General features: G+C 64.9%; 50 protein-coding genes, 1 tRNA gene and 3 pseudogenes. 37 read left to right on the top strand and 17 right to left on the bottom strand.

Going from position 1 to position 57281, the window contains the following annotated elements:
* Positions 1–641: 641 nt before the first annotated feature.
* Positions 642–1613, bottom strand: coding sequence for a DUF6602 domain-containing protein (locus HV773_RS21080; protein WP_129562349.1), 972 nt, complete (start codon positions 1611–1613; stop codon positions 642–644).
* A gap of 41 nt (positions 1614–1654) precedes the next feature.
* On the bottom strand, positions 1655–1840 hold the full coding sequence (locus HV773_RS21075; RefSeq protein WP_227875303.1) for a site-specific integrase: 186 nt from the start codon (positions 1838–1840) through the stop codon (positions 1655–1657).
* Positions 1841–1873: 33 nt separating this feature from the next.
* Between HV773_RS21075 and HV773_RS21070 the strand changes: the two genes are divergently transcribed.
* The 8 genes from HV773_RS21070 to HV773_RS21035 all read left to right on the top strand — a co-directional run bounded on the left by HV773_RS21070 (position 1874) and on the right by HV773_RS21035 (position 5366).
* Positions 1874–2536, top strand: coding sequence for an SOS response-associated peptidase (locus tag HV773_RS21070; protein WP_129562348.1), 663 nt, complete (start codon positions 1874–1876; stop codon positions 2534–2536).
* Positions 2537–2641: 105 nt separating this feature from the next.
* Entirely contained in the window at positions 2642–2824 is a 183-nt protein-coding gene (locus HV773_RS21065) for a type II toxin-antitoxin system HicA family toxin (RefSeq protein WP_129562347.1), read from the top strand.
* A gap of 60 nt (positions 2825–2884) precedes the next feature.
* Positions 2885–3286, top strand: a complete 402-nt coding sequence (locus tag HV773_RS21060) for a type II toxin-antitoxin system HicB family antitoxin (RefSeq protein ID WP_129562346.1) — start codon at positions 2885–2887, stop codon at positions 3284–3286.
* Positions 3287–3376: 90 nt separating this feature from the next.
* On the top strand, positions 3377–3802 hold the full coding sequence (locus HV773_RS21055; protein WP_175196552.1) for a hypothetical protein: 426 nt from the start codon (positions 3377–3379) through the stop codon (positions 3800–3802).
* 5 nt (positions 3803–3807) lie between these two features.
* On the top strand, positions 3808–3990 hold the full coding sequence (locus tag HV773_RS21050) for a hypothetical protein (RefSeq protein ID WP_129562345.1): 183 nt from the start codon (positions 3808–3810) through the stop codon (positions 3988–3990).
* 20 nt (positions 3991–4010) lie between these two features.
* Positions 4011–4232 carry a hypothetical protein gene (locus tag HV773_RS21045; protein ID WP_129562344.1) on the top strand — a complete coding sequence of 74 codons (222 nt, stop codon included), beginning with the start codon at positions 4011–4013 and terminating at the stop codon, positions 4230–4232.
* Positions 4233–4597: 365 nt separating this feature from the next.
* A complete protein-coding gene (locus HV773_RS21040; protein ID WP_129562343.1) occupies positions 4598–5080 on the top strand; it encodes an MCP four helix bundle domain-containing protein in 483 nt (160 codons plus the stop codon).
* Positions 5081–5084: 4 nt separating this feature from the next.
* Positions 5085–5366 carry a type II toxin-antitoxin system RelE family toxin gene (locus HV773_RS21035; RefSeq protein ID WP_129562342.1) on the top strand — a complete coding sequence of 94 codons (282 nt, stop codon included), beginning with the start codon at positions 5085–5087 and terminating at the stop codon, positions 5364–5366.
* Positions 5367–5620: 254 nt separating this feature from the next.
* Here the strand turns inward: HV773_RS21035 and HV773_RS21030 are convergent.
* Positions 5621–5711 (bottom strand) — tRNA-Ser (locus HV773_RS21030).
* Between the two features lie 84 nt (positions 5712–5795).
* Entirely contained in the window at positions 5796–6212 is a 417-nt protein-coding gene (locus HV773_RS21025; RefSeq protein ID WP_129562341.1) for an HIT family protein, read from the bottom strand.
* Positions 6213–6480: 268 nt separating this feature from the next.
* On the opposite strand from HV773_RS21025, the gene cfa reads away from it, so the two are divergent.
* Positions 6481–7701 carry a cyclopropane fatty acyl phospholipid synthase gene (cfa, locus tag HV773_RS21020; protein ID WP_129562340.1) on the top strand — a complete coding sequence of 407 codons (1221 nt, stop codon included), beginning with the start codon at positions 6481–6483 and terminating at the stop codon, positions 7699–7701.
* A 20-nt stretch (positions 7702–7721) separates the two neighbouring features.
* Here the strand turns inward: cfa and crcB are convergent, their stop codons facing one another.
* From crcB to HV773_RS21000, 4 genes are all read right to left on the bottom strand, one after another.
* Positions 7722–8102, bottom strand: coding sequence for a fluoride efflux transporter CrcB (gene crcB, locus HV773_RS21015; RefSeq protein WP_129562339.1), 381 nt, complete (start codon positions 8100–8102; stop codon positions 7722–7724).
* 174 nt (positions 8103–8276) lie between these two features.
* Entirely contained in the window at positions 8277–9755 is a 1479-nt protein-coding gene (gene styD, locus HV773_RS21010) for a phenylacetaldehyde dehydrogenase StyD (RefSeq protein WP_129562338.1), read from the bottom strand.
* Between the two features lie 33 nt (positions 9756–9788).
* Positions 9789–10865 (bottom strand): hypothetical protein, encoded by a 1077-nt coding sequence (locus tag HV773_RS21005; RefSeq protein ID WP_129562337.1) that lies wholly within the window; start codon positions 10863–10865, stop codon positions 9789–9791.
* A gap of 19 nt (positions 10866–10884) precedes the next feature.
* Positions 10885–12870, bottom strand: coding sequence for a primary-amine oxidase (locus HV773_RS21000; RefSeq protein ID WP_129562336.1), 1986 nt, complete (start codon positions 12868–12870; stop codon positions 10885–10887).
* 238 nt (positions 12871–13108) lie between these two features.
* On the opposite strand from HV773_RS21000, the gene HV773_RS20995 reads away from it, so the two are divergent.
* From HV773_RS20995 to HV773_RS20955, 9 genes and pseudogenes are all read left to right on the top strand, one after another.
* The gene (locus HV773_RS20995; protein WP_129562335.1) at positions 13109–14110 is read left to right on the top strand and encodes an AraC family transcriptional regulator; all 1002 of its coding nucleotides are present in this window, start codon (positions 13109–13111) and stop codon (positions 14108–14110) included.
* Between the two features lie 374 nt (positions 14111–14484).
* A complete protein-coding gene (locus tag HV773_RS20990) occupies positions 14485–15954 on the top strand; it encodes an APC family permease (protein WP_129562334.1) in 1470 nt (489 codons plus the stop codon).
* Positions 15955–16005: 51 nt separating this feature from the next.
* Positions 16006–17226, top strand: a complete 1221-nt coding sequence (locus HV773_RS20985; protein ID WP_129562333.1) for a porin — start codon at positions 16006–16008, stop codon at positions 17224–17226.
* An 81-nt stretch (positions 17227–17307) separates the two neighbouring features.
* Positions 17308–18051 (top strand): (Fe-S)-binding protein, encoded by a 744-nt coding sequence (locus tag HV773_RS20980; protein ID WP_129562332.1) that lies wholly within the window; start codon positions 17308–17310, stop codon positions 18049–18051.
* A complete protein-coding gene (locus HV773_RS20975) occupies positions 18048–19493 on the top strand; it encodes a lactate utilization protein B (protein ID WP_129562331.1) in 1446 nt (481 codons plus the stop codon). The genes HV773_RS20980 and HV773_RS20975 overlap by 4 nt, the downstream gene beginning before the upstream one ends.
* Positions 19480–20070: a LutC/YkgG family protein gene (locus HV773_RS20970; RefSeq protein ID WP_129562330.1), complete on the top strand. Its 591-nt coding sequence runs from the start codon at positions 19480–19482 to the stop codon at positions 20068–20070. Before HV773_RS20975 ends, HV773_RS20970 begins: the two co-directional genes overlap by 14 nt.
* A gap of 15 nt (positions 20071–20085) precedes the next feature.
* Complete coding sequence (locus tag HV773_RS20965; RefSeq protein WP_129562329.1) at positions 20086–22338, top strand: cation:proton antiporter; 2253 nt, start codon at positions 20086–20088, stop codon at positions 22336–22338.
* Positions 22335–23171, top strand: coding sequence for a bestrophin-like domain (locus HV773_RS20960; RefSeq protein WP_129562328.1), 837 nt, complete (start codon positions 22335–22337; stop codon positions 23169–23171). Before HV773_RS20965 ends, HV773_RS20960 begins: the two co-directional genes overlap by 4 nt.
* Before the next feature lie 113 nt (positions 23172–23284).
* Positions 23285–23524, top strand: a pseudogene (locus tag HV773_RS20955) (hypothetical protein); the annotation flags it as partial.
* A gap of 296 nt (positions 23525–23820) precedes the next feature.
* On the opposite strand, the gene HV773_RS20950 reads toward HV773_RS20955, so the two are convergent.
* Positions 23821–25350 carry an NYN domain-containing protein gene (locus tag HV773_RS20950; RefSeq protein ID WP_129562327.1) on the bottom strand — a complete coding sequence of 510 codons (1530 nt, stop codon included), beginning with the start codon at positions 25348–25350 and terminating at the stop codon, positions 23821–23823.
* Positions 25351–25684: 334 nt separating this feature from the next.
* On the opposite strand from HV773_RS20950, the gene HV773_RS20945 reads away from it, so the two are divergent.
* The 3 genes from HV773_RS20945 to HV773_RS20935 all read left to right on the top strand — a co-directional run bounded on the left by HV773_RS20945 (position 25685) and on the right by HV773_RS20935 (position 30716).
* Positions 25685–26968 carry an alkaline phosphatase family protein gene (locus tag HV773_RS20945; protein ID WP_129562326.1) on the top strand — a complete coding sequence of 428 codons (1284 nt, stop codon included), beginning with the start codon at positions 25685–25687 and terminating at the stop codon, positions 26966–26968.
* A 4-nt stretch (positions 26969–26972) separates the two neighbouring features.
* A complete protein-coding gene (locus tag HV773_RS20940; RefSeq protein ID WP_129562325.1) occupies positions 26973–28262 on the top strand; it encodes a cytochrome-c peroxidase in 1290 nt (429 codons plus the stop codon).
* Positions 28263–28388: 126 nt separating this feature from the next.
* On the top strand, positions 28389–30716 hold the full coding sequence (locus HV773_RS20935) for a cytochrome P450/oxidoreductase (RefSeq protein ID WP_129562324.1): 2328 nt from the start codon (positions 28389–28391) through the stop codon (positions 30714–30716).
* Positions 30717–30880: 164 nt separating this feature from the next.
* Here HV773_RS20935 and HV773_RS20930 read toward each other — a convergent pair.
* Positions 30881–31525 (bottom strand): annotated as a pseudogene (locus HV773_RS20930) (LysR substrate-binding domain-containing protein); the annotation flags it as partial.
* A 188-nt stretch (positions 31526–31713) separates the two neighbouring features.
* Between HV773_RS20930 and HV773_RS36925 the strand changes: the two are divergent.
* The 3 genes and pseudogenes from HV773_RS36925 to HV773_RS20915 all read left to right on the top strand — a co-directional run bounded on the left by HV773_RS36925 (position 31714) and on the right by HV773_RS20915 (position 33603).
* Positions 31714–31848: a hypothetical protein gene (locus tag HV773_RS36925; protein WP_343052373.1), complete on the top strand. Its 135-nt coding sequence runs from the start codon at positions 31714–31716 to the stop codon at positions 31846–31848.
* A 31-nt stretch (positions 31849–31879) separates the two neighbouring features.
* Positions 31880–32740 carry an HTD2 family dehydratase gene (locus tag HV773_RS20920; RefSeq protein WP_129562322.1) on the top strand — a complete coding sequence of 287 codons (861 nt, stop codon included), beginning with the start codon at positions 31880–31882 and terminating at the stop codon, positions 32738–32740.
* 96 nt (positions 32741–32836) lie between these two features.
* A pseudogene (locus HV773_RS20915) lies at positions 32837–33603 on the top strand (MmgE/PrpD family protein).
* Positions 33604–33677: 74 nt separating this feature from the next.
* Here HV773_RS20915 and HV773_RS20910 read toward each other — a convergent pair.
* The gene (locus HV773_RS20910; RefSeq protein ID WP_129562321.1) at positions 33678–34682 is read right to left on the bottom strand and encodes a ferritin-like domain-containing protein; all 1005 of its coding nucleotides are present in this window, start codon (positions 34680–34682) and stop codon (positions 33678–33680) included.
* 70 nt (positions 34683–34752) lie between these two features.
* On the bottom strand, positions 34753–35859 hold the full coding sequence (locus HV773_RS20905) for a zinc ribbon domain-containing protein (RefSeq protein ID WP_129562320.1): 1107 nt from the start codon (positions 35857–35859) through the stop codon (positions 34753–34755).
* 344 nt (positions 35860–36203) lie between these two features.
* On the opposite strand from HV773_RS20905, the gene wecB reads away from it, so the two are divergent.
* The 5 genes from wecB (at position 36204) to HV773_RS20880 (ending at position 45603) form a co-directional block, all read left to right on the top strand.
* On the top strand, positions 36204–37400 hold the full coding sequence (gene wecB, locus HV773_RS20900) for a non-hydrolyzing UDP-N-acetylglucosamine 2-epimerase (RefSeq protein WP_227875302.1): 1197 nt from the start codon (positions 36204–36206) through the stop codon (positions 37398–37400).
* 97 nt (positions 37401–37497) lie between these two features.
* Entirely contained in the window at positions 37498–39891 is a 2394-nt protein-coding gene (locus HV773_RS20895) for a cellulose biosynthesis cyclic di-GMP-binding regulatory protein BcsB (RefSeq protein ID WP_227875301.1), read from the top strand.
* A gap of 2 nt (positions 39892–39893) precedes the next feature.
* Positions 39894–42092 (top strand): glycosyl transferase family protein, encoded by a 2199-nt coding sequence (locus HV773_RS20890; RefSeq protein ID WP_227875300.1) that lies wholly within the window; start codon positions 39894–39896, stop codon positions 42090–42092.
* Positions 42089–44665, top strand: a complete 2577-nt coding sequence (locus HV773_RS20885; RefSeq protein WP_129562318.1) for an NfrA family protein — start codon at positions 42089–42091, stop codon at positions 44663–44665. Before HV773_RS20890 ends, HV773_RS20885 begins: the two co-directional genes overlap by 4 nt.
* A 14-nt stretch (positions 44666–44679) precedes the next feature.
* Complete coding sequence (locus tag HV773_RS20880) at positions 44680–45603, top strand: alpha-amylase family protein (protein ID WP_227875299.1); 924 nt, start codon at positions 44680–44682, stop codon at positions 45601–45603.
* 26 nt (positions 45604–45629) lie between these two features.
* On the opposite strand, the gene HV773_RS20875 is transcribed toward HV773_RS20880, so the two are convergent.
* Positions 45630–46247 (bottom strand): LysE/ArgO family amino acid transporter, encoded by a 618-nt coding sequence (locus HV773_RS20875; RefSeq protein WP_129562317.1) that lies wholly within the window; start codon positions 46245–46247, stop codon positions 45630–45632.
* A 157-nt stretch (positions 46248–46404) separates the two neighbouring features.
* On the opposite strand from HV773_RS20875, the gene HV773_RS20870 reads away from it, so the two are divergent.
* Together HV773_RS20870 and HV773_RS20865 are read left to right on the top strand one after the other, a co-directional pair.
* Positions 46405–47313 carry a LysR family transcriptional regulator ArgP gene (locus HV773_RS20870; protein WP_129562316.1) on the top strand — a complete coding sequence of 303 codons (909 nt, stop codon included), beginning with the start codon at positions 46405–46407 and terminating at the stop codon, positions 47311–47313.
* Positions 47314–48110: 797 nt separating this feature from the next.
* Complete coding sequence (locus HV773_RS20865; protein WP_129562315.1) at positions 48111–48584, top strand: DUF3331 domain-containing protein; 474 nt, start codon at positions 48111–48113, stop codon at positions 48582–48584.
* A gap of 297 nt (positions 48585–48881) precedes the next feature.
* Here HV773_RS20865 and HV773_RS20860 read toward each other — a convergent pair whose 3' ends face one another.
* Together HV773_RS20860 and HV773_RS20855 are read right to left on the bottom strand one after the other, a co-directional pair.
* Positions 48882–50156 (bottom strand): MFS transporter, encoded by a 1275-nt coding sequence (locus tag HV773_RS20860; protein ID WP_129562314.1) that lies wholly within the window; start codon positions 50154–50156, stop codon positions 48882–48884.
* Entirely contained in the window at positions 50153–51178 is a 1026-nt protein-coding gene (locus HV773_RS20855) for a PRC-barrel domain-containing protein (protein WP_129562313.1), read from the bottom strand. Before HV773_RS20855 ends, HV773_RS20860 begins: the two co-directional genes overlap by 4 nt.
* Before the next feature lie 546 nt (positions 51179–51724).
* Between HV773_RS20855 and HV773_RS20850 the strand changes: the two genes are divergently transcribed.
* Positions 51725–53086, top strand: coding sequence for an NCS2 family permease (locus tag HV773_RS20850; RefSeq protein WP_174220086.1), 1362 nt, complete (start codon positions 51725–51727; stop codon positions 53084–53086).
* A 174-nt stretch (positions 53087–53260) separates the two neighbouring features.
* Here the strand turns inward: HV773_RS20850 and HV773_RS20845 are convergent, their stop codons facing one another.
* On the bottom strand, positions 53261–53674 hold the full coding sequence (locus HV773_RS20845) for a hypothetical protein (protein ID WP_129562311.1): 414 nt from the start codon (positions 53672–53674) through the stop codon (positions 53261–53263).
* Between the two features lie 128 nt (positions 53675–53802).
* On the opposite strand from HV773_RS20845, the gene HV773_RS20840 reads away from it, so the two are divergent.
* Genes HV773_RS20840 through HV773_RS20830 form a run of 3 tightly spaced genes read left to right on the top strand, consistent with a single transcriptional unit; the run spans position 53803 to position 55468 of the window.
* Positions 53803–54300 carry an ArsR/SmtB family transcription factor gene (locus tag HV773_RS20840; RefSeq protein WP_129563355.1) on the top strand — a complete coding sequence of 166 codons (498 nt, stop codon included), beginning with the start codon at positions 53803–53805 and terminating at the stop codon, positions 54298–54300.
* On the top strand, positions 54300–54638 hold the full coding sequence (locus tag HV773_RS20835; RefSeq protein ID WP_343052372.1) for an SRPBCC family protein: 339 nt from the start codon (positions 54300–54302) through the stop codon (positions 54636–54638). Before HV773_RS20840 ends, HV773_RS20835 begins: the two co-directional genes overlap by 1 nt.
* A gap of 50 nt (positions 54639–54688) precedes the next feature.
* A complete protein-coding gene (locus HV773_RS20830) occupies positions 54689–55468 on the top strand; it encodes a DUF899 domain-containing protein (protein WP_129562310.1) in 780 nt (259 codons plus the stop codon).
* A 10-nt stretch (positions 55469–55478) separates the two neighbouring features.
* On the opposite strand, the gene HV773_RS20825 is transcribed toward HV773_RS20830, so the two are convergent.
* Positions 55479–55661, bottom strand: a complete 183-nt coding sequence (locus HV773_RS20825) for a hypothetical protein (RefSeq protein WP_129562309.1) — start codon at positions 55659–55661, stop codon at positions 55479–55481.
* Between the two features lie 171 nt (positions 55662–55832).
* Between HV773_RS20825 and HV773_RS20820 the strand changes: the two genes are divergently transcribed.
* Both HV773_RS20820 and HV773_RS20815 read left to right on the top strand, forming a co-directional pair.
* A complete protein-coding gene (locus HV773_RS20820; RefSeq protein WP_129562308.1) occupies positions 55833–56795 on the top strand; it encodes a LysR substrate-binding domain-containing protein in 963 nt (320 codons plus the stop codon).
* 141 nt (positions 56796–56936) lie between these two features.
* Positions 56937–57281 (top strand): aromatic amino acid lyase (locus HV773_RS20815; protein ID WP_175196550.1); only part of this gene is annotated, 345 nt, incomplete at its 3' end.

The raw sequence follows: 57281 nt of genomic DNA, 5'->3' as shown, positions 1-57281 counted from the left end.
TCGGTGCTGTAAGCATGCGCCGCGCTATAAAAACAACGAGCCTCATCGGGTAATTTCATGAAGCGTTCAGCCCTCTATGCCTTCTTTGTCTTGGTTGCGTTCACGTCGAACGCAGCTCTCGCATCCTATTGCGTCGGTCAGGACACTGATCCGATCCAAACTTGTCACGATGACTCCGGCAACACGTATCGCATACGGCGCATGGGCGACGTAACGACTGTCGATGGAAGCAACGACAGCACCGGGAGTTCGTGGAGCCAGAGAACCGTGCGCCGCGGCGAAAACACGACTTATACGACTGGCGTCGCGGCGAATGGCGCTGAATGGGATGAGACGGCCCACTACTATGACAATGGACGTCGTTCAGTCGATGGGACAAACTCGAAAGGACAGTCCTACCACTACGATTGCACGCGCAATGGCTGTGAATAACGCCTGAGTGCCTGACATCCTCAGGTGCGTCCTTTCGAGCGCCTCCCCCTGACATCGGCCTAGCGTAATGGTTTGACCCGCCCCGGCTTGCGGCGGTACACATCTTCGGTAGTCTTTCGCCTGCGTGTGCGAGTGTCGCCTGCGCATGCTCAGGGGCCTCGGTGCTGCTTGGCGTCTTGTCGACGTGGCGAGGCTGGCTGGACGGGCTACTACTGCGACTGAGAGTCTGGGTGCGGTAAGACTGAGACGAGCTTGCTGTCTTGGAACTCGTATTGCGCTTGCGGTGCCTTAACCATGGCCCCGCATTTGCATGGTGTTGAGATCGTCCCGGTAAACGTAACTTTTCCCGGAGGAAGCTCCGGGGCTACTAGAATCTCGCATTTGCAGTCTGGACACTGGACGACGAGCATCAGGTCCTTCGACACCTGCAGAAACGGAAACTGATGCATGTTTTCGGCAACAACGTAGTGTCCGAGCAATGGGTACCCCCGACTGGCAGACACTCCTCTGTACGTGTTCGTTACCCCGCCGATAAAGGATAGGATGCCGTCAAACTGATCCGTATCGGTGCCGCCTACCCATGCAGAATTGCTTTGAAACCAGTACTCCCGGCCGGCGACGCAGATTGATGCAATGTGGGCCGGTTCGTCGCCATAGATCTTTTTATACCGCTCGGCTTCATTTAGTTTGGTGCCTGAAAGATCGGACTTGAGGGCAAATATTACATTTCTAGCTTTCTCGATTGAATGCTGTGGCACGAGTTTTCCATTGACGCGCTGCCCTGGCAAATAACCGAACTTTGTCTGAAGATCCTTCGCAGAATCGTGTGCGCTTTGGAGCTCCGCTGCAGTTAGAGTCGTTTTCACCTCGATTGCATATAGTACGGACTCGATCGGGAAGAGGCCCAGTTTTTCGTCGATAAGTATTGGCGGCAGGATCGCTTTGTCGTAAAGCACGATGTCAATTTGGCCTGAGAGTTTCCCTGAATAGCTCTCAATAATTTGTCCTGTGCCAATCCCGATGTCTGCCGGAAGCAGGGGGCGGAATAGCTCCGAAATCAAAATCTCAAGGACAGTGCCTTTTACGACTTGATGGGAGAATGCATTCGCCCCTTCGGCCGCGAGAATCGCGCCGCGAACTTTGCTGCGCAGCAATGTTTGATAGAGGTTCTTGTCAGCCATAGGTTTTACATAACGAGCGCTTGTTGAATTAATAAACAAGTTTAGCGCAGGGGCTTGACGCGTTCCGGCTTTCGACGATAAACGCGTTCGGTAATCTTCCCGTCGGCGTGCGCGAGCAGCGCGCGGGCATGTTCGAGCGTCTCAGCATCGCTGGCGCACTTGGCGCGCAAGTCGTGCTCGGTGAACCTCTCTTTCAGCTTCGTCGCCTCCGCATAAATGCCGCGCATTGGGTGGCGGAATGGATAACAAAGGAGACGCTCATGTGCACGAATTACGCAGCGGCGCGCCGCGACTATCTCTTCAAGCACTTCGGCATCGAGCCGCCTGACAGCCCATGGCGCGATGACGTCTACAAAGACTATCCAGCGCCGATCATCCGGCGCGTCGACGGTGCCGAGCGGGCAGACGTTGCGACATTTGGCATAGTGCCGCGCAAGCACATCCCTCCAGGCGTGAAGCCCTTCGACACGATGAACGCACGCTCGGAGACCGTGGGCGAAAAGCGGAGCTTCAGCGGAGCATGGAAGAAGCAGCAGCTCTGCCTGATTCCGGCTGACGCGTTCTACGAGCCGAACTACGAAAGCGGGAGGGCTGTGCGCTGGCGCATCGGCATGGCCGACGGCGCGCCGTTTGCGATTGCCGGGCTATGGCGGGAGTGGAACGAGCCGGAAGGCCCGGCGCTCTCGTTCACGATGCTGACGGTCAACTCGGCCGAGCATCCGCTCATGAATCGATTCCACAAGCCCGGTGACGAGAAGCGATCGGTGGTGATCCTGCCGCCGTCCGAATACGAGGGCTGGCTCGCGAGCGGCTCGATGGACGAGGCACGCTCGTTCCTGAACCTCTTCCCGGCAAACAAGATGCATGCGGAGGCGTTCCCAGTGCCTCCACGCGTCGCGAAACGAAACGATGCCGCCGCGTAGGTCGGGCCAAGCGATCTGCGCGGCGCGGATACACACGACTACACAAATTCCTTGAATTATCGAATCCGCGTGTGTATATTTACACACAAGACATGCGGAGGCGAGATGAACTCATCAAAGCTAATCCGGATGCTCGAAGAGGATGGCTGGCAGCTGGTGCGGGTTACCGGAAGTCATCACCACTTTAAACACCCCAAGAAGCCTGGCCTTGTGACGGTGCCGCACCCGAAGAAGGACCTGCCAATTGGGACAGCGTCGAGCATCCTGAAAACCGCCGGTCTGAAGTGACCGGTGGTTTTTCCCCGACACAGGATGCATTTCAAAGAGTCGAAGCTGCTGGAGAGAGAAATGGAATTTCCCATCGCGATCCATAAGGACGATGGGAGCGTCTATGGAGTTATCGTTCCGGACATTCCGGGCGTTCACTCTTGGGGCGACACCATCGATGAAGCAATCAGGAACGCCAGAGAAGCGATCACCGGCCACGTTTCTACTTTGGTCGAGCTGGGTGAGGATGTCGGATTCACGTGCTCAACCATTGAGGATCTGGCCGCAAGTAAAGAGTACGAAGGGGCTGTTTGGGCATTGGTTGACGTTGATCTGACCAAGCTCGATAGCAAGCCGGAGAGGATTAACATCAGCCTTCCACGGTTCGTTTTGCACAAGATCGACACTTATGTCGAGAAGCGGCATGAAACAAGAAGCGGGTTTCTCGCGCGCGTAGCCTTGGAGGCATTGGCGCACGAATAGCCCGTGAGTCGTTAGGCAAAAGCGACTCTCAGACTCTGAGGCCCGCCATCCCGGCGGGCCTTTTCTTTGTGAGCTGCGCGGCTCAGGGAGTTGCGCCAGCCTGCCGTCGAGAATGCGCAGATCACGCTCGAGTCGCACCTCGCGGAGCTGGCCGCTCTGCGTAATGCCGCGCGAGCGGCGCGCGACTACGGCGCTGCGATCCGGGCTGAGATTGCGAGAGGCAAGGCCGCTGGGCTCTACGTCGAGAGGCTGGAGGTTGAACATAGGGGACCGACGCTGGTGGAAATCCTTGTGGCAGTCTCGCGCGAGGAGCGAGCCGACCTGCCGCGAATGCTGGCAAGCAGCGATCCGGCAGAGCGTCAACGTGGCTTGAAGCTGCAGGAAGAAGAGCAGCGGCGACTGGCGCGGGGGCGGCAAGCGGAGCGTCCGTCCGCCGCCGCCCCTTGTCCTGCAACGGATGGCGTGGTGCGGGGTGTCACAACCACCACAGCTACCCCCAATACACATGAGGCTTAAGGAAAATGAACCAGCCAAACCTCAATCCCCAGGTCGGACAGGTGCTCACCAACAACGGGCCGACACTCGACAAGTCGTGGGAATACGTGGGCGTGGCGATGTCCGCGTGGCTCGCGACCCTGCCAACTTCGGCTGGCGGGCATGGCACCTGGTGGAATAACGGCGGCGTGCCGACGTACGTGGCGTGACCTTTTAAGGAGTTCGCACCATGGGTGGTCTCTTTGCCGGCGCGCCTCGCGCCAATGCTCCTACTCCACAGGCCGCGCCGAAGGCGCAGCAGCCCGCCGAGTCATCGGCAGATCAAGCCGAAGCGCAGGCTCGGGCCGATGCGGGCTTTGCCTCCACCATCAAGACCGGCGCACAAGGCGTGCCGTTGTATCAGACCAAGATCGGTACGACCAGCCTGATTGGCGATTCGACTGTTGATTAGTTGCCTGCCCTGCGGCAGGCGGCGGGAGAGCGCGGATTCGCAGCGCAATTGCGTCGACGTCATGGCGGCGCAGAGGGGATGCGGGCCGATGGAGTTCGAGTATCACCCGCTGCTGGGCTGACTGCCGTGTGCAGACGCGGATCTAACATTCCGTCCCTATCTCTCTAAAACCTTGTTTTCGACCCAGTCAGCATCAAATTGGCTATGTATGGAGACGCACGGAATTTGCTGTGACACGCTGCAACAGTTGTGGCATCAGTCACGGTACAGCCAGCTAAACATCCGTGTAGAATCGCCGTTAACAACTGCAATAATGTATTTGTAAGAAAATCATCTGCCGCCACCGGGGCGGCACGGAGTAAGCCATGGTTCGTAATGAAGTAACGCGCCTGCGCTCCTTCGGGCAGTATGTCGAATTTCAAGCAGCAAGAAGCGGCGAGATCCTGAAAGCCATTGATGACGTCATCTATGCGTGCTGTGCCGAACGCGATCAATTGATTGCGCTTACGGGCGCGGCTCTTGAGTTTGTTCAAGCCCTGAAGAGAGCAGAATCACCGATTGACCAAGACGGGTCGATCCTGAAAAAGCTGGAACAAGCAAGAGACTCACTTGCACGGGCATATGACGAGCAGGCGAAAATGCGCGAGTCGGCAGCGAATGCTCCTTCCCTGCATGAGGACGATGGTGTCGTGGAGGCGTTTGATGGGCTATTGGATGCCATAGCTGCTGCCCATAACGCGATGAACGACCTCTGCTGGGCAGTCGGTGAGCATGAGGCTGATTTTGACAAGGTTGCGAGCGGCACCTACAAATCGGCTGACGATCTTCTGGCTGCGCTGAAGGGGTGATAATTTGCCAATCACCGGGGTCAATTTTACGGATCGCTTCCGCAAGGAATATTCGAACCTGACCTCGGCACTGCAGACGGCGGTGGATGAAGCCCTGCGGGACTTGATGAAGGATCCAATCCCTAACGGACGACGCTTCCACTCGCTCGGTGGCTACAAAAATCCGAAGGTCTATACGATCGATGTCACGTCCAACCGAGCGTACAAGGTATCTTTAGAGCTTAATGGAGCTGTTGCAACCCTGCGAAGGGTGGCGACGCATAAAGAGATCGATCGAAAGCCTTAGGCCCTGCCACGTGCGGGGCTTTTCATTTCCCGGAGTTGGGAGGGCATACGTCCTCGGGAACGACGGCACTGCGCCGGAAGGTTGTTCAAGGGACGGGCTTGACTCATAAGCGCTGGCGACCCTCACGTGTTGTTCGTAGACAACGCACCGAAGGCAGGTCTGTCGGCGACTTTTGGCAAGCGCTCGATGGCGTGTGGGTAGCGGTGGGGGTAGAAATGAAAAACGGGCCGAGAGGCCCGTATTCATTGGTGTCCTGGCGGAGAGACGGGGATTCGAACCCCGGATAGGTTATTAACCTATACACGCTTTCCAGGCGTGCGACTTAAACCGCTCATCCATCTCTCCGGCGGGATGCGAAGTATAGCAGACTCTTTTCCGCAGAGGGAAGCCGCAGGCGACCCAGCGCCGCAAGCCACCCTCGGTCACTCCTCACAGCGCCGCGCGAATCCGCTCCGCCGTCGCCTCAAGCTCAGCCTTATCAGCCATATCACGGGCGTGCAAACGCAGTTCCTCGCCCTTGCGGCGCGGAATAAGGTGAAAGTGCACGTGCGGCACAGTCTGGCCTGCCGCCGCGCCATTGAACTGAGCAATCATCAGCCCGTCCGGCGCGAGCGACTTGCGCACGGCCGTGGCCAGTTTCTGCACCATCGCCATCGAGGCGGCCACTGCTTCGGGCGACAACTCGTAAATCTCCTCGGCCGGCTCCTTCGGCAGCACCAGCACGTGACCCTCGGATTGCGGCATCACATCCATGATCGCGAGCGCCGCGTCGTTCTCGCACAGCTTGATGGAGGGGATTTCGCCGCGCAGCAGTTTCGCGAAGATGTTGTTGTCGTCGTAAGCCATGGGGTTCCTCTGTTATGTCTCGGGCGCGGCACTTTCGCGCCGAAACGGCGATTATCGCCCACGCCGGGCCGCCGGTCGGGGTTCCTGCAGGTTTTTTGAAGTGGGTGCATCATAAGAGTTATCGCAGCGTGCGCGACGAAGAAATGTTTGGATAGCACCCTCTTGCATGGGATCGGAGTCAGGAGCTCTGCATGGGGCCGGATTCATTGCCAAAGCAGCAATTCCGGTCGATGGCGAAAGCACCAACTCCGGTTTACACGGAGAACGTATGGCAACGACTGATCTCGAAGCAGCCCAACCCGCTCAATCCACCCAGACCACCCGGCCGGCCCAGCCTGCTCAGTACGTCCAGCCCGTCCGCGAGGTCAGCGCATCGGGGGCCTCCCGGTTTGCCGCCGAACTGCTGGCGCACGCCGACATCAGGCTCAACGGCACGCGCCCGTGGGACATGCGCATCCACGATCCGCAGGTGCTGGAGCGCGTTGTCGCGCTCGGCAATCTCGGCTTGGGCGAGGCCTACATGGACGATCAGTGGGACTGCGATCAGCTCGACGAATTCTTCGCGCACGTGCTGCGCGCGCATGTGGATGAACAAATCGATCCCGCCCGGCTGGTTTTTCACGCGCTCAAGGCGCGCCTCATGAATCGCCAGACGGCGCGCCGCGCATGGAAGGTGGGGCAGCAGCACTACGACCTCGGCAACGCTTTCTACGAGGCCATGCTCGACAAGCGCATGACCTACACCTGCGGCTACTGGTCGGGCGGCGCGCGGACGCTGGATGAAGCGCAGGAAGCCAAGCTAGACCTGATCTGCAGAAAGCTCGGGCTCAAGCCGGGCATGCGTCTGCTCGATATCGGCTGCGGCTGGGGCAGTCTCATGAAGTTCGCTGCCGAGCACTACGGCGTGTCCTGCGTGGGCGTCACGATCTCGAAGGAGCAGGCCGCGCTGGGCGCCGAGCGTTGCGAGGGCCTGCCCGTGGAATTCCGTCTGCAGGACTATCGGCTGCTCGACGAACAATTCGATCGCATCGCGAGCGTGGGCATGTTCGAGCATGTCGGGCCCAAGAATTACCGTACCTATATGGAGGTGGCGCATCGCTGCCTCGCCGACGACGGCATATTCCTGCTCCACACGATCGGCAAGAACCGCCGCGACACCACGCCCGATCCGTGGGTCGACAAATACATTTTCCCCAACGGCGAACTGCCCACCATCGGCCAGGTCGCGGATGCCTCGGGCGGGCTGTTCGTCGTCGAGGATCTGCACAATTTCGGCGCCGATTACGACCGCACGCTGATGGCGTGGCATGCGAATTTCGAGGCCGCGTGGCCGCGTTTCGCGGCCGAAATGGGGCATCGTTTCTACCGCATGTGGCGCTACTATTTGCTGTCGTGCGCGGGTGCGTTCCGTGCGCGCGACATTCAACTCTGGCAGTACGTGCTTTCGAAGCGTGGCCTGCTCGGCGGTTATCGCCGGCCGCAGTCATAAGCAGGCCGTGATGCGGGTTTTTAGCGCATCACGGCGGCGACCGTTGCAATGCCGAGTATCGTCATCAGCACGGAGGCGCATACGTGAATGGCGATCTCGCCCGCGGCCCAGCCGAAGCGGCCATGCTGAAGTTGCGCGACCACTTCGGCGGAGAAGGTCGAGAACGTCGATAGGCCGCCCATGCAGCCGGTGATGACGAACAGGCGCCACTGCGGCGAGACGTCGGGCAGGCGCGCGAACACGGCGAGCGCCACGCCGATGACGTAGCCCGCGATGATGTTGGACGCGAGCGTGCCGAGCGGCAGCGTGGGGAACACGGCGTTCAGGCGCAGGCCGAGCACCCAGCGCAGCAGCGAGCCGAGTGCGCCGCCAATGCCGACGGCGAGAATCGAAAGATACATGGTGTGGAGTCGTTGTAGGCGCAAGGGGCGCCGACGCTGAATAGCCAGTCGTTGCCCGCCACGGGGGCGCGAGGGTGTCGCGCTTTCGACTCCGAAGTTTAGCACCGCGATCGCGCCGCAAGGTGCGTGCGGTTCGGCTCGCCCGCACGGTGTTGCTGGTGCGGGCGTTGCGCGTCAATACGCGATGCAGACCGATTTCGTCTCGGTGTAGGCGTCGATGATGGCGCGGCCATGCTCGCGGCCAATGCCCGAGGCCTTAAAGCCGCCGAAGGGCAGTGCCGGATCCACCATGTTGTGCGTGTTGACCCAGACGGTGCCGGCTTGCACCGCATCCACCACGCGCAGCGCGCGGTCGAGCTGGTTGGTCCACACGCTCGCACCGAGTCCGTATTCGGAGGCGTTGGCGGCAGCGATGGCTTCTTCCACGTCGTCGTAAGGCATCGCTACGAGCACCGGGCCGAACACTTCTTCGCGCACCACTGTGAGCGGCTGGTTGGCGGCGTTCGCAATCACAGTGGGCTCGATGAAGTAGCCTGCACGATTGCCATCGCCGCCGCCTGCCACGATCTCTCCGCCTTCCGCGCGGCCTTGCGCGATCATGCCGGCCACCTTGTCGCGATGGCGCGAGGAGACGAGCGGCCCCATCTGGGTGGCGGCGTCGAAGCCGGAGCCGAGCACGGTGTTGCGCGCCACTTGTGCGACGCCTTCGACGATTTCCTCGAAGCGCGCGCGTGGCACATAGAGGCGCGATCCGGCAGTGCAGACCTGGCCGTGGTTGAAGAAGATTGCGCCCGCAGCGCCTTCGATGGCGCGTTGCGGGTCGCAGTCGTCGAGCACGATCACCGGGCTTTTGCCGCCCAATTCCAGCGAGACGCGCTTGAGATCGTTTGCGCACTGCTTGCCGATGATGCGGCCCACTTCGGTGGAGCCGGTAAAGGTGACTTTGTCGACGCCCGCATGACGCACGAGCGCAGCGCCCGCTGTCTCGCCCTGGCCGGTGACGACGTTGAACACGCCCGGCGGAAAGCCTGCTTCGTGCGCGAGCTCGGCCAGGCGGATCGCGGTGAGCGGTGTTTCCTCGGCGGGCTTGAGCACGACTGTGCAGCCGCAGGCGAGTGCGGGCGCGATTTTCCACACCGCCATCAACAGCGGGAAATTCCACGGCACGATGGCGGCGACCACGCCCGCCGGCACGCGCCGCGTGGAGGCGTTGTAGCGCACGCCGGGCGGGAAGGCGAGCGAAAGGTCAACGGTGCTGCCTTCGATCTTGGTGGCCCAGCCCGCCATATAGCGCAGCCATTGCACGCTGCCACCCACTTCGAGCATCTTCGAGAAGCCGAGCAGTTTGCCCTGGTTGAGCGTTTCCAGCGCGGCGAGTTCGTCGCCGTTGCGCTCGACGAGATCGGCGAGCCTCAGGAGCAGGCGCTCGCGTTCGGAGGGCGGCAGGCGGCGCCACGTGTCGGCCTCGAAGGCGCGGCGCGCGGCGGTAACAGCCTCGTCGATGTCGGTGTCGGTGGCGTCGGGCACCTGGGCGATTTCAGCGCCCGTGGCCGGGTTGAAGACGGCGAACGTGCGGCTGTCGCCGCTGGCGCAAAAGCGGCCGTCGACGAACATCTGCGTGCGGATCGTGTGCGTGAAGTCCTGGCGGTCCATGGGGTTTCCTCGGTTGGGTCCTGTGCGTGGGTGTCAACGAATGTCGATTCCGCCGCCCGATGCAAGGGCGTGCGCGGCGTAACTGGATGAGTACTGCGTGGATGAGTACTGCGTGGACAAGTACTGCAGTGTGGAATGTGGCGTGTGCACATGAAGCAGGCGCTTGTGGCAGCGTGCCGCGAGTGTGCATGCGCACACGAGATTGAGTGTGGCGCCCGCGAAAAAGAGCGCGTGGAAACCCGGGCCAAATCCCCACGAAGTCGTGGCCAGCGCTGCGCCCGCGAGCATGCCCGCGTGGTGCGCGAAGCCGGGGCAACCGGCCTGTGCCGCTCGCCCGATGCGCAGGAGCGTGGGTAGCGTGAGCGCGTCGAGCACGGTGAACGCTGGCGCGGCGAATACGGCCCACGGCGCGAGCGCATCTAGCGTGAGCGCGGCAAGTAACGCGCCGCGCAACGCGAAGAGCGCGAGCAATGCGTAACGATGGTCGATGCGTTCCGCGAGCAGGCCCAGGCTAACCACCGCGCCAAGTGAAATGGCCAATTGCACGAGCGAGAAAGGCCCGGTGCCGCACACGGCGAAGAACTGGAAGCGTGCTAGCACGCCGCTGGAAAGCCCGGCCAGCAGTGCGGGAATGAGCAGGTCAGCACTGCCTCGCAGCGCCGTAGTGAAATCCCGCTGCGCGCATTGAAACGCAATCCTATGAATTTGCCGGCGAGGCCTCATGGACTCTGTACACCGCGTCAGCAAGCTCGGCCATGCCGCCGCGAACATGGCGAGACCCGCCAAAGTGAGCGCGACCGGGATGCCGATCGGCAAAAAGCCTGCGCGCGCCCGCACGGCCGCTGCTGCCATCGCCGACATGGCGAGCACGAGCGAGGTGGCCATCGGCACGGTGGCCCGCGAGACGAAGCGGCGCGTGAGCGCAGCAGGCAGCAAGGTCATGGCAAAGAGTGCCGCGGCGCCTCCCGCGAATGCCGCAGCATTCGCGCCAAAATGCATCGCACCCAGCATGACGCTCGCCGCGAGCGCCGAGGCGCCGCCCGTTACCGCACACCAAACCCATGCGGCGGCGAGAGCATTGCGAGCCTTCGGCGTTACGGAGCGGGACACGCGCGGCGTCATCGCGAACTTACTGCTTGCCGTGACAGCACGAAGGCGAGGTGCCCGCATCGGGCGCACCGTCCTGCACGCTATGGGGATCGCGCCCGCCAGGCAGGTCCATCGCCGGATTGCCGTGGAAGAAGTTGTTCGGCTTGAGCATGAAGCCGGCGTACTCCACGGGCATGACCGGAAAGTCCTCGGGCTTGCACACGTGCGTATGGCCGAAGCTATGCCACAGCACGATGTCCTCGTTTTCCACGTTGCGGTTCGCTTCGATATAGCGCGGCAGGCCGTCGCCGCCCGCATGCTGGTTGGGGTAGTCGCCGCTCGCGTAGCGTTGCGTCGTGTCGTATGGCGTGACCCAGACATGGCGCGTGGCGAAGCCGCCGCGCTGGCGCACCTTCGAATTCGGATCGGCGAGCATCAGCGGAGAATCGTTGATGATGAGCTTGTAGCCGGGATTCGCACCCACGCGGTTTTTCACATTCGGATTCACGACCTTCCAGAAGCGGCCGGTCTGGCCGTTGGCGTTGCGCGCGGCTTCCTGCTCGGTCTTGAGCACGCGCTTCGTGGTGTCGAAGACGTTGCCATAGGGGTTCTCCGCACCCATGGGGCGCGGCACGAACTCGTGCTCGGTCACGGAATTTTTCTCGCCGTCCACCATCATGTGCAGGCGCGCATTGAAAAAATGCTGATGCGTCGGGCCGCCGAGGTTCTCGGTGACCATGCCGCCCCACGGATACGTGTCGCCATCGGCGACAGCCGAGGTCTGGATGATGCCAGTGAGCTTGCACTCGAGCTGGATCGTGCCGTCCTGATAGAAGTACCAGTAGAAGCCGTAGTCGTAATTGCCCACCGTCGCGAAGAACGAGATCACGAGACGGCGCGAGCGGCGCATCTCGAACACGCCGGTGCGGAATTCGTAGTGTTTCCAGAGCGTGCCGTAATCCTCTTCGTGCAGGCACACCGCGTTTTTCATCGTGAAGCTATTGCCGAAGTCGTCGGCGGACGGAATGTCGAAGTAGCGAATCGTGCCGAGGCAGTCGCAACCGAGTTCGAGCTGGTTCGCAAGCTTGCCGAGGCCATACTCGCCCGCATCGAAGGCGCTTTTCCAGTAGTGGTTCGTCGTGGGATCGGAGTAGGGCACGCACATTTCCGTCACGCTCGCGCGGTAGACGATGGGGCGCGGCGCGCTCTTGCCGTCGTCCCAGGCGATCTGGTGCAGCACCAGGCCCTCGCGCGGCGTGAAGCCCACACGGAATGTCCAGTTCTGCCAACTGACCTGCCAGCCGTCGATCGTAAAGCTGGGTCCTTCGGGCTGGCTGATCGAAAGCGGCTTGACCGAGTCGCGCGGCTTGCCGATGCTCGCCGTGTCGTAGTTGTGCTTCGCGCGGGGGATCGGAATGATGCGGCCATCGTCCACGAGTTCGATCACCTTCTGTTCGAGCAGGTCCACCACGGCCACCACGCCTTCGATCGGGTGCGCATAGCCGTTGTCGGTCACGTTCTCGCGGTAATAGCTCACGCAGCGCACGAGGCGGCGGCCGCCCTCGTTGGCGCGATCGAAGGCGCCTGCCGAGAACGGGTCGACCTGCACCCGTTCGAGGTCGTCTTCGGTGAGCCCGCGCTTCTTGACGGCTTCGCGCCATGCGGGGTCGGCCTTCACGATGCGCTCGGCGTTCATGAAGTCTTCGATCATGACCGGCGGCTGACCGAACGGCGCGCTGTGCAGTGCGAGCGCCTTGCGCGATTCCACTTTCTTTTCGCGTAGATCGACCACCAGTTCGAGCGTCTGGTTGCGGGTGCGATCGATGGCGATCGTGAAGGCGCGGCGCGAATAGTAGCTGCCGGGCCGGTACGCTAGCACTTCGGCCTTGGGTGGCTCGTGTAGCTCGGTGACGGGAAAGCGTGCGTGTTCGTCGAGCTGTTCGGCGGCCTTCACAATGTCACAGGCGAGCTGCATTTCGACAAGGCTCAGCGGATCGAGCGGATGCGAGTTCGGATTCGTGTTCATAAGCATTTCGTAAGGATGACGTTGGACCGCAACAGCGCGTGAAGCGCGGCAGACTGGCCCCGTTTCGGGGGGGCGGAGGGCATTGCCGCAATGGCGATGTCGTGACGTCATCGTAGAAACGCCATATTTTTTTCGCGCTTGCAAAACGCGCCAAAGGGACGATAGAGTGCGCCAAAGACAGGGCGAACAAACCCGGGTGCGTACGCTTATGCGCATCATCGGGTGAACGGAGAGAGACATGAAATCAGGGCCTGTCAGCAACGGGTTTCCGATGATTCGCGGCGCTGTGATGGGTCCGATCGTGCGCGCGCTCGATGCAGCAGGCGCCGACTGCGATGCATTGCTGGCAGAGTTCGGCCTGAGCCGCAGGCAACTTTCGGATCCTTATGAAATCCTGCCGCTCGGGCGTTACGTGGGGGCTTTCGAGCGTGCCGCGCAGGTGCTCGACGAGCCGTGGCTCGGCCTGCGTCTCGGCAACGAATTGCAGCTCACCGAACTGGGTCCCGCCGGGCTCGTGTTCATGTCGTCGCCCACGCTGGGGGCGGCCATCCGCAAGTTCACGGATGCACTCGGTTCATGGCAGAGCGGTACGCTCGTCGATCTGGTGCGCGATAACGCATGGCCCATGTGGAGCTATCGCATCGCCGAGGCCCGGATCTGGCCGCGCCGCCAGGACGCCGAATACAGCGTAAGCGCGATGTGCCACATGATTCGCCTCGTGCGCGGCGCGACGTGGGCGCCGGTCGAGATCCATTTCGAGCACGCCGCGCCCGCGGATCTCAAGCCCTATATGCGTATTTTTCGCGTGCCGGTGCGTTTCCAGCAGCCGGCGAGCGGTGTGGTGATTCATCCGCACGATCTCGACGCGCCGCTCAAGAGCGCCGATACGCAACTGGCGCGCATGATGGAGCGCCACGCCACCGACCTCATTTCGCGCGATACGGTGCCGCACGATCTCGTCGACCAGGTGCGCGATCTGGTCACGCGGCGGCTCGCACGCGAAAAACTCGTGGTTGCCGACATTGCGCGGGATCTCGGGCTGTCGAATCGTTCGCTGCAGCGTCATCTGACCGAGGCCGGCACTTCCGTGCGCGAGATCATTCGCGAGGAGCGCCAGCGCAGCGTGGCCGTGCTGCGCGAGCAGGAGGGCATGACCAACGCCGCCGTTGCACGCGCGGTGGGCTATGCGGATGCCACGGTGCTATGGCGCGCGACGCGTAACTGGGGGCGCTCGGAGTAGGTCCGGGTTGCATGGATAAAGGCGCCCAGATTTGAAAATGTAATGTTATTGATGGCGTTCGGAAAGCATTGCGGTTGAAGAAAGCCCGTGAAAATTGATTCGTCATCCAAATTAATTGTTTTGTCGGCAGCCCGCCACGATCGGGGTGCGATCGAGCGGCAAACACGTTAGGTAAAAACCCCCGTACGGGTTGGCGCAATTTATCGAATATTTGGCGCGGTCAGTCAGATCGCGGGAATTTTTAACTGCCTACCATGCGTTCGTGTCGAATCTCGCCATTGAGCACGCGAGATTCGCTTTCACGAGTGCCAGGCGGGCGCGGTTCTTCATCGTGTCGCATGGCGCAATTCAAAAAGACACCACCAGAGGCAACGATGAACGAACCGCAAATACCCGTAGCGCCATCCGGGCTCGTGGGCAGCGCCATGGCAGACGATGCCGTCGCTGCGCCACGCAGTCTGCTCGGCTTGTGGCAGATCGTGTTTCTCGTGATCTCCGCGGCTGCGCCGCTCACCGGCATGCTTGGCGCGGTGCCGCCCGCCATCAGTCTCGGCAATGGCGCGGGCATTCCTGGCGCCTTTGTGATCGCGGGCGCGGTGCTGCTCGTGTTCAGCGTGGGCTTTGCTTCGATGAGCCGGCACATCGTGCGCGCCGGCGCGTTCTACGCGTACATCACGGCGGGCGTCGGCCGGCCGCTCGGCATGGCGGGTGCGCTCGTCGCGCTGCTTTCGTACACCTGCATCCAGATCGCGCTGTACGGGTTGTTCGGTTTCTTTGGCACGGTCGTGCTCGGGCCGCTCCTGCATAGTGCGATGCCGTGGTACGCCTACACGTTCGCGTGCATCGCCGTCGTGCAGGTGACGGGCCTGCGCGGCATCGACCTGAACAGCCGCCTGCTCGGCGTGCTGATGTGCCTTGAAATGGGCATCCTGCTCGTGCTTTCGATCGCCATCGTGATTCACCATGGCGGCCCGAGTGGCCTCACGCTCGCGCCGTTCGCGCCGAAGCAGGTGTTCAGCGGCCATATGGGCATTGCCGTGATGTTCGCGCTGGCGTCGTTTATCGGCTTCGAGGCCACGGCGATCTACGGCAAGGAGTGCCGCGATCCAAAGGTCACGGTGCCGCGCGCGACCTATGTGTCGGTCACGCTGATTCTCGTGTTCTTCGCGTTCGTCACGTGGGCCATCGTGTGCGCCTGGGGCCTGAAGGACGTGGTCGACGCCGCGACGAAGCAGCCCGGCGACTTCTGGTTCATCCAGTCCACGAAGTACCTGGGCGGCGCCATGACCACCACGATGAGCTTGCTTTTGCTGTCCAGCATCTTCGCGAGCCTGCTCTCGTTTCACAACACGATCGTGCGCTACATTCACGCGCTTTCGGTCGAGGGCATCCTGCCTGCGAAGCTCGACCGCCTGCATGCGAAGTACGGCTCGCCGCATCGCGCGAGCTATCTGCAGACGCTTACGGTGGCGCTGCCGGTGGGGCTCTATGTGCTCGCGGGCGCTGATCCGTTCAACACCGTGTTCAGTTGCACGTCGGCGCTCGGTACCATCGGCATCGTGATGCTGCAAGCCGTGACGAGCTTCTCGGTGGTGGCTTACTTTCGCGCCACGAAAAAAGACACACGGGTGTGGCATGCGTTCGTCGCGCCGATACTGGGCGGGCTGGGCTTGTTGTGGATCGGCTTCGTGCTGATCGGCAACCTCGACGCGCTTTCCGGTTCCGATAGTCCCATCGTGCGGGCGTTCCCGTGGATCGTGCTCGCGGTCGCGCTGTTCGGCATTGCGCTCGGCTTCGTGCTCAAGCGCACACGGCCCGACGTCTACGCGCGCTTCGGCCAGTAGCATCCGGCGCGCGCGGCGCGCTCTCTCACCACAAATCCCCAAGACATCGACATGGCAAACCCACTCGTCAGGCGTACGGCGCTGGCGCTGGCTTCGTGCGCTCTCGCCACCTTCATGCAGGGCGCTCGTGCCCAGTCCTCGGTCACGCTTTTCGGCACAGTGGACGCTGGCCTCGTCTATTCGACGAATCAGCAGACCACGCACGCGGATGGCAGCACCGAAGGACATTCGAACTGGCAACTGGGCGGCGGCAACCTCGTGCCGTCGCGCTGGGGCCTGACCGGCAGCGAAGACATCGGCGGTGGCACCGCCGTGAACTTCACACTGGAAAACAGTATCTTCACGCAGAACGGCGCGTTGCTGCAGAGCGGCACGCTCTTTAACCGCAACGCCTGGGTGGGCGTGGCGAACGCGAACTACGGCACGCTCACGCTTGGCCGCCAGTACGATCCGTTCTCCGACAACATGGGCGCCTACGCCTCGAGCAACAACTGGGCGACGCTCTACGGTTCGCACTTCGGCGATGTCGATAACCTCAACGAAGCGTTCAACTTCAACAATTCGATCAAGTACGTGAGCCCGAGCTTCGGCGGCTTGACGGTGGGGGGGCTGTTCAGCTTCGGCGGCGTGGCGGGCAACTTTTCGCAGAACCGTGGCTGGTCGCTCGCTGCGAACTACACGCATGGCCCGCTTTCGCTTTCCGCGGGCTATCTGCAACTGCGCAATCCGCTCCAGGCGGCATTGGGCGGGGAGGACGGATACATCGGCGATTTCAGTTGCGCAAATGCCGATGCTTCGTATTGCGAGTTGCACAATGCGCAGAAGATCGATATTTACGGCGCTGGCGGTTCGTATGCGTTCGATACGGTGACGCTCGCACTGAGCTACACGCATACGCGGCTTTCGCAGAGCCAGTATTTCGCGAGCACAGCGCAGCCACAAGGCGCGGACATCGCGTTCGATATTGCCGAACTCAACACGACGTGGCAATTCTCGCCCGCGCTGCAATTCGGCTTTGCCTATATCTTTAACGACGCGCATCCGGATCAGGGTTCCTCCACGCGCATCCATCAGGTCAACCTGGGCACGGTGTACAACCTCTCGAAGCGCACGGCGCTCTATGCCGTGGTGATCGGCCAGAAGTCATCGGGCGCCGGGCTTGGCATCGATGCCGCCGGCGGTACCCGCAACCTCGCGCAGATTCCGAATCTCGTGAATTCGGACACCGACAAGCAGTTGGCGGTCATCGCGGGCATTCGCCATAACTTCTGAACGGGCGGGGGCAATTCGCGGACAACCGCAGGGGGATCGGCGCTAAAATGGTCCGGTCCGCTTTCTCGCGCGAGTCCTCGCATGAAAGTCGCCCTATTTGTCCCGTGCTTCATCGACGCGTTCTATCCCGAAGTCGGCATCGCCACGCTCGAGTTGCTGGAGCGGCTCGGCTGCGAGGTCGACTATCCACTCGATCAGACCTGTTGCGGTCAGCCCATGGCCAACAGTGGCGCGCAGACCGAGGCGGCTGGCGCAGAGCGCGTGTTCGCGCGCGCCTTCGAAGGGTATGACTTCATCGTGGGGCCATCGGCTAGCTGCGTGAGTCACGTACGCGATCATTTCACCGCCATCGAGCAGACCGACCCGGTGCGGCGCGTGCGCACGAACACCTTCGAACTCGTGGAGTTCCTGCACGACGTGCTGCAAGTGCGCGAATTTCCGTGGGCCGAATTCCCCTGGCGCGTTGGGCTGCACAACAGTTGCAGCGCGCTGCGCCATCTGCACGAAGCATCGATATCGGAAGTGGCCGGCAAGCCCTTTTCGAAGCCGCTTGCGTTGCTGCAAGGCGTGAAGGGCATCGAATTCGTGCAGCCCCAGCGCCCCGACGAATGCTGTGGCTTCGGCGGCACGTTCGCGGTGACCGAGGAAGCGGTGTCCGTGCGCATGGGCCAGGACAAGGTTATCGATCATGTGAGCGCGGGCGCGCAATACATTGTCTCGGGCGACATGTCGTGCCTCATGCATCAGCAAGGCTGCGCGGAGCGCATGCAGTCCGATGTGCGCTTCATTCATATTGCCCAGGTACTCAATGGAGCACGCGAATGAGCGCCTCGAACGATCGCCCGAAGCGGGTCGAGCACGCGAAGCTCGCCGGCGCATTTCTCGCGCGGCCCGAACATGTGGATTTCCACGACAAGCGCCTCTGGGACTTGCGCACGAAGCGCGATGCGCAGGCGCAATCCATTCCCGAATGGGAGGCGCTGCGCGAGCTTGCATCGGCTATCAAGGCGCACACGCTTTCGCATCTGGCCGACTATCTCGACCAGTTCTCGCGCAATGCCGAGGCGAACGGCGTGCAGGTGCACTGGGCCGATACGGCGGGCGAGCACAACGAGACGGTCTTTCGCATCCTGAGCGAGCGCGGCATGACCGCGCTCGTGAAGAGCAAGTCGATGCTCACGGACGAGTGCGAGATGCGCCCGTACCTCGAACAGCGCGGCATCGCCGTGATGGAGACCGACCTTGGCGAGCGCATCCAGCAACTCGATGGCCAGCCGCCGAGCCATATCGTGGTGCCGGCCGTGCACAAGCTGCGCGATGACGTGGCCCAGGTGTTTGGCCGCACGATAGGCACCGACGCGTCGAACAACGACATCCACTATCTCGCGGAGAGCCAGCGCATGAATACGCGCCCGTGGTTCGTGCGCGGGAAGACGGCGGGCATGACCGGCTGCAATTTCGCGGTGGCCGAGACCGGCACCGTGGTGGTCTGCACCAACGAGGGCAACGCCGATCTTTCGGCCAACGTGCCGCCGGTGCATATCGTCTCGATGGGCATCGAGAAGCTGATTCCGCGCGTGTCCGATCTTGGCGTGTTTATCCGCATGCTGTCGCGCAGCGCGCTGGGCTCGCCCATCACCCAATACACCTCGCATTTCCGCGCACCGCGCGAAGGCGCGGAGATGCATTTCATCCTCGTCGACAACGGCCGCAGCGCGCGGCTCGCGATGCCCGACTTCTGGTACTCGCTCAAGTGCATCCGCTGCGGCGCGTGCATGAATACCTGCCCGGTCTACCGGCGCAGCGGCGGCCTCTCGTATGGCAGTACCTATGCGGGGCCGATTGGCGCGATCATCAATCCGACCTTCGATTTGAAGCGCTTTAGCGCGTTGCCGTTCGCCTCCACGCTCAACGGCAGTTGCACCAACGTGTGCCCGGTGAAGATCAACATTCACGAGCAGATCTACCAGTGGCGCGCGGTGATCGCCGCGCAGCACGAGGTGCCGTTCGTGAAGCAGGAAGTGCTCAAGATGGCAGGGCGGTTGCTGGGGAGTCCGAAGATGTATCGCGCGGCGGTGTCGTCGCTCGACGGCGCGCTGCGGCGCTTGCCCAATTTTGTGCTCTACAACCCGCTCAATATCTGGGGCCGGCAGCGCACGCTGCCGCAGGCGCCGTCCACGACGTTTCATGCGTGGTATCGCAAGCATCGCAAGAGCCCTAAAGGTAGCCAGGGAGGCAACAACGGAGGCAACGATGGCAAGCCGTGAAGCGTTCCTCGCGCGCGTGCGCGCGGCGCAGCCCAAAGCGCAGGACTTGCCCGAGGTGCCGTTGTTCGAAGCGCCGCCCGGCGAATTGCGCGCGCGCTTCGGTGCGGCGCTTGCGCTGATGGGGGGCATCGAAGCACAGGCCGATTCGGGCGAGGCCGTGCTTGCGTTGATACGCGAGCGCTTCGGCGCGCAGGCGTCGATCGCGTCGGCGGCGCCCGAGGTACAGGGCACGTTTTCGCTTGACGTGGCCACGCCGCCCGAATCGCTCGAGAACGTCGAGGTGGGCGTCGTGCGCGCGCGCTTCGGCGTTGCGGAAACGGGCTCGGTGTGGCTCTCTGAGCGCGAGTACGGGGTGAACGCGCTTGGCTACCTCGTGCAGCATCTCTACGTGCTGCTCGATCCTGGCGCGCTCGTGGCGGGTCTTCAGGATGCCTACCGGCGCGACGACTTTCGCGGCGCGCGCTATGCGGTGCTGGTGACGGGGCCGTCCGCCACGGCCGATATCGAGGGCGTGCTCATTCGGGGCGCACAAGGCGTGAGGTCGCTGACCCTGGTATGGCTTGCGGCGCACGCTTGACCCATACGATCGACGATGATCATCCACGTTTTACTTCTGAGCGGCTTCTTGCTGGCGAGCATCGCCGTGGTACAGGCCGTGAGCCTGCGTTTCGCGCTTTCCGAATCGGTGCTGCTTGCCGCGTGGGGGTTCGCGCTTGGCGGCATCTATCTCGTGAGCGGCGAGGCCTGGCCGCAACTGGCCGCGAGCGTCTTCACGCCGGCGCTCGCGCCGCGCCTGCCGCCCGAAGCGTATTTATGGATCTTTCTGCCGCTGCTGCTGTTTCAGGCCGCGCTGAGCGTGAACGTGCGCGAGATGCTGGGAGACGCGGCACCCATTCTGCTGCTTGCCGTGGTGGCCGTATTCGTCGCCACCGCAATGGTGGGGGGCGCGATTCGTCTCACCGGGCTCGGCCCGCTCACCGACGGCCTCCTGCTAGGCGCGATGATCGCGACCACAGACCCGTCCGCCGTGCTCGCGGTGTTTCGCCAGGTGGGCGCGCCGGAGCGCCTCGTGCGGCTCGTGGAAGGCGAGAGCCTGCTCAACGACGCGGCCGCCATCGCGATTGCGACCGTGCTGATCGCGGCCATCACCGGCGAGCGCGCCGCCGCAACGGGCACTGCCGCGCTGCATACGCTCGCCATCGAATTGCTCGGCGGCCTCGCCGTGGGCGCGCTGGCCGGGCGCGCGTTCGCGTATCTGCTGCCAGCGCTGGGCGGCGAGGGCAAGGCCGAGATTTCGCTGAGTTTCGCGCTGCCGTATCCGCTTTATCTGTTCGCCGATCAAACGCTGCACGTCTCCGGCGTGGTGTCGGTGGTGGCGGCGGGCCTCGTGATCAGCGGGCTCGGGCGCACGCGGCTTTCGCCCGTGAACTGGCAGCACCTGCAACTGATCTGGGAGCAGGTGGCGGCCATGGCGGGCGCGGCCATCTTCCTGCTCGCGGCCATGCAGATTCCCGCCACGCTGCGCGACGCGCACTGGATCGACCTTGCGGCGCTCGCCGTGGTGGTGGTGACGGCGCTGGTGGCGCGTCTCGTCGTGACGTTCGGCATGTTGCCGCTGCTGAGCCGGCTGAAGCTCACCGAGCCCGTGAGCGCCGCGTACAAGCTCGTGATCGCGTGGGGCGGCCTGCGCGGCGCGGTCACGCTCGTGCTCGCACTCGGCCTCGCGCACAACGAGGCGCTGCCCGACACCACGCGCCGCTTCGTCGCCATTCTGGCCACCGGCTTTGTGCTCGTGAGCCTGATCGTGAACGGCTCGTCGCTCAAGCTGCTGATCAAGCGGCTCAAGGTCGACTTGCTCTCGCCGCAGGAAGAGGCGCTTCAGCAGCAGGCGGTGCTGCTTTCGTCGCTTGGCGTGTCCGAGCAGGTTCACGCGGCGGCGCGCACGTTCCGCATTCCCGAGTCGATCGCCGACGAAGCCTGCAGCACGTTTCGGCGCAGCATCGACCTGAGCGCGACGGCCTTCGACATCGAGGCGGCGCTGTCCGAGCGCGAGCGCCTCGCGATCGGGCTCGTCACGCTGGCGACCAAGGAGCGCGACCTGATTCCGCAGTACGGCAGCGGCATCATCACGATTCGCAATCTCGACGCGATGATGCGCAACACCGATGCAATGATCGAGGCGGCGCGCGAAAGCGGGCGCATCGGCTACCAGCGCGCCGCGGCCAAGATCCTGGCCGATACGCCGGGCCTGCGCGTCGCGCGCTTCGTGGCGCGCTGGCTGCATATCCATCAGCCGTACGCGGATGCGCTCGCCGATCAGTTCGAACTCCTGATGTGCCGCCGCGTGGTGCTGCATCAGTTGCTGGAGTTCGCCGATGCGAGTCTCACGCCGCTATTGGGCGAGCGGCTGGCCAAATTGCTCGGCACGATACTGAGGTTGCGCATCGAAAAGGCCGAACGCGGACTCGACAACGTGCGCCGTTGCTTCGGCGGCAACGGCGCGGATGCACTCGAGCGTCGCATGATGTTGCTTTACGCACTGAGGGAAGGGCGCACGCGCGTGATGGCGATGTACGAAGACCGATCGATCTCTAAGGAGATCTACGATTCGATTCGCCGCGAACTGGACACCGCGTGGAAGCGGGCGGTGCCGCGCGCGCATCCGGACGTGCTGCTCGCGGGCGGGGCGCACGCGCAGGCGGCGCTGGCGCCGGAGGTGCGTGACGCCACCGGTACCACCGAAAGCGCCGGGACTACCGAAAGCGCCGACGCCACCGAAAGCGCGGGCACCACCGAAAGCACCGCGAACGATACAAACGGCGCGCGGCGAGGCGAGGCGCCATGACCGAGATCGAGACTGCGCTGCTGGTGTTCGTGCTGCTGGTGGGCGGCACGGGGCTCGGCGTGCTGCTGCGGCCGCTGCTGCCCGAAGAGCATCGCAAGCACGAGACAGTGCAGCTCGTGCAACTGGTGCTCGGCATGCTCGTGACATTCGCGGCACTGGTGCTGAGCCTGCTCACGACGTCGGCGAAGAGCAGCTACGACAACGCGACCAACGACATGCGCACCTACGCGGCGGACCTGATCCAGCTCGACGGGGGCCTGCGCGACTTCGGCTCGAGCGCCGAGGGCGCGCGCGCCGCGCTGCGCCGGTACACGGCGGCGGCTATTGCCTCCACCTGGCTGCAGGAAAAGCCGCCGCCCGGCGACGACTATCCGCATGTGCCGGGCGCGAACAACGACGAGTTCGAAAGCGTGGAGCTAGGCGCGATGCTCGATTCGGTCGGCCACCAGATTGGCAGCTTCGAGCCGCACGGGCGCTATCAGGCCGCGCTCGCGGCACGCCTGACCGACCTGTTCGGCCGTGTGCGCGACACGCGCTGGCGGCTGATCGAGGAGGCGCACGGCAACCTCTCGCGGCCGTTCGTCGCGATGCTCACGCTATGGCTCGTGCTGATTTTTCTAATGTTCGGGCTGATCACTCCGCACAACTCGCTCGCCCTCGTGATGATCGCGCTGGGGGCGGTGTCGATCTCGTCGTCGGTGTATGTGATCGTCGATCTGGATACGCCGTTCACAGGGCAGATCGTGATCCCGAGCGATTCCATGCGCGATGCGCTGTCCCATATGAATAGCCCGCTGAAACTGCAGGCTCCGCAAGTGTCGCAGACGCAGTGAACGGGTTGCAGTGTCGATGCCTTTGCGCGAAGTCTCGCGCGGCATCGTTTCGCCTCGCGCCATGCCATGCGCTAGACTCGTTCACCGGTTCGAGCATGGAAAAGGAGGTGCCGATGTTGCGCAAGACTCTCAACGCGTCGCGGCTGCAGGAAGAAGTGAAGCGCCGGATCCACCGGCTCCAGGAAGTCGTGGATGACGGCGTGAAGATCGGCGTGCCGCGCCCGCAGCCACAGACGCCCGATCGCACGGGCTGCAACTGGACGATGCGCAATTTCGGCAACGCGGCGGGGTTCGAGGCGAGCATCGCCGGCGTGCTCGCGCAGGTGCAAGCGGAGTACAACCTTGCTGCACAGGAGGGGGAGGAGAGCGAGGCCGCGCGCGCGCCAGCAGAGGATCCGTTCGGCGGCGCGCATGCGCGCGCGAAGGTCGATCCGTTCGGTGACCCCTCAGGTGACCGCTCAGGCAACCAGGGGCCCGCGCCGACAGCGAATCCGTTCGCCGGCGCGCAGCCGGCGGGGTCTTCGAAGGCGGGCGCCGATCCGTTCGGCGGTCCTTCGTCGCCTGACGACAGCGCCAGCGAGCCGCCGCCCAAGCGCCCGGCGAACCCGTTCGGCGGCGACTGACGCCGCCTTTTACGCGGCTTCGCCGATCAGCTCTCTTCCGCTGCCTTGCGCGGGCGGCGGGCGCGCGCCGGGGTCTTCTTCGCCGCTTTGGCTTTCTTGCTGGCGGGTTCGGCGTTGGCACTTGCTTCGGGCGCGGGCGGCTCCGTCACGTCGCGCGGCGGCTCGGCGTGAGCTTCCTGCGCGGAGGGCTTGGAAGCCTTCTTGCGAGCCGTGCTCTTGCGTGATGCGGTTTTGCGCGCGCGCCGTGGTGCCTCGGGCACTTGATGTTCCCCGGCGGCCGGTGTTTCGGCCGCCGCGTGCTCGCGCGCGCCGTGGTGCGGCTGCCCGAAGAGCGGCATGTCGCCCGCGTGCCGCTCTTCGTGGCGAACCTGTTCATGCACCTCGCGCGATTGCGTCGATGCGGTTTCGGTGAAGAGGTCGCCGTTCGACATCGCTGCACTGGCCTCGGCCCCGCGCGTTTGCTCGAATTCGAACGACACATGCGTTTCGGCTGATTCCTGCGCGTCGCGGGTTTCGTTGATTTCGTTCGCTTCGCGTGCCTGCTCGGGCCCGTTCTCGCTTGCAGCCCCCGCGCCGCGTCCGCCGCGCCGGCCCTTGCGGCGCGAGCGCGTCGAATCTTCCGTGCGCTCTGCGCGCTCTGCGCGCTCCGCGCGCGGCGGTGCGGCGTCCTCCGCCGGGCTCGCGGCTGCGGCACTCGCCGGCTGGCTCGTGCGCGTCACATAGGTGCCGGATTTCTCGTCGCGGCCCACCTCCAGCAGGCCGCGCACCTGTGCTTCTTCGAGCAGGTTGCCGAACGCCCGGAAGCCGTAGCGCGCCTCGTTGAAGTCGGGGCGGCGCCGCTTGATGGCGCTCTTGAGCACCGACGCCCAGATCTTGCCGCTGTCGCCGCGCTCATAGCCGAGCGCGTCGAGCGTCTCGACCACCAGCATGATCGCCTTGGACTTGCGCTCTTCGCCGCGTTCCTCACCGCGCTCGTCCGCGCCCTCGGCAGCGTTGCGCCGCTCATCGCCGGACTGGCGTTTCGCGTTCGCGCCGCCTTCGCCGCGTGCCTTGGCGCGCTCCTTTTGCTCGCGCGCGAGTTCGCGCACCAGGTCGTCGTAGAAGATGAACTCATCGCAGTTCGCGACGAGCAGGTCGGAGGTGGAATGCTTCACGCCCACGCCGATCACCTTCTTGGCGTTCTCGCGCAGCTTCGAGACCAGCGGCGAAAAGTCGGAGTCGCCGCTCACGATCACGAAGGTGTCCACGTGCGACTTCGTATAGCAGAGATCGAGCGCGTCCACGACGAGCCGGATATCGGCGGAATTCTTGCCCGACTGGCGCACGTGCGGAATTTCGATGAGCTCGAAGCTCGCCTCATGCATCGACGCCTTGAAGCCCTTGTAGCGGTCCCAGTCGCAATAGGCCTTCTTCACGACGATGCTGCCTTTGAGCAAGAGCCGCTCGAGCACGGGCTTGATATCGAACCGGTCGATCTTCGCGTCGCGCACGCCGAGCGCGACGTTCTCGAAGTCGCAGAACACCGCCATGCTGACGTTTTCCTGGGGGGAGGCCATGTGATTCGTTCGTTCCATCTACTGTTCGAACGCACATGATAGCCCCTCGCCGCGACGCGGGCTGAAAACACCGGCATCGCGCGAGCATAACGGCGAGCGCATGCCGTTCATCTCCGGCATGTGCTGGACAACCCAGCCCGTGGTGTGGGCGGACATGGTTCATTTGGACGATGCACGGCCTTGGGCAGGCGATCAGCATGGCTTGTCACGCGTTCGTCACGGTGTCTGCCTAACCTTGCGCGGCTCCGGAGGGCCCGCACGAGCGGTACGGAGCGCATGACCATAAAAAATCGACCCGGCATCCCACAATAACTCGACAAAACAGAGGACTTCCATGGCTATACGTTTCAGGGGCAAGCTTTGGGCGTTTTACGCGTCCATCCTTGCTGCACTTGGCGCGGCGCTCTTCGTGAGCGCTTGCGGCTCTTCGCAATCGGCCGTGACCGGACAGCAGCAAATCCGTCACGTGTTCGTCATCACGCTCGAAAACGAGAACTACGCGACCACCTTCGGCTCCAGCACGAAGGCGCCTTATCTGGCCCAGACGCTGGCTTCGCAAGGCGCAGTCGTGCAGAACTACTACGGCACGGGCCACGTGAGCCTCGACAATTACATCTCCATGCTGAGCGGTCAGGCGCCGACGCCGCAAACGGATAACGACTGCACGACTTACGAGGACTACAACCTGACCGGGATGACCTCCGACGGCCAGGCAATCGGCACGGGTTGTGTGTTTCCGGCGAGCGTCAAAACGCTGCCCGATCAGTTGAAGGCGGCCGGCTTCACGTGGAAGGGCTACGAAGAGGACATGGGCAATGACCCGGCGCGCGAAGCCGCCACCTGCGGTCACCCGGCGCTGAACACCGCGGATCTCACGCAGCGTGCGCAGGCGCCGAGCGCGGCCGTGCCGCTGGGCGACCAATACGCGACGCGCCACAATCCGTTCATGTACTTTCACTCGATCATCGACTCGCCCGACTGCGGCACGAACGTCGTGAATCTGGAGAAGCTGCAGGCCGACCTCCAGTCGGTCGCGACCACGGCCAACTTCAACTTCATCACGCCGAACCTGTGCAACGACGGTCATGATTCGCCGTGCGTGAACGGCCAGCCCGGCGGCTTGACGAGCGCGAACGCGTTCCTCGAAAAGTGGGTGCCCATTATTACTTCGTCGGCGGCGTTCAAACAGGACGGACTCCTGATCATCAATTTCGACGAGAGCAGCTACGCGACCCAGACGCTGGACACGAGCAAGAGCCCGGCCACGCTGACGCTGACCTATGCGGGCAGCACTTGCTGCAGCCAGTCGCCTGGGCCGAATCTCGCCGCGTTCCCGCAGTCGCAGGCATACGGCACGGTTCCGGCCAGCGCGATTCCGGGGCTGCCGGCGTCGCTCGGCAACATCTCGCTCGTCATGGCGAAGTCGAACTTCGGCGGCGACCAGACCGGCGCGGTGATGATCTCGAAGTTCATCAAGCCGGGCACGGTCTCGACGGTGGCGTACAACCACTATTCGATGCTCAAGAGCATCGAGGACATCTTCGGCCTCACCCACCTCGGCTATGCGGGGCAGGCAGGGCTTGCGGGCTTCGGCAACGATATCTTCACGAACCTGTAAGCGTATGAAAGCTTGTTTGACGAGCGCGACCGCTGCCACCGTAGTTGCAGCGGTGGCGGCCACAGTGGTGCTGGGTTTGGGCAAGGGCGTGGCCCATGCACAGGCGCAGCGCATTCCGGCTCAGGCGGTGGCGGCTAGCTCGCCGGCCACCCCGGCGGCCACGGCAAAGCCCGTTGTCTATAGCGACGCTGGCGCGCTCGGCAAGCTGCTGTTCCATGACCCGGCGCTATCCGCGTCGGGTCGCATGTCGTGCGCGACCTGCCACAGCCCCGCGCACGCCTACGGGCCGCCGAACGGTCTCGCCGCGCAACTCGGCGGCGCCGATCTGCGCACGCAAGGCACGCGCGCCGTGCCGACGCTGCGCTACGTGCTCGACCGCACGCCAGTCTGGACGCACGCGCAGGCAGCCAGCTTCAGCGAACGCTTCGAGGACGACAATGCGCCTTCGGGCGGCTTCGGCTGGGATGGCCGCTTCAACCGCCTGAGCGAGCAGGCTACGTTTCCGCTATTCAACCCCGGCGAGATGGCGAATCGCGACGCCGCTTCGGTCGTGGCGAAGCTCGCGCGCGCGCCGTACGCGGCGCGCTTCAGGCAGGTCTACGGAGACACCGTGTTCGATTCCCCGCAGGTGGCGCTGCGCCAGGCGATGGCGGCCATCGAGCGTTACGAACTCGAAGCGCCCGACTTCCACCCGTACACGAGCAAGTTCGACTATTACCTCGACGGCAAGGCGCAACTCACCGCGAGCGAGCGGCGCGGCAAGCAGCTCTTCGACGACCCGAACGGTGGCAATTGCGCGTCGTGCCATATCGACCAGCCCGGCGCGAACGGCGCGCATCCGCTCTTCACCGATTTCCAGTTCGAGGCGCTCGGCGTGCCGCGCAACCCCGAACTGCGCGTCAATCGCGATCCCGCGTACCACGACGAGGGGCTATGCGGGCCGCTGCGCCACGATCTATCGGCGGACCCGACCCTGTGCGGCCTCTTCAAGACGCCCACGCTGCGCAACGTGGCCACGCGCCAGGTGTTCTTTCATAACGGGCGCTTTCATACGCTGCGCGACGCGCTGCGCTTCTACGTCGAGCGCGACACGAACCCGGAGAAGTGGTATCCGCGCGATCGTCAGGGTCAGGTCGTGAAGTTCGACGATTTGCCGCCGGACTTGCGCCGCAACGTCGACACCACCGATGCGCCGCTGACCGGCAAACTGGGCGGCAAGCCGGTCTGGAACGCGCACGACATCGACGACGTAATCGCCTTCCTGAAGACGCTGGACGACGGTTACCGGCCATGAGTTTCGAGGCGTCCGGTTCGCGCTGACCGGACGCTTGGAGGTTAACCCCGATCTTTTGCATCGCGCTGGGCGTACTAGAGTTACGCAATTGGAAACATGCGCGAGCGCGATGCAGGAGACGACACCATGAGCGAAGCCCGAGATGAGGCGAGGGCGCGCTGCCCCATGAGCGCGAACGCGGCGGCGTTCGACCCGTTCAGCGACGGCTACCAGCAGGACCCGCCCGAGTACGTGCGCTGGGCGCGCGAGCAGGAGCCCGTGTTCTACAGCCCGCAACTGGGCTATTGGGTCGTCACGCGCTACGACGACATCAAGGCGATCTTCCGCGACAACCTCACGTTCTCGCCCTCCATCGCACTCGAAAAAATCACGCCCACCGGGCCCGAAGCCAACGCGGTGCTCGAGTCGTACGGCTACGCCATGAACCGCACGCTCGTGAACGAAGACGAGCCTGCGCACATGCCGCGCCGCCGCGTGCTGATGGAGCCGTTCACGCCCGAGCATCTGAAGCGCCACGAACCTCTGGTGCGGCGTCTCGCGCGCGAATACGTCGACCGTTTCATCGACACGGGCCGCGCCGATCTCGTTGACCAGATGCTCTGGGAAGTCCCGCTCACGGTAGCGCTGCATTTTCTCGGCGTGCCCGAGGAAGACATGGATATGCTGCGCCGCTACTCGATCGCGCACACGGTCAACACGTGGGGGCGTCCACGCCCGGAAGAGCAGGTGGCGGTGGCGCACGCGGTAGGCAACTTCTGGCAGTTCGCGGGCAAGGTGCTGGAGAAAATGCGCCAGAACCCCGAGGGCCACGGCTGGATGCAATACGGCATCCGCAAGCAACAGGCGCATCCCGAGATCGTCACGGACTCTTATCTGCATTCGATGATGATGGCGGGCATCGTGGCCGCGCACGAGACCACGGCCAACGCCACGGCCAATGCGATGAAGCTGCTGTTGCAGCATCCGCGCGTGTGGCGCGAGCTGTGCGAAGACCCGAGCCTGATACCGAACGCAGTGGAGGAGTGTCTGCGCCACAACGGCTCGATCGCGGCGTGGCGGCGGCTTGCAACGAAAGACGTGCGGATCGGCGGCGTCGATATTGCGGCGGGCTCGAAGCTGCTGATTGTGACGTCGTCGGCGAATCACGACGAGCGCCATTTCGCCGACGCCGATCTGTTCGACATTCGCCGCGACAACGCGAGCGATCACGTCACGTTCGGCTATGGCGCGCACCAGTGCATGGGGAAAAATCTCGCGCGCATGGAGATGCAGATTTTTCTCGATGAATTTACGCGCCGGTTGCCGCATATGCGGCTTGCCGAGCAGCAATTTACCTACGTGCCCAATACGTCGTTTCGGGGTCCGGAGCATTTGTGGGTGAAGTGGGATCCGGCTCAGAACCCGGAGCGCACCCATTTCGAATTAGCAAGCGTGCGTGTGCCGGTACGAATTGGCGAACCGTCGTCGCATGCGCTGAGCCGGCCAGCGGTGGTCGAGCGCATGGACGCCGTGGCGCAAGGCGTCGTTCGGCTGCGTCTTGCCGCGCCCGAAGGCGCGACGCTGCCGCGCTGGGCGCCCGGCGCGCATATCGACCTCGAATGCGGCGAATATGGAGCATGCGGCAACGGTAGCGAGGGCGCGCTGTCGCGCCAGTATTCGCTGTGCGGCGACCCGGCCGACACGGGCGCGTTCGAAATCGCGGTGCTGCGCGAAACGCAAAGCCGCGGCGGATCCGTGTGGGTCCACGACGCGCTGCGCGAGGGCATGCGCGTGAGAATTCGTGGGCCGCGCAATCACTTCCGGCTCGACGAAGCGGGTGAATCAGGCAATCGCGCCATTTTCATCGCGGGCGGCATCGGCATCACGCCGATCAGCGCGATGGCGCGCCGCGCGCGCGAGCTCGGCATCGACTACGAACTGCACTATAGCGGCCGCACGCGCGGCGGCATGGCATTCGTCGCGGAACTCGCGCAACTGCATGGCGAACGGCTGCGCCTTTACGTCTCTGATGAAGGCACGCGCAACGATTTCGGTGCGCTGCGCGTGGACGGGCAGACGCGCGTCTACGCGTGCGGCCCGGCGCGCATGCTCGACGCGCTGGCGGCTGCAAGCGCCGCGTGGCCCGAAGACGCGTTGCGCATGGAGCACTTCGTTGCCCGCGCGGGCAAGCTCGACGCGGCACACGAGCATGCGTTCGAAGTCGAGCTCAAGGACTCGGGCGTCGTGCTGGAGGTAGCGGCGGACCAGACCGTGCTCGATGCGCTGCGCGCCGCGAATATCGACGTGCAGAGCGACTGCGAGGAGGGCCTGTGCGGCTCGTGCGAGGTGCGCGTGCTGGCGGGCGAGATCGATCACCGCGACGTGGTGCTCACACGCGCCGAACGCGAGACGCAGACGCGCATGATGACCTGCTGCTCGCGTGCAAAAGGCAAGCGGCTGACACTCGAACTGTAGCGGAGCGGGTGATATGGCTGAACACGGCATCGAGCGTTTCTACCGCTACGTGCACCTGTTTCGCATTGACTAAGGCACGAGCCAGATTTAGCGGATCGTCATTGCGCGCAACATGATGCGCTCGGCGAAGGTGTTCTAACGTGCCTGGTGGGCTTTAACTCATCTCATTCGAACTGGCCGATGCCATCGGCCACCAGCAGATCGACGAGCTTGCGTGCGAACAGCGGCAGCGCTTCGCGATCGGCCACGCAGATCTGCAGCTTGCGCACGGCCCACTCGTTGGTGAGCGGCACGATCTTGAGCGCCATGGATTGCGCGTGGCGGCGCGCCGTGCCCTCGGGCAGCACGCCAATGCCGATGTTCGCTTCGATCATGCGGCACGCGGCTTCGAAGTTGCTGACCCGTATGCGCCAGCGGATGGTGCGCTGCAAATCCGAGGATGCGCGCTTGAGAAACGCGTAGATCGCGCTTTCGTCGGGCGGGCCCACGAAGTTGTGGTCGAGCGTCTGGGCAAAGTCGATCTCGCTCGCCTGCGCGAGCGGATGCGAAAGCGCGGTGGCGAGCACTAGACGGTCGCGCCGGTAGGGCATGACCTGCAATCCCTCGGTGCGCACCTCGCCAGCCACGATGCCGATGTCGACGCTGCCGTCCTGCACGGCGCGAACGATATCGGGACTTAGCCGCTCGTGAATGTCCACGTACACATCGGGATGATTGATGAGGTAAGTGCGCAGCACGGCGGGCAGGAATTCGCTTATGGCCGTGGTGTTCGCGAACACGCCCACGTGACCCTTCACGCCTACCGAGTACATTCGACGTTCGTTTGAACGATAGGGCACACGTGGCAAGGGTCTCGCAGATGCTGCGAATTATTGCGCCGCAGCGAAGTACGCGCCATTAGCGGAATCACGGGTTAACCGTAGACGAATCGGGTATTCGGCATATTCAAATTGTACGGGTGCGTGTGTTGCGTCAAGCTGCAAACCGGACAAGCGTCGTGACGAACCATGAGATGGCGCGCGCGATCGGTCCGGTCGGCCATCTGCTCGAAGACGGCGAGCGGCCCATGTCGTTCGAATTGTGGCAACGTGTCGAGGACGAGGCTTCGGCGCATCTGCGTGGCGAGGCGTGATTTCTACCTATAGCCACATCGGAGATTTGTCGTGTCTCAATCAGAACAGGAAGTCTCGCAAACCGAGCCGCTCGAAGCGTGGCTCGACAAGACCGAAACGCTCACCGACGAGATCACCTTGTTCCCGTTGCGTGCGCTCGCGGCCACGCTCGAGCGCGATGCGCCGGGCAACGCCGTGCCGCCGCTGTGGCACTGGCTTTATTTCCTGCCCGTGGCGCCGCTCGCGCAAGTAGGTCCGGATGGTCACCCGAAGCGCGGTGGTTTCCTGCCGCCCGTCGCGCTGCCGCGCCGCATGTGGGCGGGCAGCCGCCTCACGTTTCACGCGCCGCTGCGCGCGGGCGAGACGGCGCAGCGCATTTCGACGATCGCCAATATCGAAGACAAGACCGGGCGCAGCGGCCGGCTCGTGTTCGTGACGGTGCAGCATCGCTATGAATCGGCGGGCGCGCTGTGCATCGAGGAAGAGCACGACATCGTCTATCGCGATGCGCCGCTGCCCGGCGCGAGCGCGCCGAAACCCATCGTGGCGCCCGCGGACAACACCTGGTCGCGCACGCTGGTGGGCGACTCCGTGATGCTGTTCCGCTATTCGGCGCTCACCTTCAACGGCCATCGCATCCACTACGACTTTCCGTATGTCACGCAGGAGGAGGGCTATCCGGGGCTCGTCGTTCACGGGCCGCTCATTGCCACGCTGCTGCTCGATCTCGTGCACCGCGAGCGGCCGGACGCGAGCGTCGCGAGTTTCGCGTTTCGCGCCGTGCGTCCCACGTTCGGTGGCCATGCGTTCACGCTGTGCGGTAAGCCTAGCGGGGACGGCCGCACGATCGAATTGTGGGCCAAGGACCACGAGGGCTATCTGACGATGCAGGCCACCGCGACGCTTGCCTGAATCGAGTCCGCTGCACCCGTGCATTTCGCTTATGCGGCCATGACTTATGCAGCCACGAATTACGCAGCCACGAATTACGCGCCCATGAATCCTGCTATGACCGATCACCCCAACCGCACGCTTGCCGCTTTTGCCGCCACGCTCGATTTCGACGCCATCCCCGCGCCGGTGGTCGAGCGCACCATCAACCTCTATGTGGACTGGCTCGGCTCCGCGCTTGGCGGCAAGGGCGCGCGCCCGGTCGAGACCCTTGCGCGCTTCGCTCGAACGGCGCGCGGCGCGCAGTGTCCTCAGGACCCGTGCGACGTCGTGATCGACCGCAGCCGCAGCAGCCCGTATTTCGCGGCTATGACGAATGCCGCCGCCTCGCACTTCGTCGAGCAGGACGACGTTCACAACGGCTCCGTGTTCCATCCCGCGACCGTGGTGTTCCCGGTCACGCTCGCGCTCGCGCAGGCGCTGGGAGCTTCAGGGCGCGAGTTCATCGCGGCTATGCGGGCGTGAACGAGTTCGAGCACGGCTACGCGCAAGCGGACATCGCGGCGTTCCGCGAGCGTGTGACGATGGCGCTCGACGAAGAAGTGGACCGTGCGTATCCGGCGCGCTGGATCGGCAAGGTGAGCGTGACCACGCGCGACGGCCGCACGCTGCACGCGCGCGTGGACGAGCCCAAGGGCGACCCCGGCAACACGCTCTCGCGCGAGGAACTGGCGACGAAGTTCGTGCGGCTCGCGGCTTTCTCGCACGCGGCGAGCGAAGCGGAGGCGCGCGCGTTGGTGGAGCGGGCGTGGCGCATTGCCGATGTCGAGCGCGTGGGCACGCTCTTTGGTGCGAGCATGGCTGCGAGTGTGACCACCGCGTAGACGATAAGCGCACACGCAAAAAACGCCGGATTTCCCGGCGTTTTTTGCATCAACATCGTCTTCAATACAGCGCGTCAGCTTGTCTGCGCGGACGGCTTGCTACGCATGAAGCGCAGCGCGAAGCGCACGAGCTTCGGCATGGTCTCCGGGCGCAGCAGGCGCGTGTCGTAGCCCGAGAAGCGCCGGTCGTTTTCTTCGAGGCACAGGCGCATCAGATCCGGCACGTTGATGTCCACGTCCGAGACCGACTGCGCGCCGTTCACGGTGAAGTTGTTGTCCTGCTGCTGCTCGTTGCCCTCGGCGTCCATGGTGCGCGCGAGGCCGATGCGCTCCCAGCCCAGAAACACCCACACGCGCGCCACCTTCAGCTCGAAGGCGATGCGCCGCCACCACGAAAGCCGCGTGCGGTGCCACGCCACCCAGTTCGCGAACAGCAGGATATGGCGGCATTCTTCCTGCATCACCGGTTCGAACGTGTCGATGAGTTCGGGCGGGAACAGCCCCGAGCGCTTCGCGACCTCGAACAGACCGAACGCGAAGAAGCTGTCCACGCATTCGCTGTAGCCGGTCACGAGATAGGCCCACTCGGCGTCCTTCGGAAACGCGTAGGGCGGCTCGCTTGCGAGCGCGATGCCATAGGCGCGCACCATGCGCGAAAGCACTTCCTTATGGCGGCTTTCTTCCCACGCGTTGAGCGCGAGCGCGGCGCGCATGTCGGGGTCTTCGACCGTCGCGGCATAGGCCGCCATGCGCAGGCGCGCCTTGCCCTCGGTCTGCACCGCGATGTCCCAGATCGGCAGCTCGACGATGCGCTTGAGCGCCGCGGGTTCGAGCGAGGGCCATTCGAGCACCGAGGGCCGGTACGGGTTGAAGGTCTCGCGAAACATGCGGCAGGTCTCGCGGCGGTGCGCGTCGGAGCCGGGCGTAAGCGGGCCGGGCGCGACGCTCGTCCAGTAGCGCGTGTTGTGTTCGGCGGCGTCGAGCGTCGCGCGGTCGGGCGGCTCGCTCGGCAGTTGGGGCGCGTTGAAGTCAGGGATCAATTGCGCCGTGTCGAAGGCGTCGAGTACTTGATCGTCCATCTGAAAGCGTCTCGTGTGTTGGGGGCGTGTTATTCGGTGACTTGCCGCGTCGGGCAAACGCTTGATTTTGTCACTGATGCGCGGAATTCGCAGCGGAATCCGCTTGCCCGGCGCCGGCGTCGTGGTCGTCGGCGTGGGTGACATGCGTGCCGCATTGATTGCAGAACGGGAAGAACGCGAAATTGCGCGCGCCGCAACTGCAGACTTCGAATAGCCGCAGCCCGCAGTGAATGCAGAACGAGACCTGGTCGCCACCCAGATGCCACGGCTTGTCGCAAGACGGGCACAGCTTCTTTTGATACGCGCCGATGGCCTTTTCGTAGACCACGGTGCGGGCGCGTTCGCTCTGGCTTTGCTGCATTTCCGCGCGCTTGCGTTCGACGTAGCGCTGGAACGCGCGCAGCATGTAGAGCCCCGCGAACACCGTGAGCGCAATGCCCACGAGCACGCGCACATAGCCGCCGAAATCGGGCAGATACGGCACGAGCTCGACAAAGAACGCGCACAACGCGAACAGGCCGAAGCCATAAATGAACGGCCAGTAGCGGCTTTTGCGGCGCTTCACAAACAGCCAGACGGCCACTAGCAAGATAGGCAGCGTGAGCGCGAGACGCCAGCCGAACACGGTGAGTTCGTAGCGCCGTTGCGCGGCGGCGTAGCGCGCGTCGGCGCCGGCCTGGGCCTGGGCGAGCTGCGTGTTCAATTGCTCGCCGCGTGCCTCGAGCGCGCGCTGCTGGTCCGCGAGCGTGTCGCGCCGGCGCTGCCAGTCGATCACGCTCGCCTGCAGCAGGTCGAGCTTGCGCGTGCGCGCGAGCAGTTCGATGTCGTTGCGGTTGTCGCCTGTCGCCGTGCGCGTGGCGATCCAGTTGCGCAGGCTCTCCTGGGCGTCGCGATAGTCGGTGTTCGCACGGTCGTACGCAAGGCGCAGGGTCTGCGCCTTGTCGTCGAGCGCGCTGCGCTGGCGCTCCAGATCGCGCGTTTGCGCTTCGAGCGGCGCGACGGCGGCGCGGTCGACAAATTGCTCGACGCGGGGCGGCCCGCCGTGCGGCGCGAACATGAGGTCGCGCATCACGAGGCTGCCGAGCATGTCGAGAAACAGCGCGAACACGATCGCGATGATCCACGAGGCAATCTGCAACAGGCGGGCGGGCCGCGAATAAGCCTGACTGGTGTTCATGAGCGGTTCTTGGGGGAGCGCAACGAAAGGCCAATGGGCGAGCGCTATTGTAAATGGCGCGGCGCGCGGGCCAATGGCGCGCGTTGCCGCCATTGCAAAACACTCAACGATCAGTGAGTGCATTTCAATGAATTGAATAATCGCCAACCTGTCCTTTTTATCGGACATTTTATTGGCGTCGGTTCACTCGAAAAAGGTAGAGTGTCGCGAATGGGCGAACCAACAGACGAATGGCACGGCCAGCGTCTACAGACGTTCGCACCAGGGGGCTTGTGCGAAACGGCTCATTGCACCCACCGTTTTGCCGCCGCGTCATTACCAGTCACAACCGGAAGCTTGCACACGTGCGCATCCTGTCGATATTCGGAACGCGGCCCGAAGCCATCAAGATGGCGCCGCTCGTGAAGTGCCTCGAAGCCGAGCACGGCGTACAGTCCCTCGTCTGCGTGACGGGGCAGCATCAGAGCATGCTGCAACAGGTGCTCGACCTGTTCGATATCACACCCGACTACAACCTCGCGGCGATGACCGCCAACCAGTCGCTCAACGGGCTCACCTCGCGGCTGTTCGCGGGGCTCGACGACGTGCTCGCCGAGGTCGCCCCCGATCGCGTGCTCGTGCACGGCGACACGGCCACCAGCATGGTGGCCGCGATCGCCGCGTTTCACCGGCGCATTCCGGTGGGGCACGTGGAGGCGGGGCTGCGCACCGGCAATATGTTCGAGCCCTGGCCCGAGGAGATGAACCGCCGCGTGGTGGACGTCGTGGCCGACCAGCTGTTCGCGCCCACGGCCAGCTCCCAGGCCAACCTCGAAGCGGAGGCGCTCACCGGGCACATCGTCGTCACGGGCAATACGGTCATCGACGCGCTGCGGCTCATGTGCGCGCGCCTCGACAGCGACGAGGCCATGCGCACGCGCATCGACGCCCAGTTTCCGTTTCTCGAGCCCGAAGGCACGGGCCGGCCGCTGCTGCTCGTCACGGGCCATCGCCGTGAAAGTTTCGGCGAGGGCTTCCAGCAGATCTGCGCGGCGCTCGCGGCGCTCGCGCAAACCGGCAAGATGCAGATCGTTTATCCGGTGCACCTGAATCCGAACGTGCGCGGCCCGGTGCTCGAGACGCTCGGCAACGCACCCAACGTCCACCTGACCGATCCGCTCGACTATCCCGAGTTCGTGCGCCTGATGCAGCGCGCGGCCATCGTGCTCACCGATTCGGGCGGCGTGCAGGAGGAGGCGCCCGCACTCGGCAAGCCGGTGCTCGTCATGCGCGACGTGACCGAGCGGCCCGAAGCGCTGGCCGCCGGAACGGTCAAGCTGATCGGCACCGACCGCGATGCGATCTATAACGCGGTGCTCGAACTCGCCGTCGACGAGTCGGCGCGCAGCGCGTACGCCCGCCGCGTGAATCCCTACGGCGATGGCCACGCTTCGGAGCGCATCGTCGCTTCGCTCGTCGGCAAGCCGTTCACGCCGTTCGCGAGCCACAGCCTGCCGGGTTATGCGCATCCGGTGCTGGCCGCGCGCCCCGACGAGCAGTGAGAGCAGGGGGCCGTCGCGAGGCGGCTCCGTATAAGTACAAGCAAGGACCAACAAGGCGCGCGCCTGTGCGCATGACGCCCACACCATGAGGCACGACGTGAAATCGAATTCGACCTTGCATCGGGGTCCAGGTGCGGCCGATCCCGAGGGTATCGCGGGCACGCGCTGCCCGCGCGGCAAGCGCATTGCCATGGCGGTGTACGCGCTTTACGCGGCGTCCGCTGCATTGAGCGCGCTGTTGAGCACACTGAGCACCAACGCGCACGCCGCGCCCGCGGACCTCGCCGGCGCGTTCGCGCAGCTCGGCGCGGGGCGCGTGGAGTCGCGCACCGTTTCGCTCGCCGATCTCGGCATGCGCGAGCCGGTCGTGCTGCGCGCACCCGATGCCGTGCAGGAGCTCTACCTGCCGGTGCCGGCCGACTTGCCTATCCAGAATGCGACGCTGCAACTCGACGCGAACTACATGCGCGGCAACGGCGGACGCACGACCTTCTTGCTCTCGCTCGACGGCACGCCCGTACAGTCGCGTAATCTGACCGAAGCGCAAGGCGACGGGTCGATCAGCCTCGGCGTGGATGGCGCGCCGCGTCCCTCGGGCTTCGTGCGCGTGGGGCTGCAATGGTCGTCCGTGCTCAGCGACGCGTATTGCACGGACCAGACCGCGATCGCCAATCTCTGGCGCGTCGCGCCCACGACGCGCTTGAGCTACCAGTTCGACGCCGCATCGATCCACGACGTGCGCACCGCATGGAGCGCGCTGCCGTCAAAACCGGTGGTCATGGTGAGCGGCGCGAAGCTCGACGCCGCGGCCTACGACGTTGCATGGCGGCTCGAAGCGCTGCTCATGCGCAGCGGCGCGAGCCCGGTCACGCAGATCATGCCCGCCGTGGGCGACACGGTGCATCTGGGCAGTGTGCAGATGAACGCGGCGTTGCAGTCCTTGCCCGCGTTCGCGGCGCTCGCTGCGGGCGGCGACCACAAGATCGCGAACCCCGCCGAGCTTGGCGCGCTCATCGCGCTCGCGCCCGAGGGCGCTTTCGCGCCGAACGTCGTGATCGACGATGCCGCGCTGCGTGCGCATATCAGCGAAGCACTCGATGCGTTGCGCGCGCAAGTGCAAGGCGTGTCGCCGGAGGCAGCGCAGGCGTTCGACGCATGGCGCAAGCGCGCGGGCGGGCCGTTGCTCGCGACGTCGTCCGATCCGCTCGTCAAGGGTGAGGTCGCGCTCGTGCATCCGGGCGGCCTGCCGACGGTGGTGGTCGGCGACGACCTTGGCGTGAGCGCGCTCTCGCGCGTGTGGAGCGCCGTGGGCGCGTCGAACCGGCTGGTGGTGCACGAGCTGGCTCCCTCGCCGAACCGAAGCGCGGGCGGCAGCACCGACCAGCTTGCGCTGTCGCTCGTCGGCGGCACGCCCCGCACCTTGAATGTGCTGACGAGCGCCGACTGGGACGCAAATTTCGATCTCGCGGCGGTGTCGGGTAATGGCGAGATTCCGCGCCGCGTGGAACTCGATCTCGCGGCGGCGCCGGCGGCCGACCGCAATGGCCAGACCGCCTCGGTGTTCTTCAACGGCGTGCTGATCGGCGCGAAACTCCTCGACACCGACGGCCGTCAGCAACGCCTGAGCGCCGACATTCCGGCCTACGCGCTCGGCACCACGAATACACTGCGCGTGCGGTTCCAGCGTCCGCCCCAAGGCGAATGCCGCCCGCGCGAGCAGGGCTATCCAGTGGCCGTGCTGCCGGGCAGTCATCTGGTGCTCGGCCAGGGGCCGCTCGCCGAGAACTTCACGGGCATGATCGTGCGCTTCTCGCAGCAGGCCACCGTGCTCGTGCCGCAGTCGTATCTCGCCGATCCAGTGGCGAGCCTGCCGCGCATCGCGCGTCTGGCCAACGCCACGGGCGTGTCGCCCACGCGCGCCACGCTGCAAGCCGTGGCCGACGGCCAGGCCGCGCAGCCGGCGGGCCCGTTCCTCGCCGCCGATGTCACGCTCGACAAGCAAGACGGCCACGCGAGCTTCGAAAACGGCCGCGTGACGCTCAAGGGGCGCGGCGGTGCGACGCTGATGGACGTGTCGGGGCTCGCCAAGGTCGGCGTGATTGAGGTGGTGCGCTCGGGCAGCACGCCGGGCGTGCTCTACCGCAGTGTGGGCGCGCCGCCCGAGCTGCCCGCGAGCCTCCAGTACCTGCAGGGCGACGTGGCGATCGTCGCCGGCTCGGGTGTGCTCAAGCAGTTCGACACCCAGTACGCGGGCGGCGTGCCGCCGCTGGACGACCAGCGCTCGTGGCTCACGCGCCACTGGGCTAGCTGGGGCGTGCCCTCGATCTCGATCGCGGTGCTGCTCGCGTTGATCTTCGGAGCGGGCTTTGCGCGCAGCCGTGCGCGCAAGCGTTCGGCTGCGGCTGCCGAGGCCAAGGCGAAGGAGAGCGAAAACGCGGCGGCCCAGGAAGGCGGCGACAACTCCAGCAACTCCGACAACAAACAGGGCTGAGCGTGAGCTGGAACACGATCGACTGGTGGCTGAACTATCTGGCGGGCCGCTACTACCAGGGCATGGAGTACCTGGCGGCGGCGGTCGCGGTGATCATCCTGCTTTCGAGCATCGATGATCTGTTCATCGACGCGTGGTACTGGGTGCGCAGGACCATCCGGTACTTCACCGTCGAGCGTCGCCATCAGCCGTTGCGCGCCGAGCAGCTCTACGAGCGCGAGCAGCAGTGGCTCGCGATCATGGTGCCCGCCTGGCGCGAGGAGGACGTGATCGCGGCGATGGTCGAGAACGCGGTGAAGGTGCTCGACTACCGCAACTATGTGATCTTCGCCGGCACCTACCAGAACGACGCGGCGACCATCGCCGAAGTCGAGCGCATGCGGCGGCGCTACAAGCAGTTGCAGCGCGTGGAAGTGCCGCACGACGGCCCCACCTGTAAGGCCGACTGCCTGAACTGGATCGTGCAGGCGATCTTTCGCAAAGAGGAAGAGGCCGGCATCGAGTTCGCGGGCGTGATCCTGCACGACAGCGAGGACGTGCTGCATCCGCTGGAGCTGCGCTTTTTCAACTACCTGTTGCCGCGCAAGGACATGATCCAGTTGCCGGTGGCCTCGCTCGAGCGCGAGTGGTACGAGCTCGTGGCCGGCACCTACATGGATGAGTTCGCGGAGTGGCACGCAAAGGACCTCGTGGTGCGCGAGAGCCTCGCGGGCACGGTGCCCTCGGCGGGCGTCGGCACCTGCTTTTCGCGGCGCGCGCTCGTGGGGCTCGCGAAAGAAACGCAGAACCAGCCGTTCAACACCGAGACGCTCACCGAAGACTACGACGTGGGCGAGCGCCTCGGCCGCATGGGCATGAATTCGATCTTCGCGCGCTTTCCGGTGCAGTTCGCCACGCGCCGCAAGACGTGGTTCGGGCTGGGCCCGGTGCGCGAATTCACGCTCACGATGCCGCTATGCGTGCGCGAGTACTTTCCCGATACGTTTCGGACCGCTTATCGTCAGCGCGCGCGCTGGACGCTCGGTATCGGCCTGCAGGGCTGGGAGCAGGTGGGCTGGGTGGGGTCGCTCGCCAACCGCTATCTGCTCGCGCGCGACCGCAAGGGCACCGTCACGGCGTTCGTGGGCATTCTGGCCTATGTGCTGCTGATCCAGTTCCTGCTCTTTACCTACGCCGATCTGCTCGGGGTGCGGCCCGATCTGGTCGCCTCGCCGTTTTCCAGCGCGCCGTGGTTCACCGCGCTGTTGTGGGCCAACGGCATCGCCTTGCTCATGCGTACGGGGCAGCGCGTGTACTTCGTTTCGCGGCTCTATGGCTGGGAGCACGGGCTGCTTTCGATACCGCGCATGGTGATCGGCAACTTTGTGAACTTCATGGCCGTGTCGCGCGCGTGGAAGATGTACCTCGGCTATCTCGTCACCGGCAAGCGGCTCGTGTGGGACAAGACGATGCACGATTTTCCGTCGTCCGATGGCTTCAAGGACCGGCGTCAGCGTCTTGGGGAACTGCTGGTTTCGTGGCACGCGATCGCGCCCGACCAACTCGAAAAGGCGCTCGCGGCGGGGCAGGCACAGGAGGCGCCACTGGGCCGCGTGCTGATGGCGCATGGCTGGCTTGACGAGGAGACGCTGGCCGAGGCGATCGCATTCCAATCCGATTTGCAGCGCGCGCCGCTGGACGCCGCACGGCTCGCGAGCCACGCGCAGGATCTGCCGCTCGAACTCGTGGTGCGCTACCGCGTGCTGCCGCAAGGCGACGATGGTGCAGGAAACGCGCTCGTGCTGTGCGCGAGCCCGCTCGGCGAGGAGGCGCTCGCGGCGTTGCAGGCGCAGTCCGCGTTGCCGATCGTGCAGCGCATCGCGCGCGAAAGCGAGATCGTCGAGGGCCTGCGCCTGCTGCGCGGCGTGCCGGAAGCAGCAGGCCAAGAGCCGCCGGAGCACAGCGAACCGCATGGCGACATGTCAGACCTGCACGCGAGCGATCGGCGCATGCCGCCCGTGCCGCTGCTGGGCGATCTGCTCATCGAGCAGGGCGAGGTGAAGCGCGCGGCGTTCGAAGCGGCGCTTCAGCGTTATCGACCCGCCGAGCATGGGCGCATTGGCGATTACATGGTCCAGCAGGGCGTCATCACGCCGGAGGCGCTGGCGGCGGCGATTGCCGAGCAGGGGCGCAGGCGCGCAGCCATGGCGTCGGCATCATGAAGAAGAATCAGAAGAGTCTGGAGCGATTGGCGATGCGCGAGCGTTGCACGGCATGGGCCGGGGCGGCATCGGTGGCGGCTGCGTGCGCGGGCCTCGTGAGCGGGGTGGGTCTGGTGGGCGCAGCGCCCGCGTGGGGCGAAACCGCGCCCTCGGGAAGCGCGCCGCTGCCGCTCGCGGGCGCGGCGTACCGGGTGGCGCAGCAGGGCTACGACGCCTACGCGCAGCACGATTATGCAGCGGCGCAGCGCTATGCCCGCGAGGCGATACGTCAGCGGCCCGACGTGGCGTCGCTGCGTTTGCTGCTCGCGAATGCCGAGGCCGCACAGGGCAATTGGCGCGGCGCGAGCAGCACGCTCGCGGATGCGATCGCGCAACTCGGGCCGGACGCGTCGCTGGTGGCGCGCAAGCGCCAGATCGATACGCAGGTGGCGGCGCAAGCCCCCGCGCAAGGCACACGCTCGCGCGGCGCTCGCGCGGCGGCAGCGCCGCCGGGCACGGGCTCGCCCGATAATCTCACGGGCCGCGCGTGGGAACTGGCCGGTGACGCCTATCGCGCGTACGCCGCGAAGGACTACGAACGTGCGCTGAGCAAAGCGAACGAGGCCATCGCGCTGCGGCCCGACGTGCTGCGCCTGCGGTTGCTCGCGATCGATTCGGCTACGGCGGCGGGGCACGATGACGCCGCGCTGCAGCTTGCAGAGGATGCGCAACGGCGCTTCGGCGATAACGCACAACTGAGCGCGCAACTGCGCGCGCGCCGCCTGCAAGTGGGCGCGCGCCTTGCACCGCGCGAAGCGGCGGCGGCCCAGACGGCGCAGCAAGGCGGCGACTTGCCCGCAGCGGCATCGCATGTGCGCGCCGCGATCGCCTTTGCACCGGAGCGCATCGGCTACCGTCTGCAACTGTTCGACGTGCTCGCCGCGCAACGCGACATGGTCGGGCTCGACGCGGCCGCGAGCGATGCGCTGGCCGCCGGGGTGAAACCGGCGCTGATGCTTTACGTGACGCGCGGCTATGCGCGCGCGGCGCAGGGGCAGAACGCGCAGGCCGACGACGATTTCGCGCAGGCGCTACGCATCACCGATGCGTCGCAGCGCGATCGCCGCGTGGCGCGCGTGATCATCGCCGATGTCTGGACCGCGGGCGGGCAGCCGCAGCGCGCGCTCGATCTGCTCACGCCGCTCAAGCCCGCAGGCGATGACACCGATGCGCTGATCGCGGCGCGCCGGTACGCAGCGCGCACGGCGCTCGCGCAGACGCAAAATCCAGCACAACCGCAAGAGGGCGAGCGCGTGGCGAGCGCCGCGCGCCCGGTGTTCGACTGCACCGTTGATTCGAGCGGCACGGCCTGCGATGTCTACGCCGCCGATGCGGGTTTCGCCGCGCGCCGCGCCTATATTCTCGCGGCGCAGCGCGGCGACAAGGCCGCGGCGGTCCGTTACGCGCGCGAAGCGGAGGCGGCCGCGCCCAACGATCCGCAACATCGCATCGAACTGATCGATGCGCTGGTGGCGGCCGGCGACACGGACGGCGCGAAGCGCGAGGCGCACGCGGCGCTCGACGCGGGGCTGCTCGACGGCATGCCGCCGCTTGCCGCGGCTTATATCGCGCAGCGCGCGGGCGCGGACCGGCGCGCCTACGAATATTTCACCCAGGCCGACGCGGCGCACGCGTTGCCGCCGCAGGCAGCGGGCGATGTGGGCTACAGCGCCTACCGCGCGCACTTCGACGAGGCGGCCGCGCGCTATTTCGAGCGCGCGATCGACTACGGCACCTCGCCGCCCGATGGCGTCGCGCCCGCCACGCTGCTGCAATTGCAGGACCTGCGCAACGCACACGCGGACGTCACGCGCGACTGGGGCTTCTACGCCTCGCTGAACTATCGCGGCGCGGGCTTGCAGCCGGGCGTGACGACCGGATCGGTGCCCGGCGCGGACGACTGGCAGACCGGCATCGAAGGCTATTGGCGTCCGTTCGGCTCGCTCGGCGACCGCAACTTCGAAGTCTATGCGCGCGCCTATCAGAACTTCGGCGCGAAGGGCGACGCGCCCAGCGGCATCTCGACGACGATCGGCGCGGTGGGCGCGCGCGCGAAGCCGTTCGAATCGATCGACGCGATCATCGCGTTCGAGCGCCTCATTCCCATCGGCTCGCATGCGCCTTCCGACTGGCTCGTGCGGCTGGCCTATTCGGGCGGCTTCGGCACGGAGCGCCGTCTCGACGTACCCTCGTGGTGGACCTTGCAGGGCTACGGCGAGGTTGGCCATTACGTGAGCAATGGCTGGAACTACGGCACCGGCTATCTCGAGCTGGGGCGCACCTGGCGGCTCGACAGCATCAGCCCGAAGCTCACTGTGTTTCCTTATGGCGTGATCGGCATGGACTACGACTCGAGCATCAATCACAGCGTGCCGGTAGGCATGGGTGTGGGCTTTTCGACGCGCTACTGGTTCCGCGACAGCTTCTACAACGCGCCGCGCTCGTATGTGGATGTGTCGCTGCAATACCGCTGGCGCTTGAGCGGCGACGATCGCGCTGGCGGCGTGTTCTTCGGCACCGTGCTGTCGTGGTGAAGGAGGAGACGACCATGCCGATTCGCTGCTTTTTTCAGCGCCGTTTTCAAGGCCGTTTTCACGGTCGTTTTGTGCGTGCGGTGGCCGTGTCGCTCTGCGCGTTCGCGGCGGCTGGCTGCACGCTGCAGGTACCGGCCCACGCCGACTCGCTGGCTCAAGGCGTGGTCTGGCAGTTGAGCAACGATCAACTGAATCCGCACGGCAACTGGGACAAGCTCGGCATCAACGAATTGCTCGTGCAATGGATCGCCGTCGACGACGTCGCTTATATGGCCGGCGCGGGGCTGCCCGCGCCGCGCGTGCCGGACTGGGTGCGCATTGCCAACGAGCCGTGGGCGCGCGGCGTGATCGTGGGTCTGGCGGGCTATGCCGATGAGAAAAAGGCGCGCGCGAACGTCGAGGAACTCGTCGAGCGCTCGCTCAAGCTCGCGGCCGTGCGTCCGCCCGTGCATATCACCGGCTGGTACTTTCCCGTCGAAGTCGATCCGACCTGGACCGATGCGAAGCGTCTCGCCCCCTTGCTCGAACGCTTGCCGCATCCGCTGTGGATCAGCGTCTACGACAACAGCAACGTTGGCGGCGAGGCGCTGGCGAAGTGGCTCGACGGCTGGCTGCCGCACGACGTGGGCGTGATGCTGCAAGACGGCTGCGGCGTGTATGCGCGCGGCCCGGCGGCGGCGCGCGAGTATGCGGATGCGCTCGCGGCGCGTTTGGGCAAGGACCGCGTGCGCATTATCGCGGAGGCGTTCAGGCCGAAGCAGGGCGGCGGTTTCCGCGCGGCCACGGCGGCGGAGCTGGCGCCGCAATTGGAGAGGTATCAGGGCTATCGCGTCTACCTCTTCGACGGTCCGCATTATTTGTCGAACGAACTCGTCGATGGGGTGCTCGCCATTCAACATGGCGCGCCCGGGAGCGGGAGCGGGGGCGCGGCGCCCTGATCGCAACGCTCCGGGTATCGGCGTAATCAGCGCAACTGGGCGACCGCGATGAAGAGCACCATCGCGCCGATCGTGCCGTCGAGCACGCGCCACGCACCGGCGCGCCGGAACAGCGGCGCCAGCAAGCGCGCGCCGTAACCGATGCCGACGAACCACACCGCGCTCACGCACATCGCGCCAATCGCGAACGCGAGCCGGCTGCCTTCCGGTTCGCGCGCGCCGGCCGTGCCGATCAGCAAAAACGTGTCGAGATAGACGTGCGGATTGAGCCAGGTGAACGCGAGCGTCATCAGGATGATCGGCCACGCGCGCTGAGCGGGCGCTTCCTGCGCGCCGGCCGTTTCGAGCACCGCGTGGGCGGGCTTCATCGCGCGCCGCAGCGCGTTGATGCCGAACCACACGAGCCACGCGAGCCCCACATAAAGCACGAGATGCACGAAGGTCGGATAGCGCTCGACCAGCGCGGACGCGCCGCCCACGCCCGCGCCAATCAACATGAAATCGGAGAGCGTGCACAGCAGCACGATCTTGCCGACGTGCGAGCGCAGGATGCCTTGGCGCAGCACGAAGGCATTCTGTGCGCCGATGGTGACGATGAGCGAGGCGCAGAGCGCCGCGCCGTGCGAAAAAGCGAGCCAGTTCATGATGGTTGTGGGGCCGATGGCCGAAATGGGGCGCAAGGCGCAAGGTGACGAAGCACGTTGCGGCAGGCACATGGACAGAGGAAGCAATCGGCGTTAGTCTGCCGCCGTGGCTTGATTAAGCAAAGTTCATTTTCTTAAACCGGATTAAGGAACGCTAATGCTCGACTATGCGTTGCTCGACGCGCTCGCGGCCGTGGTCAGGCACGGCTCCTTCGATCGCGCGGCCGGCGCGCTCAACGTCACGCCTTCGGCGGTCTCGCAGCGCGTGAAGCTGCTGGAGGAGCGCGTGGGCACTGTGCTCGTGAAGCGCGGCCAGCCCTGCGTGGCCACGGCGGCGGGCGCGCTGCTGTGCCGCCACACCGAGCGCGTGCAACTGCTCGAAGCGGAACTCGGCGGCGGCATGCCCACGGTGGCCGGCGCACTCGATGCATCGCGCCCCACCTTGCGCGTCGCGGTCAACGACGACAGCGTGGGCACATGGTTCATCGACGCCGTGGCGGGCTTTTGTGTCGAGCGCGGCATCCTGCTCGATCTCGTGATCGACGACCAGGACCACACCGCGCAACGCATGCGCGACGGCAGCGTACAGGGGGCGGTGACAACCCAGGCTGAGCCCGTGCAGGGCTGCCGCTCGACGCGCCTTGGGCGCATGCGATACCTCGCGGTCTGCTCGCCGGCGTTTTTCGAGCGCTATTTTTCCGCGGGCGTGGGACGCGAGGCGCTGCGCCGCGCGCCGTGCGTGGAGTTCAATCCCAAAGACCAGTTGCAAAAGCGTTTCGTGCGACGCATTACGCGCGCGCAGGTGGATGCGCCGCTGCACTGGATTCCGCACGTGGCGGGTTTTCTGCGTTGCTGCGTGAGCGGGCTAGGGTGGGGCATGTGTCCCGAGCGCATGATCGCGCCGCATCTCGCGCGCGGCGAACTCGTCGAGCTCACGCCGGGACGCACACTCGACGTCGAGCTTTATTGGCAAAGCTGGCGTCTGTCGATTGGCTGGCTCGACGACTTCGGCGCGATGCTCAAGCACTGCGCGGCCGAATTCCTCGATCAGGGGCGTGGGGTCTGATCCGTGAAGTGTCGCGAGCCGATTCGTTGCGCGCCCAACCGTTGTGCTGCGATTGACGCTCGAATGCCGGGCGTTCATTGGATGGCATTTGAATTGCCGAATTGGACTGGGAATCGGCGTTGCCGCAGTTTCGCTGCAGTTTCGTTGCTGTTGCAGCTGTTGCTATTACGCGTGCCTTACCGGTTCGACACATAAGTGCATGACAAAATCGCTAAAGCACAATTCATTTTTGATTAATACCTCATGGAATAGAGGTGAGTCTCGAATTTCCGTTCTCCAGGGATCGGCATGCCGTGTGCGACAATTCCCCGCGCCTTCCGGATGGACCATATGATGCGAAACCTCAATATGCGGCTGTCATGAAACAGTCATGCGTTTCATTGATCGAACTGTAACGGCGCGCATGGCGGGTTGCCACGGCGGCACTGCCCGATGGTAGATAAGCAGCCTGTTGAGGCCGATCCAGCGCCAAGGTGCTGCATGCACTTGCAATAGTCTTGCTAATACGGCGTCGATCTACGTGGGGGTTGCGTATCCGGTTATTTTTTCCTGATCGGAAATGTTAAGGATCAACAAATCGGCAAAAAAGTTGCGGTAGTAAATGTAAAGAAACGATCGTCGCTGTCTTACAATTACATCTGAATGTCCGATGGCTGCATTTGCCTCGCATCGGGGATTATCGTGTGAATATTCAGTTTTTTCTGTGGCTTGCGAGAATCGCACGCTATAATCCGGACGTGGCAGAGTGCTTATTCGACCGGCATATTTGAATCGTTTCCACGTGCACGAGGTGCATTATGACGAAATTAGATACCGGCAGCGCATGGCAACAAACCATTGATCTTCTGTCCGCCGCCTCGGAGCCTTTCGGCCCGGACGGCGAGCCTGAATGCATCAGGAGTTGCAAACCGGTACCCATCACACGTAGCGCATCGGAAGCGGCCAATCGGCGCCGCGCCACAGTGCGTTCGTGGGATGCACAAGGCATTACCTTGATCCGGCGTCATGATCCGGAAAGTATCACCGTCTGCTGGAGCGACGCCACGTATGGGCGTTACTCCGACCAGTTGTGGCGGGTTTGCACCGCGCGTCGCAGCGCGGTGTGCGCGTTGACCGGCGAGAAAATCCGCCGCGGCGACGCCGTGTTCCGCCCCAGCCCCAACCGCCGTCATCGCCCGGCCAATGCCGACGCTATGATCCTTGCGAGCAAGCTGGACGCCTTTCCCAGCGGTGTCGTGGCTGCGCGCCTCGACGAGGCGCTCGCGGCGTAAGCGCGGCAGGGCGCGCGCATCACCGTCGCATCGCAATCGCAGTTGCACCTTAGTCAGCGGGTGGCCATTTCATGATTTCATGGCCACGCCGCGGTCGCGCTCGGGTTGTAGCGGCAGTCGGCTGCTTGCATCTGCTTATACGCTCGCATCGAATGTTCGATGCGGGCTGTGGGCTTTTTATTGCCTGATCCTGCAGCACCCCAGCCAGCAGCACCCCAGCGCATTGCCCATCCGATGCCACTCGCGCCGCTGGCCCGTTCGCGGTACGGGCCAGCGGATTGCGCCTTCGTTACACCGTCATGCGGTCTTGTCGCCGACGGTTTCTTCCTCTGACGCGTCGCGCGTCTCCGGCATCACGAACCACACCATCAGCACCGCTGCCGCGCCCGCCGAGGCCAGGCCGAGGAAGCTCACGGTATTGCCCAGATGGTCGGCGACGAACCCCGCGAGCGCGGTGGAGAGGGTGGCGCCAATGCCCGCCGATAACCCGAAGAGCCCGATGCACAGGTTGTAGCGCCCCTTGTCGCCGGCCACGTCGGCGGCGATGAGCGGCAGCATCACGCCGAACACGGCGGCCGAGATGCCGTCGAGCATCTGCACCGGCACGAGGAAGTACGGGTTGCCGACCGCGGCGAATAGCAGCGCACGCAGCGGCAGGGCGCTGAAGCCGAGAATCAGCACCGGGCGGCGGCCCCAGTGCTGCGCGGTGCGGCCCACCCACGGCGACATCAGCGCGACGATCGCTTGCGGCACGATGATGCACGCCGCAATCACGAGCTGCACGTTGTCGCCCATGCCCGCGGTCACTTCGCCTGCCGCGAGGTTCAGCATCGCCGCGTTCGAGAGGTGGAACAGCACCACGCAGCCCGCGAAGGTCAGCAGGCGCTTGTCGCGCAGCAGGTCGATGATGGTTTCGCGCGGCTCGCCTGAAAGTGCCGCCGCCGCTTTCGCAGACTTGTCGTTGTTGGTGCTTTTCAGCGGCTTGGGCGCGTGAGCGTGCTTGTCGTACTCGATCATGGCAAGCGCGACGAGCGCAGGCAGCGCGAGCGCCGCCGTGAGCCAGAACACCGCGCGCGGCGAGATGTACTCGCCGCACAGTCCCATCAGGCCCGCCGCGACCGCGCTGCCGATCGAGGCCCAGCGCGCGTTGCGCCCGAGCCGGTCGCCCAGGTTTTGCCGGCCCACCAGCGCGAGGGCGAGCGCCGCCATGGCCGGCACCAGCATGCAGCTCGCGAAGCCGTGGAACACCTCGGCGGCCATCACGGGCACGACGGTCGGACTGGAGGCGAGCAGCACCGCCGAGAGAATGATGGCGATGATCGCCCAGGCGGCAGCCGCCTTCTTGTTGCGCAAGGCGTCCACGGCCGCGCCGCCCGGCACCTGGCTCACCATTGCGCTGATCGTGCCCACCGAGAGCGCCAGGCCGATTTCGCCCTGGGTCCATTTGTGCGAGGCGAGATACGAGGCGATGAACGGGCCGAACCCGGTCTGCACGTTCGCGACGAAAAAGTTGAGCCAGTCGAGCGCGCGCACGCTTCGCAGGCTGGGCGTGGGATGCGTCGTGCCGGTCATTGGTCACCGTGCGCGGGAACTGCAGGAGCGGCCGGGGCCGCTGGTGCTGCGGGTGTTGCCGGGGGCGCTGCGGGGCTGACGGCGCGAACCGGCAGATCGTTCGCATAGGCGGGCGAGGCGTCGATCTGCTGGTCGCTCATCTCGAGCTGGGCTTCGAGCGCGTTGTTCTTCGTGACGAAATGCAGGGCCGACCAGTCGGCGGCGATCGTGCGGCGCTTCTCCAGCGTGCCGCTCACGTCGAGCACGACCGCGAGCGGGTCGGCGCTGCCGCCGAGCAGCACGTCCACCACGCGTCCCACCTTGGCGCCGTTGGCGCGCTCGACATTGGCGTCGAGCATCGGCAGGCGGGTCGGGCCGGCCTCGGGGCTGCCGGGCTGTGGCGCGCCCGACTTGGGCCGCTCGGGTGTCTGCAACTGGGCGGGCGTGAGCGCGAGCGTGATGGCCGGCGTCTTCGCCGGTGTGTTGATGTGCACGGCGCTCCATGGGAAATTGGCCTTGCGGTCGCCTACGCCCATGAAGCCCTGCAGGTTCACGACCACCTCCTGCGGCTTGCCGCCGGGGCCCGCCACCATGTCCACCGCGCGGCCGACGACCTTGCCGTCGGGTTTGCGCACTTCGCTGTCGAGCAGCGTGCGGAAGGTGCCGCGCTCGAGCGTGTGGGTCTGCACGAGCGGGGCGGGCGGCGGGGCGGGAGGCGCGCTCGCGGCCACGGGCGGCGGCGGGGCGGGCTTGTGCCGCCGGATCAGCGGCGGGCGCGGCTTCTTGGGGGCGGGCTTGGCGCCCGGCGTTTCGGCCGGCTCGCTCGCGGCCTCGGGTGCGGAGGCCGCCTCCGGCTCGCTCGCAGCCGGCTCGGCCTCGCTCGCGGCAATCGGCGCCTCGACGGGCTCGGGCGCAGGGGGCTCGCGGAACAGGCTGCAACCGGACAGCGCGACCAGCGCCAGCAGCGCGAGCAGGGCGCGCAGCGAGTGCAGGTCGGGGGCGTGCTGAAGGGATATAACGGGACGTGCGAAACCGCCTCTCATCAACAAAAACTCCAGGAGCGGCCGGCGCGTGGCGCACGGCGAGGGGAAAACCGGGTCGGGATGCGTGAGAGTTTAACCCGCATGGGGCCTTATTCCGGCTCAAACTGCCGTTAATCTGCTGACAAAACCCTTGTCGCAGGGCCGTTCGGGCACCTTCCCGGCGTGTTTTGGACTGGCAGGCGAGCGCATCGGAGCCCCCTGGAACCACTGGACGGCCCCGGGGTAAACACGAGGCCTGGCGGCGCTTCGCGCCCTGTGCACGGCGATATAAGCGTCGCGGCATGTCCTCAATGTGATTCGCGCGATGGGAGCATGGGACAGCTTCGCCTAATCTTCGACCCTGTAAAAAGATGTCAAAAAAATGAATGGGTATAGCGCGCCGCAAGGTGCGCCTGGCTGGCGTCGACACCACTAGTCAATCCAGACGAGACGAACCTGATGACGGATCCGCCCCATAATCGCGGACCGTTTCAGCATGCTGATAAAGGAGGCCTCACCATGATGGAACCCCAGGCACAGCAGGTGGCAGAAGTTGCTACCGCTGCGATCCGCGAGGGCGATACCGCCGCAGCCATTGGCTCGAACGGTTTCCTCAATCGTTATTTCGACATTTCCGCACGTGGTAGTTCGGTGCGCCAGGAAAGCGTCGCCGGCATCACCACCTTCCTTGCGATGGTGTATTCCGTGTTCGTCGTGCCGGGCATGCTCGGCAAGGCGGGCTTCGACACTAGCGCGGTGTTTGTCGCCGTGTGTCTTACCACGGCATTCGGCTCGCTGCTGATGGGCCTGTGGGCGCGTCTGCCGATCGCTATCGGCTGCGCGATCTCGCTGACCGCGTTCACCGCGTTCGGCCTCGTGCTCGGCAAGGGCCTGAAGCCTGAAGTCGCGCTCGGCGCCGTGTTCCTGATGGGCCTCGTGTTCACGGGTATTTCGGTCACCGGCGTGCGTTCGTGGATTCTGCGCAACCTGCCGCACGGCATCGCGCACGGCACGGGCATCGGCATTGGCCTGTTCCTGCTGCTGATCGCCGCCAACGACGTGGGCCTCGTCATCAAGAACCCGGGCGCTGGCCTGCCGGTCACGCTCGGCCACATCACGGCGCTGCCGGCGATGCTCTCCGTGGTCGGTCTTGCCGCGATCTTCGGCCTCGTGCGCCGCCGCGTGCCAGGCTCGATCCTGATCGTGATCGTCGCGATCTCGGCGCTCGGTCTCGCCATCGACCCGGCTGTGACGTTCCACGGCGTGTTCGCCTGGCCGTCGCTCTCGGCGCCTGGCCATGCCTCGCTGATCGGCGCAATGGACATCAAGGGCGCGCTCTCGCTCGCCGTGCTGCCGAGCGTCCTCGCACTCGTGATGACCGCAGTGTTCGACGCCACTGGCACGATCCGCGCCGTGGCAGGCCAGGCTGGCCAGCTCGACGCCGACGGCCGCATCATCAACGGCGGACGCGCACTCACGGCCGACTCGCTCAGCTCGATCTTCTCGGGCTTCTTCGGTGGCGCGCCGGCTGCGGCTTACATCGAATCGACGGTCGGCGTGGCAGCGGGCGCCAAGACGGGTATGGCTGCCGCCGTGGTTGGCGTGCTGTTCCTCGCGGTGATGTTCTTCGCGCCGCTCGCGGGCCTCGTGCCTTCGTACGCAACGGCCCCCGCGCTCATGTACGTGGGCCTGATGATGCTCTCGAGCGTCTCGCGCCTCGACATGTCCGACATGGTGGATGCGATGTCGGGCCTCGTGTGCGCCGTGTTCATCGTGCTCACCGCCAACATCGTGACGGGCATCATGCTGGGCTTCGCCACCCTCGTGATCGGCCGCGTGGTGAGCGGCGAGTTCCGCAAGCTCAACGTCGGCACGGTGATCATCGCCGCTGTCCTCGTGGCGTTCTACCTGGGCGGCTGGGCTATCTGATGCGCGACTAGCGCCCACATAGCCCGGTCTTCGGCAAGACGGACCCAAGGCGGCCCGTCCTGCCGGCTTCACGGCCCGCGTTCGCTTTCCGGCGGCGCGGGCCGTGCGGCATTTGGGACCGGGATTTTGCGCTCTCCGCACGTCTTGCATGCGTTCGCAAGCGCGTGCGCGACTTCACTCCGGCAGCACGCTGTTGCCGCGTCCCTTGCCCGTTTTGAGCGCCGATTTGCGCGCCGGTTTGCGCGGCTTGGGCTCCACCCCCACACGCGGGTCGCGTGCCAGCACGAGTTCGGCCAGGTGCTGTGCGATGGCTTCGAATTCCGCATCATCCTGCGTCACATACAGCCACTTGCCCAGCACCGGATGCGGCTGCAACGAGGGCATTTCGTCGATGAGCGCCGCGTGCCGATCGTGCGACGTGCAGACCAGCAGGCCGTTAAAGGGCTTTTCGCGGTCAGCTGCGATGAGGCAAAGCAGGCCGTCCATATAGGCGGCGTCGGCGCCGAACATCAGCTTGTGCAGATAACCGGGGTCGCGCTCGAAGGCGTCGAAGATCCAGAGCAGGGAATTGCGGATTTTGGACGGCATGGCGCAAAGGTCTCCCGATGGCTTGAGAAGGCGTGCTGGTGTACAGACGCCAGGACACGCCGTCGTCATTCTACGGGCTGTGCAAGCGCTGCCTTGACATCGGCGCATCACCTCCTATGCTTAACCGCATGGTTAAGCATGAAGACGACGCGTTGAACCGTACCTTTGCGGCGCTGGCGGACCCCACGCGGCGCGCGCTGCTGGCCCGGCTCGCCCAGCAGGACGAGCTCTCGGTGAGCGCGCTCGCGCAGCCGTTTGCGATGTCGCTGCCCGCGGTAATGAAGCATCTGGATGTGCTCGCCGATGCGGGGCTCGTCACGCGCGCGAAAACCGGACGCACGGTGGCGTGCCGTCTCGCGGCGGGGCCGATGGAGGACGCGATGCAGTGGCTCGCGCACTACGAACGCTTCTGGAGCAGCGCGCTCGATCGTCTCGCCGCTTTTGTCGAGGAGGAGGCATGTCCACCCAGCCCAGCAGTTCAGAGCACAGCACAGAGCACGCCGCGCAGCACAGCGCAGCAGCAGCCAGCGCCGCCGCCCACGCCGGCCCCAGCCTCATTGTCAGGCGCCGCATCGACGCGAGCGCCGCGAAGGTCTACGCGGCATGGACGCAAGCCGCGCAACTGATGCGCTGGATGCATCCGCTCGACACGATCTGCCTGCATGCCGAGGCCGATGTGCGGGTGGGCGGGCGCTTTCGCGTGATCATGCGCTCGCCTGACGGCGAAGAACACGATGCGAGCGGCACCTATCTGGAGGTGGTGCCCGAGGCGAAGCTCGTATTCACATGGGCGTGGCGCAGTGCGCCCGAGCGCGAGTCGCGCGTGACGGTCGTGCTGCGCGCCGATGGCCCGACCACGGAGGTCATGCTGCGCCACGAACGCTTCGTCGACGAAGCCACGCGTGACGGGCATCGCGAAGGATGGTCGAGCGCGCTCGATCGTCTGGTGGAGTTGTTCGAATGACGGTGTCTGGTTGAGCCGGCTTTGGCCAGATCGACACGAAGGAGGTGGCCATGATGGAGCAGCACGCAATTGTTTCGGAAGACGAATGGATGGCGGCGCGCAAGGCATTGCTGCGCGAGGAGCGCGCGTTCACGCATGCACGCGACGCGCTCGTGGCGAAGCGTCAGGCGCTGCCATGGGTGAAGGTGGAGAAGACCTATGTGTTCGACACGCCGCAAGGCACGCGCACGCTTGCGGAGCTATTCGGGCCGCGCAGGCAGTTGCTGACCTATCACTTCATGCTCGGTCCCGACTGGGAGGAGGGCTGCCCGGGCTGCTCGTTTCTTTCCGATCACGTGGACGGCATGCTGACGCACCTCGAGCATCACGACGTGACTTACGTGGCCGTTTCGCGCGCGCCGCTCGCGAAGCTTGAAGCGTTCAAGCAGCGCATGGGCTGGCATTTTCCGTGGGTGTCGTCGTACGGCGGGGACTTCAACTTCGACTACCACGTCTCGTTCGACGAAGCGGACAAGGCACGCGGCAAGGCGCTCTACAACTACGAAGAACAGGACTACATGAGCGACGAATTGCCGGGCATCAGCGCGTTTTATCGCGACGAAGCGGGCCACGTCTATCACACGTATTCGGCTTACGCACGCGGTGTGGAGATGGCGCTCGGCGCCTATGCGATGCTCGAATTCACGGCCAAGGGGCGCAACGAAAAGAAGGATATGCGCGAGTGGATGCGTCACCACGATCGCTATGAAGACAGCGCCGCGCAGGACAGCGCCGCACTGGATGGCGCCGCGCAGAAGCCGTGCTGTGCGCACGAGCACAAAGCGCAATAGTGCCAGGTCGCTAGAGCGACAACTCGAAAGCGGGGCGCAGCAATACCTCGATGGCCATCACGATGAGGCCCATCGCTGCGGCGGCGAGGGTCAGCGTGCCATATTCGTCGTAGCGCGAGTCATACAGACACGCAACCACGAAGAGGATGGCGAGCAGATTGGTCAGCCAGTAGAAGTTCAGCGCGATAGGCATGGGGTTGCCGGAAATAAAAACGCGACGGCGGATAGTGCAAACCGTGGCGATTCTATCGAACCGACCTTACGGATACGCAACAATATGGTGCTCCGGCACACGTATTCCTGCGGCTTTTTGGGCGCCGCCCAGCCGTGTTAGGCTCGGATCAATCTTGACTGCGGATCAATAATGAAAACATCGACCGACGAATTGCTCGTATTCGTCACGGTGATCGATGCGGGGTCGATCACCGCCGCCGCCGAAAAACTCGAGCAGACTGTCTCCGGCGTGAGCCGGGCGCTCACGCGGCTCGAAAAGCAGCTAGACGTGGCGCTGCTTCTGCGCACCACGCGCCGCCTGCAATTGACCGACGAAGGCGAGCTTTTTCTCGAACGCGCGCGCGCCATTCTCGCGGCGATGGAAGACGCCGAGGAGGCCGTCTCGCGCCATCGCGAACAGCCCTCGGGACGTTTGCGGGTGGATGCGGGCGCACCTTTCATGCTCCATTGCATCGTGCCGCACATAGCGGCGTTTGCAGCGCGCTATCCCAAGATCCAACTCGAACTCACGAGCCACGAGCGCATCGCCGATTTGCACGAGCAGCGGGTCGATATCGCCATTCGCATCGGCGCATGGGAGGACGCCACGCTGCAAGCGCGCGTACTCGGCGCGAGCCGGCGTCAGGTGGTGGCGAGCCCGGCGTATCTCGCGGCGCACGGCACGCCGCGCACGCTCGCGCAACTGCGCGAGCACCGGCTGATCGGCTTCACGGCGCCCGCGCAGGCGAACCGCTGGCCGCTCGGCGATGTGGCTCGCGCCAGCGGTGGCGCATCGTCAACGCCTCCTGCGCAGGCCTCGCTGCTCGACGACGCGCCAGTCGCGCCTGACGGCTTCGCGATCCAGCCGGCGCTCGCGGCGTCGAGCGGCGAGACCGTACGCCAGCTCGCGCTCGCCGGCGCGGGCGTGGCCTGCCTGGCCGATTTCATGACCGCCGGGGATCGCGTGGCGGGCCGCCTCGTGACCCTGCTCGACGACGCGCTCGTTGCCGGGCATCAGCCGATCCACGCTGTTTACTACCGCAGCGCTGCGCTCGCCGCGCGCGTGCAGTGCTTTCTCGCGTTTATCGGGGGCAGGCTGGAAGCGCTTGCCTGAAGGGCACACAAGGATCGCCGTGGCGATGCCCACGCGAACTCATGGATTGTCCCAGGGCGGCGGGGTGCTCGCGGAGGTTGTCTATACAGGCTCGCCAGGCTAGACTCCACGTCACTTGACTTGTATAGACAGGATTCGATCATGCTTCTCACGCCCGGCTATCTGACCCTCCCGCAACTGCGCCAGATCGCGCGCGCAGCGGACAGCAGCAGCGTCCAGCTCGAACTCGACCCGGCAAGCTTTGCCGCGATCGACGAGAGTGCGCGCACTGTTGCCGAGATCACGGCCAAGGGCGAGCCCGCCTACGGCATCAACACGGGCTTTGGCCGCCTCGCCAGCACGCATATCCCGACCGATCAGCTCGAACTGCTGCAACGCAATCTGGTGCTGTCGCACGCCGTGGGCGTGGGCGAGCCGATGTCGCTGCCGGTCGTGCGCCTGATGATGGCGCTGAAGCTCTCGAGCCTGGGCCGTGGCCACTCGGGC

This window comes from Paraburkholderia caffeinitolerans (genome assembly GCF_902859945.1).
Classification (GTDB): domain Bacteria; phylum Pseudomonadota; class Gammaproteobacteria; order Burkholderiales; family Burkholderiaceae; genus Paraburkholderia; species Paraburkholderia caffeinitolerans.
The sequence above is the reverse complement of the archived record's forward strand: the minus strand, read 5'-3'. Positions and strand labels throughout refer to the sequence as shown.

Bases quoted from the DNA above. Each gene is read 5' to 3' on its own strand.
- HV773_RS20840 (WP_129563355.1), top strand. From the start codon at position 53,803: ATGGTTAAGCATGAAGACGACGCGTTGAACCGTACCTTTGCGGCGCTG.
- HV773_RS20965 (WP_129562329.1), top strand. From the start codon at position 20,086: ATGATCATCCACGTTTTACTTCTGAGCGGCTTCTTGCTGGCGAGCATC.
- HV773_RS21025 (WP_129562341.1), bottom strand. From the start codon at position 6,212: ATGGCTTACGACGACAACAACATCTTCGCGAAACTGCTGCGCGGCGAA.
- HV773_RS20905 (WP_129562320.1), bottom strand. From the start codon at position 35,859: ATGAACACCAGTCAGGCTTATTCGCGGCCCGCCCGCCTGTTGCAGATT.
- HV773_RS20870 (WP_129562316.1), top strand. From the start codon at position 46,405: ATGCTCGACTATGCGTTGCTCGACGCGCTCGCGGCCGTGGTCAGGCAC.
- HV773_RS21060 (WP_129562346.1), top strand. From the start codon at position 2,885: ATGGAATTTCCCATCGCGATCCATAAGGACGATGGGAGCGTCTATGGA.
- HV773_RS21050 (WP_129562345.1), top strand. From the start codon at position 3,808: ATGAACCAGCCAAACCTCAATCCCCAGGTCGGACAGGTGCTCACCAAC.
- HV773_RS20825 (WP_129562309.1), bottom strand. From the start codon at position 55,661: ATGCCTATCGCGCTGAACTTCTACTGGCTGACCAATCTGCTCGCCATC.
- HV773_RS20940 (WP_129562325.1), top strand. From the start codon at position 26,973: ATGAAAGCTTGTTTGACGAGCGCGACCGCTGCCACCGTAGTTGCAGCG.
- HV773_RS21080 (WP_129562349.1), bottom strand. From the start codon at position 1,613: ATGGCTGACAAGAACCTCTATCAAACATTGCTGCGCAGCAAAGTTCGC.
- HV773_RS20820 (WP_129562308.1), top strand. From the start codon at position 55,833: ATGAAAACATCGACCGACGAATTGCTCGTATTCGTCACGGTGATCGAT.
- HV773_RS21065 (WP_129562347.1), top strand. From the start codon at position 2,642: ATGAACTCATCAAAGCTAATCCGGATGCTCGAAGAGGATGGCTGGCAG.
- HV773_RS20835 (WP_343052372.1), top strand. From the start codon at position 54,300: ATGCGCTGGATGCATCCGCTCGACACGATCTGCCTGCATGCCGAGGCC.
- cfa (WP_129562340.1), top strand. From the start codon at position 6,481: ATGGCAACGACTGATCTCGAAGCAGCCCAACCCGCTCAATCCACCCAG.
- HV773_RS20945 (WP_129562326.1), top strand. From the start codon at position 25,685: ATGGCTATACGTTTCAGGGGCAAGCTTTGGGCGTTTTACGCGTCCATC.
- HV773_RS20885 (WP_129562318.1), top strand. From the start codon at position 42,089: ATGAAGAAGAATCAGAAGAGTCTGGAGCGATTGGCGATGCGCGAGCGT.
- HV773_RS20950 (WP_129562327.1), bottom strand. From the start codon at position 25,350: ATGGCCTCCCCCCAGGAAAACGTCAGCATGGCGGTGTTCTGCGACTTC.
- HV773_RS20855 (WP_129562313.1), bottom strand. From the start codon at position 51,178: ATGAGAGGCGGTTTCGCACGTCCCGTTATATCCCTTCAGCACGCCCCC.
- HV773_RS20970 (WP_129562330.1), top strand. From the start codon at position 19,480: ATGGCAAGCCGTGAAGCGTTCCTCGCGCGCGTGCGCGCGGCGCAGCCC.
- HV773_RS20995 (WP_129562335.1), top strand. From the start codon at position 13,109: ATGAAATCAGGGCCTGTCAGCAACGGGTTTCCGATGATTCGCGGCGCT.
- HV773_RS21040 (WP_129562343.1), top strand. From the start codon at position 4,598: ATGGTTCGTAATGAAGTAACGCGCCTGCGCTCCTTCGGGCAGTATGTC.
- HV773_RS20845 (WP_129562311.1), bottom strand. From the start codon at position 53,674: ATGCCGTCCAAAATCCGCAATTCCCTGCTCTGGATCTTCGACGCCTTC.
- HV773_RS20990 (WP_129562334.1), top strand. From the start codon at position 14,485: ATGAACGAACCGCAAATACCCGTAGCGCCATCCGGGCTCGTGGGCAGC.
- HV773_RS20830 (WP_129562310.1), top strand. From the start codon at position 54,689: ATGATGGAGCAGCACGCAATTGTTTCGGAAGACGAATGGATGGCGGCG.
- HV773_RS20875 (WP_129562317.1), bottom strand. From the start codon at position 46,247: ATGAACTGGCTCGCTTTTTCGCACGGCGCGGCGCTCTGCGCCTCGCTC.
- HV773_RS21075 (WP_227875303.1), bottom strand. From the start codon at position 1,840: ATGCGCGGCATTTATGCGGAGGCGACGAAGCTGAAAGAGAGGTTCACC.
- HV773_RS20865 (WP_129562315.1), top strand. From the start codon at position 48,111: ATGACGAAATTAGATACCGGCAGCGCATGGCAACAAACCATTGATCTT.
- HV773_RS20910 (WP_129562321.1), bottom strand. From the start codon at position 34,682: ATGGACGATCAAGTACTCGACGCCTTCGACACGGCGCAATTGATCCCT.
- HV773_RS20880 (WP_227875299.1), top strand. From the start codon at position 44,680: ATGCCGATTCGCTGCTTTTTTCAGCGCCGTTTTCAAGGCCGTTTTCAC.
- HV773_RS21000 (WP_129562336.1), bottom strand. From the start codon at position 12,870: ATGAACACGAATCCGAACTCGCATCCGCTCGATCCGCTGAGCCTTGTC.
- HV773_RS21045 (WP_129562344.1), top strand. From the start codon at position 4,011: ATGGGTGGTCTCTTTGCCGGCGCGCCTCGCGCCAATGCTCCTACTCCA.
- HV773_RS20975 (WP_129562331.1), top strand. From the start codon at position 18,048: ATGAGCGCCTCGAACGATCGCCCGAAGCGGGTCGAGCACGCGAAGCTC.
- HV773_RS20980 (WP_129562332.1), top strand. From the start codon at position 17,308: ATGAAAGTCGCCCTATTTGTCCCGTGCTTCATCGACGCGTTCTATCCC.
- styD (WP_129562338.1), bottom strand. From the start codon at position 9,755: ATGGACCGCCAGGACTTCACGCACACGATCCGCACGCAGATGTTCGTC.
- HV773_RS21070 (WP_129562348.1), top strand. From the start codon at position 1,874: ATGTGCACGAATTACGCAGCGGCGCGCCGCGACTATCTCTTCAAGCAC.
- HV773_RS20960 (WP_129562328.1), top strand. From the start codon at position 22,335: ATGACCGAGATCGAGACTGCGCTGCTGGTGTTCGTGCTGCTGGTGGGC.
- HV773_RS20935 (WP_129562324.1), top strand. From the start codon at position 28,389: ATGAGCGAAGCCCGAGATGAGGCGAGGGCGCGCTGCCCCATGAGCGCG.
- HV773_RS20985 (WP_129562333.1), top strand. From the start codon at position 16,006: ATGGCAAACCCACTCGTCAGGCGTACGGCGCTGGCGCTGGCTTCGTGC.
- crcB (WP_129562339.1), bottom strand. From the start codon at position 8,102: ATGTATCTTTCGATTCTCGCCGTCGGCATTGGCGGCGCACTCGGCTCG.
- HV773_RS20860 (WP_129562314.1), bottom strand. From the start codon at position 50,156: ATGACCGGCACGACGCATCCCACGCCCAGCCTGCGAAGCGTGCGCGCG.